The sequence below is a fragment of the Peribacillus simplex genome (assembly GCF_900156045.1).
GTDB classification, from domain to species: domain Bacteria; phylum Bacillota; class Bacilli; order Bacillales; family DSM-1321; genus Peribacillus; species Peribacillus simplex_D.
In genome coordinates, this window is the sequence record NZ_FTMX01000005.1 from 115,344 (window position 1) to 173,014 (window position 57,671).

A 57,671-nucleotide genomic window follows, 5' to 3' on the forward strand; every position below is an offset into this window, starting at 1 on the left:
GATCAAGTATCGCTCCAGTTCGGACTTGAGCATGAAGAAAGGACTTTATTATGAAGAAGGTTAGAATTGGTTCAGGTGCGGGATACGCGGGAGATCGCATTGAGCCAGCAATGGAATTGATTCAAAAAGGAGATTTGGATTATATCATTTTTGAATGCTTAGCCGAAAGAACAATTGCCCTTGCACAGCAGGCGAAAATGAAAAATCCAGATGAGGGGTACAACCATTTATTGAAGTATCGTATGGAAAAGGTCTTATTACTATGTGTCGAGAATAATGTCACATTAATCACCAATATTGGAGCAGCAAACCCTCTCGCAGCCGCTAAGGTTGTTAAGAATATAGCAGAGGAAAAAGGCATCAGTAATTTAAAAATAGCAGCTGTAAGTGGAGATGATGTATATCCGAACATTGGAAAGTACATGGATTGCACAATAATAGAAACCGGAGTTCCATTGAAAGAGTTGAAGTCTTCCATAATTTCTGCAAATGCCTATATCGGAATTTCTGGAATTGTTACCGCTTTGCAGGAAGGGGCAGATATTGTAATTACGGGCCGGGTATCAGATCCTTCATTAGTAGTTGCACCACTTAAGCATGAATTTGGTTGGGAAGATACAGATTATGAGCTTCTTGGTAAGGGGACAGCCGCTGGTCATTTACTCGAGTGTGCAGCCCAAGTGACCGGTGGTTATTTCGCAGATCCAGGGGATAAGGATGTTCCTGACTTATGGAATGTAGGTTTTCCGATCGCCGAAGTACAGGAAAATGGAGACTTTTTATTAAGCAAGCTTGAGGATTCGGGAGGCATGGTTACGACTGCTACCGTAAAGGAACAGATTGTATATGAAATTCACGACCCAACCCGATATCTTACTCCCGATGTTATCGCTGATTTTTCTGAAATAGAAGTGATAGAAAAAGAAACAAACCAAGTGCAAATTAAGGGAGTGTCTGGAAAAGAGAAGAGCGGTTACTATAAAACGAGCATCGGCTATTTGGACGGATATATAGTTGAAGCAGAAATTAGTTACGGAGGTTCAGGTTGTTTAGGAAGGTCAAGACTGGCGGAAGAAGTAGTGAGACACCGGTTGATTCAGGCTAATATTGAGATTCAAGAAATGAGAATTGATCATATTGGTTCTAATTCGCTTTATCGATCTTCTATTTCGGCACCGTTGTATGACAAGGAAAGACTATCGGAGGTACGATTAAGGGTGGCAGCCAGGACTGCTGATAAAGGAGCCGCTAATTTGATCGGCCAAGAGGTGGAAGGTCTATATACTAATGGGCCTGCTGGAGGCGGTGGTGTTCGGGTTAGTGTCCAAGAGGTTGTATCAATTGCCTCAATTCTTATTCCTAGCGATGATATTACAATCGACGTAACGTACGAGGAGGTCGACAAGAATGAAACTCAAGCAAGTCACTCACTCTAGGTCAGGGGATAAAGGAAATATTTCAAATGTTTCCGTCATTGTCTATCATATGGAAGATTTTGAAAAAGTAAAAAAACAGGTAACAGCAGAAAAGGTTAAGGATTTCTTTCACGAAATAGTGAAGGGTGATGTGGTTAGGTATGAACTGCCGAAAATTGGCGAATTGAATTTTGTTATGCAAAACGCATTAGGTGGAGGAGTCACAAAATCACTTTCTTTGGATAGACATGGAAAAAGCTTGAGCTCTGCTCTCATGGATATGGAAATCGATATGGAAGCTGATGTAAATGACTCAAATCATTAATTTTCTTACGAAGGCGAGCCAATTATTCAGGGGCTCGTTTTTTGTATTCCGAAATTTTTGGGACGATATAAGTCAATATAAAAGTTCTAGGAGATATTCTTTTGAAATCCGACCTAATATATAAGCTGTAATAAACTTTGATATACATCCAGGGTGCAGGTTACCTTTCTCTTTTCGCTTAAGAATGATAATCATTTAATATAAATTTGCTGACTTTTTTTATTTTTTGTTCATATGTATATCCTTAAAGGAATAAAAAATCATGAATGCAATCGCTACTTTTAATTATGGGGGAGAGCGAATGAACGAGTTTTTGGAGAAAACAGCAAGATACGAGCATCGGTTTTGGCTGCAAATCTTAGGAGACCATGGCAGGTTCATCCATGAGTCTTTAGCTCCGGTTGAAGTGGAAAATATTGAAATTGCCTCAGAATTCATTCAAATTTTTGATACTCTCCTTGGTAAAGCCAATTCGGAAGAGATTTCGCAACTTACTGCCATGGCAGAAAAAGAGGCATTAAGATTTCGTGAGTTTAAGCTAAGCCTACTTAAAGAACATCTGGTGGGTAAAATAAAAATACATCTTTCACCTTCATTCATTAATCATATGGTGAACGAATTAGAAGAATATTTAAGATTATTGAAATACTTCAATTCAAATCAAATGCCGCCTGTTTTTCATGAGCTTCATCATCATTTGCTTTGGCTTTTAGATGCAGCTGGGCATGCAAGTGCAATATCATCCAATATGGATGAAGTTGAAAAAAGATTAAAGGAGAAAAGTGACCATTATAAAAAACATTTTAATGATTTTTATTTAAAAGCTGTTGAAATGGCTGGATATTTACGAACCAATCTGTCAACATTCCCAGCATTGGAAAAAATGAATCAGGACGTTACATTGGAAATTAAATTCTTTCAGCACTTTCTGCTTGAATTGGAGGAGCTTGACCTTAGTGCGCAGGCTCTTGGAACATTTTCACCATTAATGGCCGATCATATGTGGCGTGAAGAATGTTATTATTTAACGAAACTCGCTGAATCGACAGACACGGAAAAGCCAAACTGCGATCCAGCGAAACCTAGGCTAGTGGAATAAAAAAGTGGACCATAGAGCCCTTTCTATAAAAGGGGCTCAAATCTGTTGAATATAACTTCAAACTCAGTAGGATATTTAACTCTTCGAAGAAGCGTTCAGTCATCTTGTCTTTCTGAGCTTCGCCTGGTTTAATACGTTTTTCTTGGTTGGTTAACATTACGGGGTGTAATTTTTAAGGAAGTTAATTCCTATCCTTATGTTATACTAAAAGAACTAAAAATCAATTATAGAAGTATAGGAGTGCTGAAAGATGTTTGGAAATCCTTCCAATTTGACAGATGGCATTTATTTTGGAGAATCGTTACCACAACAAATCGCTAAACACATTTTAAAAAAAATCATTGAAGGGGAAATAGAAGCTGGAGAGAAAATCGTCGAAGAAGACATTTCCAAGGAATTGAATACGAGCCGTGCACCAGTACGCGAAGCCCTTTATCTATTGCAGGTTGACGGTATTGTTGAGAGGATGCCGAGGCGGGGAACAATCGTCAAGCCATTTTCACAAAAGGAAATCATTGAATATAATGATGTTACGATCGGGCTGATCCAGATGGGCATTGAATTTTCCCAAGGAAGGTGGCACGAAGAGAATAAGCAATCTTTACGAAAGCATTTGGAAAGTGCAACGGATGAGTGTGTGAAAAGTAATGTAATCGAGTATCAAAAAAAAGCTGAACAGATATTTCGATATATTTTTTCAATCGCTAATAACAAAGCATTATCAAGATTTTTTGAGGAAGCCAGTCATATCCTCATGGTTTTTGCCCAAAGTCAATGGAATACAGAAACGATGGAAAATTTCCATTTCAGATTAAAAATGTCTATTGAGGCTATTATCGAAGACGATTTCGTTAAGGCAAAAAATGAAATTCATGAAGCTCTGAATCGTGGAGTGATGTAGAGTCTTTGACTCTAAAACCAAATTGTCGACAATCGACAAAAATAGTGTTATGATGTAATCGTATTCAAACAAGAAATATCATCACCAAGATCAAAGGGAGAAAGGGAGAATATTATGCAAGCATTTGATTTTACAGAAAAAGTAGCAATTGTTACCGGCGGCGGCGGGGGTATCGGCCGGGCAGCTTCTATTACACTTTCAGATAATGGAGCCAAAGTGGTTGTTGTAGACCTTTCTGAAGAGGCTGGCATGTTAACGGTAAATGAAATCAAAGGAAAAGGCGGCGAAGCAAAGTTCGTTAAAGCCGATGTTACAAATGAAGACGATATAAAAAATTATGTTCAAAAAACGATAGATTCTTATGGAAAAATCGATATTTTCCTGAATAATGCAGGGTGGGAAGGCAAAATCATGCCTCTTGTCGATTATCCTACTGAAGTTTTCGATCAATTAATGTCAATAAATGTACGCGGCGTTTTCTTGGGTTTGAAACATGTATTGCCCTATATGATTGAACAAAAAAGCGGGGCGGTCGTAAATACAGCATCTGGAGCCGGTTTACTCGCAACGCCAAACATGGTGGCATATGGTGCAAGTAAACATGCGGTTCTTGGAATGACGAAAACTGCAGGTGTCGAAGTTGCTCCCCATGGTGTACGGGTGAATGCCGTCTGCCCAGGTGTCGTCAACACGGCTATGATGCGGTCGATTGAAAGCGGATTTGGTCAAGGTGATTCCGCGGCAGCTGAAACGGCTAGAAAACAATTGGAAGCAACAACTCCGGATGGTCGGTATGCTGAGCCTCAGGAAATTGCAAATCTAATGATGTACTTAGTATCAGATCTTTCCAGCCACATAACAGGTCAAGAACTTGTAATCGACGGCGGGGCCATTTTAATCTGATAAGCAATAAACTTTATTATAGGGGGACGAATATATGAGTTTAAAAGGAAAAGTCATAGTAATTACAGGAGCAGCCAGCGGAATTGGAAAGGAAACGGCATTTAAATTAGCTGAACAGGGAGCTATTGTCGTAGCGGCTGATTACAATGATGTTGCTGCTAAAGAAACGGCTGAAGCCATTCAACAAAAGGGAGGCACGGCTTCTTTTGTGAAAGTGGATGTAGCTAAAGCGGAAGAAGTGGAAGCGATGGTAGAAGCTGCAGTTGCCAATCATGGCACCATCGACGGCATTTTCAACAACGCTGGAATTGGACTAGTAAAACCATTTTTAGAGATGGATCCAGAGTCTTACCACAGAGTCGTTGATGTTGACCAACACGGCGTTTATTATGGCATGTATTATGCGGCAAGGAAGATGGTGGAGCTTGGGGTAACAGGCGCAACGATCGTCAATACAGCCTCAATATATGGGACGATGGTTTCTATCGGCAGCTTTAATTACCATGCTGCAAAAGCTGCAGTCATTGCCATGACTAAATCTGGAGCAATTGAACTTGCGCAATTTGGGATTCGTGTTGTCGGTGTTGCACCAGGTTTTATCGAAACGCCGATCATTGGTGATGATCAAGAGTTCCTGGACAGTTTGGCACAACTTCATATGAGGAAAAAATTGATTCAGCCAGAAAAAGTTGCTGAAGTTGTAACGTTCTTGTTCTCCGAAAAAGCGGATGCCATTAATGGACAAGTCATTCCTGTTGATGATGGATTCTTAAGCTTTAAGGGGTAATCATTATTATCAAATAGATTTTCCAGATAACTTAAAAAGGGAGTTTTGACATATGAACAAACGATTCGATGGCAAAGTAGTAATCATTACAGGTGCAGGATCAGGGTTAGGACAAGCAGCCGCATTGGAAATGGCTAAAGAAGGAGCTAAACTTTCATTAGTTGATTTAAACGATGCATCTTTGGAAGCAACAAAAAAATTAATCTTTGAAATTGCACCAAATTCAGACGTGCTTCTGGTCACTGCAGATGTATCGGATGAAGAAGCAGTAAAGAACTATGTGGACCAAACAGTCAGCAAATATGGAAGAGTCGATGGTTTTTATAATAATGCGGGTATCGAAGGTAAACAGGCACCTACAGCTGAATATGATAGCAACGTTTTCAACAAAGTAACGGACATCAATATTAATGGTGTATTTTATGGTATGAAATACATCCTGCCAATCATGAAAGAACAAGGATCAGGGGCAGTGGTGAACGTTGCTTCTGTAGGCGGAATTCGTGCGGTACTTAACCAAGCTGCGTACGTTGCAAGTAAACATGCTGTAGCAGGATTAACAAAAACAGCTGCCATAGAATATGGTCAATACGGAATCAGCATAAATGCCATTGCACCAGGAGTAATCTTAACAGCGATGGTAGAAGGTTCATTCAGGCAAATAGGCGGGGAGAATTGGGAAGAAGCAATGGCGGATTTCGTCAGTGTGAATCCTAAAAAACGCTTTGGTAAACCTGAAGAAGTCGGCCGTTTAGTCGCTTTCTTATTATCAGGGGAATCAGAGTTCATCAACGGGGTAGTCATTCCGATTGATGGCGGACAATCTTCACAATACTAATTGAACAAAGGGAGTGGCAGCATTTGGTCACTCCCTTTTAATGGTATCCTTTATAGTTAATGACCAATGTAAAAATCCGTTTATAGCCTAAATGCGAACCTTTAGAATAGATTAAAGAAGCTCAAAATAGATGAACTCATTAAAAAAACGCCATACAAGGCGCTTAACAAAATTTCAAGAAATCAATCGTCATTTTTCTTTATCATGAAGCTTATCTTCATATTCAGTTTCCAACATACCATACAGACCATTCATTTCTTGTTCATCAGGATCTGCCCCAAACTCATTTCTATTTTTTATCTTTTTATCATCAAGAATTTCTTCTTTATCATTTTTCCTATCCATACATATCACCTCCACACAATAGGGTGTCTCATTATCTGAAAAAACATACGCTGAGTGACCAGGTCTTTTTAAGTTTTCTTGCGTTTATGTTAAGAGTTAAAGATAAAATACTAATTCAATGCTAGTAATCTCATTTTCAAGAACATTTAATTGGTATTCTAAATAGTTATTACTCTTACTATTTGTTAAGATATAAATATATAACTTAGAGATAACGGAGAGAGATTGTGAAGAAGAAACGTAAGAAATCAAAGAATGTTTTTGTCATTTTTATCCTCATCTTTGCATTTTTGCTAATAAAAGAGATCATGCGAACCCCCAATTACGAAAATGTTTCCACATCAGTAAATACGCTTGATTCTTTTGCGAACGTGAAAAAGTATAGTTCACTTCTCAGGGACGAGTTGGCTAAATACGGTCTTGAGGAGCATACTTCGACATTGATTGCTTTGATGCAGCAGGAAAGCCGAGGACGGGGAGGTGACCCAATGCAGGCATCTGAGTCAGCGGGTCTTGATCCAAATTCGATCACAGATCCAACGGAAAGCATTAAGTATGGAGTGAAACACTTTAAGAGAATCAATGAATATGGCAATGAAAAGGACGTGGATTTTGCCACGATCATCCAAGCATATAACATGGGAATTGGTTATATTGATTTCGTTGCGAATAAAGGTGGCAAGCATACTGAGGAGCTTGCGAAGAAGTTTTCCATGCTTCAGGTCGAAAAAAACCCTTCCCTTTATGATTGCGGCGGAGACAAAGAAAATTTTCGATACCCATATTGCTACGGTGATTACTCATACAGTGCGAAGGTATCTAAGAACATTGAGGAGCTTGCCGACAGTATATCGGCTCAAGCTGATGGTGAGTGAGGGAGAACAAAAAGCCTACTGAATGAAGTAGGCTTTTTGCTCATTGTAAAGGTTTCAATGTTGTGGAGTTAAAAGAATCAAAACCAATGTCATTTGTTGTTCAACCATGGAAGGATGTCTTTATGTTTATAGAGTTTCTCGGATTCTGAAATGGTTTGTGATAGAAGAATATCAATGGAATCAAGTATAGAGTTTAGGGCTAGTTTAACAGAACCACTCTCATATTGCTCTAATGGCACAGGTAACTCTTCCTCGTCTAAAATAAAATGTTCCCCATCCGGAAGCACCAAGATATCAATGATTAAATCCTCAAAGGATACCAACTTATCCTCCATATATGTATTCCTTACAATATTAAAATAGGATCCTAAATAATGCCCTTCGTTATCTCTCCAGATGTATAAATTATAAGGACGGTCTTTCCAATAATGAGCAATCGTATAACTGCCTATAGGAATGGTTAGTTTTATAGGACCCGCTTTCATCGTGAACGAATCCATGATTTCATGAAAAAGCACGACATGTTGATATTGTGCTTTTAACAGCAAACAGCTATGTTCCACAACTAAGGAGTCATAGCGGATTTTTCTTTCTATTATTTCATCTCCACGCTGAAGTTCTGGTGTAAATTTATTGTCCATCGTTTCTATATCTCCCTTAAAAACTATCTAGATCATTCATTTCATTATACTTAATAAGGTTTTTCTTTTCTAAAAAGGAGATCGCCAGGAAAGTGAGGAGTAACAACTTTTAGGAAATTCCAATATCAAAATTTAATTTAAACACCTGCAGTACCGAGAAACTAGGCTTTATTTACTTCAAAACGTATACTTGTGGAATAAACACAACATACAGGATAGTTGTTTCATGGAACCTATCCTATATACGCCTGCTTTAAAGTTTTTATGTCAATTTTCTTCATTTGGAGCAACGCTTTCATAACTCTTTCTGATTTTTCAGGATTGGAGTCGTTCACCATCTCGGTTAGTTCCGCAGGAACAATTTGCCATGAAACGCCAAATCGATCTTTCAGCCAACCACACACTTGCGCTTTTTCGTCTCCGCCTTCGGAAAGTTTTTCCCAATAAAAATCCACATCTTCTTGATCCTCGCAATTGATGATAAATGATATGGCCTCTGTGAATTTGAATTGAGGACCGCCATTCAATGCTACGAATGCTTGTCCTTCCAATTCAAATTCCACTGTCATCACTGATCCCTCTGGCTTCCCGTGGATTTGATTTCCTTCATTTCCATAACGAGTGATTCTACCAATTTTAGAATTTTCGAAGATGGAAGTGTAGAACATTGCCGCCTCTTCAGCTTGAGTATCAAACCACAAGTTGGTAGTGATTTTTTGAATTTTGTTTTTCAAATTTTTTTCTCCTTTCATGTTTAGCGGTGGGGTATTAGGGAGCCGGGAATTTATTCGATAAGATTAAATATCTTGAAGGTACCCTATTACTATACACCATTTATTAGGGACCAAGAAAATGATGTAAGGGTTAGGGTGAAGTTATAAACCGTTCTGAGAATTCAAGTTTTACTAGTCAATCATTTAACGAATAACTTTCCTTATGCTAGTTACATTATCTTTGTTCCTGGTGAAGGAAAAACAAAAAAGGATATAGAAACTTTTCACCAGTGAAAAGACCTATATCCAATTTGAAGAATAATCAATAAAGGGTCATGTTCATTTTTCAGCTCTCGAAGTTAAATTGCCATTTGATTCCGAATTTATCGGTTAACTGACCGTAAATTTTACTCCAGAATGTTTCTTGGAGCTCAAGACCAACCGTGCCGCCCACACTTAGTTTGTTAAAAATCGATTTAATTTCATCCACGTCATTACCGACATATGCCAGGCTGATATTATTGCCTTCAACAAAGGGCATACCAGGAAAAGTATCGGAAAACATGACATTGCTTCCATTAATATTCAGCCTTGTATGCATGACTAAATCTTTCGCTTCTTCTGGAAGGGGAAATTCCGGATTAGCAGGTGTTTCCCCGAAGGTCATGATATTTGGTTGTTCGGTTCCAAAAACCTCTGCGTAGAACTCTACTGCTTCTCGACAATTCCCATTGAAATTAAGATATGCATCAATTGACATTTAGCTCACTCCATTTTTTTTGTTTTTTATTCGTTGCTACAAGCATTATGACATCATGTTTCATTATTACCTGACGAAAAACTCCGGTGGTTCAATTCCGAGTGTTCTAAGATAGATATAGCCTTGTCCCCTATGATGGATCTCATTTTCCAAGGCGTATTGAAGCCTATCAAAGTGGCTTTGTGCGGGACCGAAAAAGGGATCCTTTTCTACAACTGCGAGCGTTTCCTCGGTCATTTCCTCCCACAGTTTCCTAGTATCATCCCTTACTGCTTCGCATGTTGAAACTAGTTCCTCTTTGGTGGTAATTCCAGCAAACGAATCTGGATACTCCCAAACACTAAGTGCGATGCCACGCATATATCCAGTTTCAATGTTCATGATTTCTTTAACCATCTCTGCGAAAGGGCGAAGCTTCCCGGCCGGGCTATAGTGAAATAATTCCTCTTCAGGAAAGGCTTCAACCACCCGCATCGTTAATCTCCTGTTGCCTTCCAATATATTTAACAAACCCTCTTTCGATAGAACCACCATTTCACTCTCCTTTGAGAAATACTCTGTATAGAAGTTCTGGGGAAAATCGAAAAGTCCTGCAACTCCTGCAAATTTCTGAATGTAAAGTTTGTACAGCTTTTTTTACTACTGGGGGCAGCTTCCTAAAAGTATCATTTTCCTTATACACTTTATGAAATGAATAGGAGCATTAAAACAGAGACGTTTTTTTACTTTTAGAGATATAAAGTTATAGTAGCGTTAACTGTGGTAGCGTAATATCTGGAAGGGAATTCTCATTTGGTAAATATTGATTAAATCTTTTATTTATTATACGATTCAATTAGTTATATATTTCCAACCAACAATATGCTTATACGTAATGGATATCATTCATAACGGAGTCACTAGAAAGGGAGAGAAGCAAATGATTAACAAAATCGGTCAAATCATGTTATATGTAAATAACCAAGACGAGTCATTGAAATTTTGGACGGAAAAATTCGGTTTTAGTGTAATTTCTGAAGAAGATAATGGCCAAGGGCTAAGATGGATTGAAATAGCCCCAACTAAGGAAGCACAAACGAGTATCATCCTGCATAATAAGGAATTCATTGCTAAAATGCAGCCGGAATTAAATCTTAATACACCTTCGTTAATGTTTTACTCGGATAATCTTGATGAATTATATAAAGATTTTTCGGAGAAGAATATCAAAGTTGGGGAACTTGTGAAAATGCCATCTGGAAGAGTCTTCAATTTTGCTGATAATGAAGATAATTACTTTGCGGTCATGGAAAAGAAGTAAATCATTTCCTAAAGATAAAAGAACATCAAAAAGACTAGAAAAACTATTTTTTAGTCTTTTTGATGTTTTTTGATACTACTATTTAGTCTGCAGCAGGCCTTGGCCCAGCAGGAACTCCAGAGTTCTCAACCGTCTTGATCGGCCGAACGGTTATGTCTCCATTCACGTAAATTTGACAAGATAGACGCAAATGATCTTCCATTCCTTTTTCCTCAAAGACCTTTTTTTCTTTATGTGTGACCTCCAAAAAATCACCTGCCAATATTTCCACTCTGCAAGTTGTACATTTAGCCTTCCCGCCGCAGCGGTGAAGAATATTAATACCGTTATCCTCCAATGCTAATACTAGCTTTTTTCCATTTTCCACTTCAAACGTTCCTTGGTCAAATACTGTTACGTTAGGCATCAAATACCACCTCTTATTTTAAGATATCTTTCAATAGGTCATTAACATATCTATTCTTTTACCTTGTCCATATGACATAAAAAAATGTGAAGTCATTACTGATTGATAGTCAAGATGAATAATTAATTACCTTGAAGACAAACTTTAAGTACATTCATAATTATAAATTTAACAAGGCATAAATAGAGCTAGGTAAAATAAGAATGGTCTTTTAGAGGCCAATTAAGATTTATTGAAAAAGAGAGTGAAATAATAAAAAGGGAGGTGCATGCCTGTGACTAATGGCAATTGTGATTTTTCACCAATGAAACAAATGTTAAAAGAGGAAATTCGCCAAGTAATATCGGCATTACAGGATAACTTAGAAGCAATGGGTAATGAAAATTATTGTCTCCTTGGAAATTTCGAGAAAATAAAGGATAAATTTGTATACATCGATATGAAAGCAGCAACCTTTTATTTGAACTGTTATTTGTCACCGTTTACGGACAAATATCCCGAATTATCAATTTGCGTACAAAATTTGTCGAACTTGAGACATGGCGGGTTGATTGTGATTCAACGGGGAGATCCTCTTGATTCTTTGATCCAACCAGGTATTTCAATAGGAGCGGAGTTAACCCATTCTTTATTGGAATCAATTTTTTTCCCTGGAAATCCACTACATGATGGTGCTGTATTGGTTAGTCAAAATCAAATTGTTTCTGCAGCAAATGTCCTTCCGCTTTCCGAAAGATCAACAGGGGGAAAAAAACTTGGAACACGCCATCGCTCTGCTTTAGGTTTATCTGAACGAAGTGACGCACTAGTATTGGTCGTATCAGAGGAAACAGGAAGAGTTTCATTTGCGTTTAATGGGAATCTGTACCCAATTAATGCTCAAGGGCCTATATAGAATTTTTAAGATCATTAAGTCCCATGGTGATGATAATGTTCTAGGTAATTCACACCTGGAATATTCAATTGTGTAAAAAACGGAAACGTTGGCTTCGATTTTTAACACTTTTGTAATTCAAAAGCTTATTTTTCTCCGAATTACAGGTACAGAAAAGGTCATGAATTATTTAACCCGGTGATTTTTACCGGGTTTTTGGTTGCTTTTTATATAAAAAAAGGCATATGATAATTAAGGAGTCTCAATCAGAAAAGTTATAAAACGAAAGAGGATTTTAAATGATAACCATTAAAAGTGAACGAGAAATAAATTTGATGCATGAAGCGGGCAAACTTCTTGCTGCGACGCATAGAGAAATCGCCAAAATGGTAAAACCGGGCATCACGACTTGGGAAATCGAAGAGTTTGTCGATAAGTACTTGGCAGAGCATGGTGCTACACCTGAACAAAAGGGCTATAACGGCTACAAATATGCAACGTGTGCATCAGTAAATGATGTAATCTGCCACGGCTTTCCCCAAAAGAAAGCCTTAAAAGAGGGTGACATCGTTACGATTGATATGGTGGTGAACCTTAACGGAGGTTTGGCGGATTCAGCTTGGACATATGCAGTCGGTGAAGTTTCCGATGAAGCTCAGCGTTTAATGGATGTAACAAAGAATGCTTTATATAGAGGCATCGAAGTTGCACGGGCAGGAAATCGTCTTGGGGACATCGGGCATGCAATCCAGTCATATGCAGAAGGTGAGAAGTTTTCTGTTGTCCGCGATTTTACAGGACACGGAATCGGTAAAACCATGCACGAGGACCCAACCGTCCTACATTATGGTAAGCCAGGTAAAGGTGCCCGTCTAAAAGAAGGTATGGTCATCACGATCGAGCCAATGTTGAATGCGGGAACATGGCACATGAAAATGGACCAAGACGGCTGGACGGCGAGAACGGCAGATGGAAAACTTTCCGCCCAATATGAACATACCCTCGTCATTACAAAAGAAGATCCGATTATTTTAACGGAACAGTAAACAAAAAGAAGAAACGGCCTTATCATGGGCCGTTTCTTCTTTTTGTTATATTAAAATATTTCACAATAAACCTCGACAGAATATTCTGAATTCCCTCATCCCACAACAGATCGAATTCGAAAAATTAGTACTAGGCAGTTAGGCATTAAAAACTTTACTATTATGTGGGAGCACAGGATAATAAGGGGAAGGAAGAAATAATTAATAATATGTTATATAAACACTATATAAAGGGGGTTTTGACAGTGAAGAAAGGGGAGAAACTGTCTGCAACGGTTGAAACGGTTGGGTTGAGCCAGCGGGAATTTTTAACGATTTTTTTACTACACTCTTTGAGAATAAAAGCGAATTATCCAAGGGCGATTCATCAGGACCTAAAAAATACGTTCACTGGAAAAGTGCATAGCTATGACTATCTATGTAAAATATCCAATACGCTAGTCGAATCCAACCATTTATCATTATATACGAATAAGGGAAGAAATTATTATCAAATTACTGAAAAAGGCAAAGAGCTTTACATATGGTACCAAGAAAATTTCCTGGAACGGTTTTCCGAAGTGAAAAAGGTCATTGATCGCTTCATGTTCGATTTAAGGGGTTCTGGTGAAAACCCACCGGTTCTTAATGAGCTTCCTGAAGAATACAGGTCGTATTTCTCGAAAATAATATCGGTGAAAGACCTTGTCCGTTATGTAACTTTAAAAGCCGCTTTCACTAAAAAGCCCATTTACATGGGGGAAATTGGAGATCTGCTTAAAAATCAGTTCGGTTGGATCGCTTCAAACGGCTATTTATACGATTTATCTCATGAAATGGAAGAGAACGGCCTTCTTGTCGGCAGGTGGGAAAGTGAAAAACGAACTAAACGATATTTACGAATCACCGATGAAGGACAGCATCATTACAAACAGATTGCGGATTCTGCCGCCTTTCAAGTCCAGGAAATCCAAAAATACATGGCCAGTGTCGTTATGTTCTTAAAAGAAAAGAGCTAAATGAAAATAAGAAATGGGCCCCTTAAGAATGAAGTTACATGCTTAAATTGAATCGTTCAAGGGTAAATGTTACTTAAAACACTTCTTAACAAGGGGGAATGACTGATGGTGGAAAAACACGATGAAATGGGAAGCATATTCAGTTTCATTAAAGGCCAGGTAGATAAGCTGCCCATTTCACAATCGAAAAAGAACAAAATGCTGGACCAGCTCTTAAAGCTTAAAACGATGACAGTTGATGCAAGGGAACCGAGAATTGCTCTTGTCGGAAGGCGAGGGTCCGGAAAATCATCACTGATCAATGCGATGTTTGGTCAGGAACGGCAATATGTCAGTTCCGTTAAATCTGGAACGGGTAAGGGAAAATGGCTTTGGTACCCGAGTGATGCCGAGCCCAAAATCCGTTTACTGGACTCCCGGGGGCTGGGAGAGAGCGAAGCTCCCACGGAAGAGTTCGAAGAAGAAACACCAATGGATGAATTGATAAAAGCAGTGACCGAGGAACAGCCTGATGTGTTTCTTTTCTTGATTAAAGCAAAAGAAACGGATTCACGGATTGAAGAAGATTTAAAAGAATTGAATAAGCTGCGCAAAATCGTTAAAGAGAATCACCATTATGATGTACCCGTCATCTGTGTGGTCACACAAGTGGATGAATTGGATCCCCCACATTATAAACAAGCACCTTTTGATGCCAATCCTAAGAAAAAACAAAATATTGATGAAGCCATCGCTTTGATGTCAAAACGATTTAAAGAGAATGATATACCACTATTGAACATCATTCCTACTTGTTCGTATATTGATTTTGATGAAAGCGGAAATATTGAATACGATATGCGCTGGAACATAGATTTGCTTTCTGATTACTTGATTGAGGCCTTACCCAGTGAAGCGAAGTTGAAGACCGCCAAAGCGATGCAGAGCCAATTCGTTAAGAAGAAATTCGCGCGGACGATAGTTGGAACGTTTACAGCAATAGCCGGTTTAATAGGGGCAGAGCCAATACCTTTTGCCGATTTTCCCATTTTGACTGGCATTCAAGGTTTGATGATTGTGGTGATTGGTTTTATCGCGGATAAAGAAATCAATACAAAAACGGCAAGTGAATTCATTGCTGCATTAGGGATCAATGTTGGAATCGGTCTCCTTGTCAGGGAAGGTGTCAGGGCTGCAGTCCGTTTCATCCCAGGAGCCGGTCTAGCCGTTTCCGGTGCGGTAGCTGGCGCGGTCACATATGGAATCGGGCAAGCGGCGATAGCTTACTTTCTCGAAAACAAAGATATTGATCAGGCGAAGGAAGCTTACAAGAACGCGAACAAAGAATATAAAAATGAAGACATTGACTCTTAATGCGCAGATTCAAACCATAAACTACACTAAGGTGATATGATAAAGTGGAGTTCGCAGTTCTGTTTCTGCTGCTGGATGGTTCAGGATTTTGTTTACTACAGGAGGGATGATCTTCATGTCGTTTTTTCAATCACAGAAGCAAAAAGAATATATTCAAAAATTAGAGGAAGCGATTCAGTCCTTTACCGGCCGATCTGAAGCGCTTGATGATTCAAAGGGATTTCCTTTTGAAAACATTCAGGAATTAAAGGAATTCGGATACCCCCAATTAACTTTAGCAAAAGAGGATGGAGGATATGGCGGTTCCTTATATGATTTTCTCCTATGCCAAGAAAAAATAGCTCAATATTGCGGCCCAACAGCCTTAGGAATAGGCTGGCATGTCGGAACGGTCCTATCCTTAACGGAGAAGAGACCATGGGAAAAAGGAGTCATGAATGAATTGTTCGATGAAGTGTCGAAAGGCGCTCTCATCAACACGGCAGCATCTGAGGCTGGCACAGGAAGCCCGACGCGCGGAGGCCGACCGGAAACGATCGCTATCAAAAAAGGTCAACAATGGAATTTGAATGGCAGAAAGACCTTCACTACACTATCTCCCGTCCTTGATATTTTTCTAGTAACGGCATGGGTTCCCGAGGATGAGCGGCTAGGCACATTTTTAATTCACCGTGATGTAATGGGGGTAAGTATAGAAGAAACTTGGGATATGATTTCCATGCAGGGGACAGGAAGTCATGATCTGGTGTTAAATGACGTCAGCCTGCCTGAAAAGTATTATGTCATGAAAAGCAATCCTGGAGAAAAAAGAAAACCTGAAGCGTGGCTATTACATATACCTGCTTGCTACTTGGGAATCGCAGTGGCTGCCAGAAATTACGCAGTCGAATTTGCGAAAACCTATTCTCCCAATAGCTTACCAGGACCAATCAGGGACCTTCCGAATGTTCAACGGACAATTGGGGAGATGGAACTGGAATTGGGCGAAGCACACCATTTCCTCTACTCTGTCGCAGAAAAATGGGTCCGGCACCCTGAAAATCATGATGAATTATCGAAGCAATTGGGTGCTGTTAAGTTATCGGTCGTCAACAAATCGATTTCCATCGTCGATAAAGCGATGAGGGTCGTCGGAGCCAAAAGCTTACAACGAAATAATCCCCTGCAACGTTACTATAGGGATGTACGCGCAGGGCTTCATAATCCTCCGATGGATGATGCGACAATCACCATGCTCGCAAAGTCAGCTCTTTATTAAATTCGTACTCGGATATTTTTGATGGCACTGGAATGACTTCGTCGTTTCAGTGTTTTTTCTATCCTTGAATCATCCCGCTTTCTTCTATGTTCCAATAGCTGCATCTTTTTTTAGTCCAGCATCGAAATTTCACTAGCTTATCATTCTCTATCTTGTTATTATTGAAATACCTGTCTAAATCTTCGAAAAATATCGAAAGTTCGGTGTAAAAATGAATCTTATGACAAAAGATTTACTGATTAACTTTTTAATAATCCTTTTTCCAATCTTTTTATTGCAAATGAGCTATCTAGTGAAGTACGTATACCGTTTAGATGCATTAAAAGGATCCTTCCTATCGATTTTCCCTATTCTTTCACTTGTTCTATGCATGTTATTTCCCGTTGTTATAGAAGAGGATTTTGTTTGGGACCTTAGATGGATCCCTTTTCTTTTAGGCGGTTTATATGGAGGCTATCGGTTAGGAATCATATTGATAGTCATCACTCTTCTTATTCGCTATTTATCAGGTGGGGAAAATGGATTTTATATCTCATGCATCACTTTTCCACTCATTGGTGTTTCCGTGTTTTTTATATCTAAATACTATCTAAAAATGTCTGTCAGTAAAAAAATCTGCATGGGTATATCATTAATATTCATTGTCCATATTCTCACACAGTTTATTTCAACAGTAGTATTTGAACTTCCTATCGGTATAAGTCTATGGAAACAATACTTCTCGATCCATGTCATAGGAATCATTGTTGTAATTTTATTATGGGAAGTCATCCTCACTAATTTTCAGGTTCTCGAAAAATTAGTGAAAGCGGAAAAATTGCAGGTCGTCAGTCATCTGGCTGCAAGCATATCTCATGAAGTCAGAAATCCCCTTACAGTTACCAGGGGATATATTCAAATGTTAAGTGAAGATGTGTCTTCCCATACAAAGGTCAAATATGCAAATATTGCACTGAATGAATTAGATCGGGCCACGGATGTCATTAATGATTATTTGACGTTTGCTGCCATAAGCCCTGAAAACACAGAGCGATTAAGGGTATCCGAGGAAATTCAGCATGTCGTGGACAGCATAAAACCCTTTGCTAATAACAATGGAATAAAATTGAAGTTTTCCCTACTCGAAGATAGGGCTTATTATGTCATGGGTGAAAGGAAGAAATTCCAGCAATGCTTATTCAATATCATAAAGAATGGAATAGAATCGATGGACCATGATGGCGAAATATACATTCATTTATTTCATGCAGCCTCCACCATCCAAATTAAGATACAAGATCAGGGAATTGGAATGACACAGGAACAAATATACCGTTTAGGTGAGCCTTACTTCACGACAAAAAATAAAGGGACGGGATTAGGCATGATGGTTTCATATAGCGTTATCAAAAGCATGGAGGGAACGGTACATGTAACAAGTGTACAAGGGAAAGGGACATGTTTCTCTATTAACCTGCCCATACATAGAAACGAGCTTATTTAAGTTTAGTGTAAATTGACGGTTTTAAACTCATAGATTACAATTTAAGTAAACTACCAATATTATGAAATGATTCAATAACGCATTTGATACCTAAGGGAGATGAAGAAATGAAATCGCTTACAGATGGGCAAATCATTTGGGAACCGACAAAGGAACAAATCGAGCAAACGGTATTGACTCAATATGTGAAATGGTTAAAAGAAAAGAAAGGTTTAACATTTCATGATTATCATGAATTATGGAAATGGTCGGTAGATGAACAGGAGGAATTTTGGGCTTCAATTTGGGATTATTGTGAAGTAAAAGCAGCCAGGAAATATGACAGGGTTTTAGCGGAGCAATCAATGCCTGGTGCGAAATGGTTCGAGGGGGCAAGGCTTAATTATGCTGAAAATGCATTATTGAATGATCAAGAAGGGAAAACGGCGATTTTTTTTCGCTCCGAACTTATCAGACAGCAAGAGGTCAGCTGGAAAGAGCTGAAAGAAAAGGTAGCTTCTGTCGCCCATTCATTAAGGAAACTTGGTGTGAAATCCGGTGACCGTGTTGTTGCCTATATGCCGAATATTCCTGAAGCGGTCATAGCTTTCTTGGCAACAGCAAGCATAGGTGCCATCTGGTCCAGTTGCTCACCTGACTTTGGGGCAAGAAGCGTCATAGATCGGTTCAAACAGATTGAACCGGTTGTATTACTGGCAGTTGATGGGTATCAGTACAACGGAAATGTATATGATAAAACATCAGTCGTCTCTCAGCTTAAACAGGAATTGGCTACCGTCAAGCATACCGTGTTGGTTCCTTACATAGAAAAAAAGAATTTGGAAGTGAATCTCTCAGATATGATTGCTTGGGATGATCTTTTAAAAGAAAAGGCAGAATTATCTTTTGAAAGTGTTCCGTTCGATCATCCGCTGTGGATCCTTTATTCATCAGGTACAACCGGGATGCCAAAACCAATTGTACAAGGGCATGGCGGCATATTATTGGAGCATTTTAAATCAACAAGAATCCATCAGGGCATGACTTCCGAGGATACTATATTCTGGTTTACGACGACAGGGTGGATGATGTGGAACCTCCTTATGGGCGGTTTGCTTAACGAAGGGACCATCGTCCTTTATGACGGCAGTCCTTCTTTTCCGAATATGGATGCCCTTTGGGAATTGGCGGAAGATACAGGCATGACTTTCTTTGGAACAAGTGCACCTTTCCTTACTAATTCCATGAAGTTAGGTAACAAGCCCATGGAAAAATATGATTTATCCAAATTGAAAGCTCTTTTTTCCACTGGAGCTCCATTGTCTGGCGACGGTTATAAATGGGTGTATGAGAATGTCAAGAAGGATATCTGGCTCAGTTCATCCAGTGGCGGAACCGATGTTTGTGCCGGATTTGTTGGTGGTGTTCCCACATTACCCGTGAGAATCGGAGAGATACAAGGAAGGGCATTAGGTGTTTGTGCGGAAGCCTTTGATGAGCATGGTCAAACATTGATAAATGAAGTCGGTGAACTTGTCATTACCAAACCGATGCCGTCCATGCCGTTATACTTCTGGAATGATCAAGACGGTTCACGATACTACGAGAGTTATTTCGATACATATCCTGGCATATGGAAACATGGTGATTGGATAAAAATCGACGACAAAGGCAGCTGTATCATTTATGGACGTTCCGACTCGACCATAAACCGTTCTGGTGTACGGATGGGAACTAGCGATATCTACCGGGTCGTCGAAGCGATCGACGAGGTGATGGAAAGCCTTGTCATAGATAGGGAAGTGCTTGGCCGCGGATCATCACTGCTGCTGTTCGTTGTTCTTAAGCCCGGTAAAAGCCTGGATACAGCATTGACGGCAAAAATCAAGGAACAAATCAGAGGGCATGTGTCCCCTCGCTTTATACCTGACCAAATCCATGTCGTTGAACAAATTCCCAAAACGTTGAACGGAAAGAAAATGGAAGTCCCGATACGTAAAGTGTTATTAGGTTTCGAGTTTGATAAAGTAGTCAATGCAGACTCCATGGGAAATCCAGAATCGCTGCAGTTCTTTAAAGAATTAGCTCTCGAGTTGAAGGAGAAAAAAATATTCTAGCAATCAGACGGAGCAATAAGCTCCGTCTATTTTTATAATGCTTTAGAACGATCTTGGTGATAAACGCGGGACTTTCTAAGGAATACGCAAATGAACCCCCGTTATAATTGGCCATCTATGACACGAAAGGCAATATGTTTGTGTAGATAACTCGTATAATGCACCTTTTCCCGATCAATCATTTGGACTTTCCTCCATCTGAATAGAATGTGTACTGCTGGAAATTTTCTTGACAATTTTAAAACAGATGAATAGAATAAAATCAATAGTCAGTAAGTACTGACAGTCTGATTAGAGGGAGTGAGAGCATGAGTAGCAGTAATAAGCTAAGTACTGTTAAAGGCAATCAATCTATTAACAGAGAAAAGGTACAACGGTGTCTCCACTCAGGTAATTGGGCTTGGGTGAAAAAAGCACTGTTCCGTCGCTTTGGAAGCAAGAAAAACCTTCTAGAACCGGCATTTGACCGATATCACTATGCCAAAGAGATGACAAAATTTTTTAATGAAGAGCAAATCGTGTGGAATTTACATTCAGACTTACAACTGATCAGTCGAACATATCATGAAATCATGAATCGTAACCCGAAAATGATTATGATAAGTATCAAGGAGGAAGGCAATTTACCTAGGCTTCGAGAAAGAACACATAAGCACTCTCGACAGTTACTGGAAATCTCGACCAAATATTTTAACGCGATGCATGAAGGAGGAAAGCTTATTCACACAGATCCAGAGCTGCAGGCGTTTTCATTCATGAAGACGAATTTCGGAGCCTTTATGAACAACCTGGATGACGATGAGAACTAACCAACCGTGTCCCTGGAGGCATTTATAGTGGAGAGTGTGTGCAAACATTTACTAGGGCATTTTTTCATGATTGATAATGACAGTTAGTACAGACACCCCTGAAATTCCGAATTTAATGATTTGAGAAAAAATAATATAAATGACAGGAGATTATGAATATGGAATCAAGTAATACAATAGTATGGATAAATGTATTTACAGCTAAACCAGGCAAACTAGATGAATTGGTTGCTATCCAAGCTGAAGAACTACACAATTTTAAGAAGGGATCTCAAGGTGTTCCTGGTTGGATTAGTAGCCGTTGGCATCGTTCTGTTGATAAAAATAAAGCAATTATGGTAACTACCTTTGAGAGTATTGATCATCATAAAAATTGGTTAGAAAAAAGTGAATTTAGAGAACACCTTAACAAAATAAATCATCTTATTGAAGATACAGAAGGTGGATACTACACCTTAGTGGAAGACATCGGAAATTTGTAAATCCATAAAATTATAAATCTATTTAGTTTAATCAAATTAGTTGCCGGTCATTAACGAGGAGGAGAAATCATTGGAAAAATTAAATATCGGAATTATCTTAGGAAGCACACGTAAAGGACGCGTTAGTCCACAAGTAGGAAATTGGGTAAAAGAAATAGCTGATAAACGAGTAGATGCAAATTATGAAATCGTCGATGTCGCAGATTTTAAATTGCCATTTTTCGGAGAAGGTACTGGTAAAGAACCAGGATTATTAGCTTGGTCAGAAAAACTTTCTAGCTTAGATGGATTTGTGTTTATCGTACAAGAATACAATCACAGTATTACAGGGGCATTAAAAAACGCACTTGATTCCGCACGTGATGAATGGAACAACAAAGCTGCGGGTATCGTGAGCTATGGTTCAACTGGCGGAGCTCGTGCAGCCGAACATTTGCGTGGCATCTTAGGGGAATTACTAGTTGCGGACGTTCGGGTAAATCCAACATTATCACTATTTACAGACTTTGAAAACTTTAAGACATTTAAACCAGCTGATTTGCACCTTGGTAATATCCATGCAATGTTAGATCAAACGATTGCATGGAGCGGTGCATTAAAAAAATTACGATAGGTTGGAGAGATTACTACCTATCATTCCCCCCTAATTAGTTAACAAAATTCATGTTAGTAATACTGACACTAAATAAATGGTGCATAAAGTGCTTTTCCTTAAACAGGCTGCCTCCACATTCAATCCAGCTTTTCTCTTTGAATTGGGATAGTATATCTAAAAAAACGAGACAAAACGAGACAACAATCTCATTTTGTCTCGTTTTGTTTCGACTAAAAATAGATAAAATCCTAATTTTACCGACCTCCCAACTTGGCACGGCATTTGCAATATCAATATAAAGATTGACTCATTATTAATGATTGGGGGCTAAAAAATGGAAACGGTTCAATCGAATGAAATCAAGTTATCACAGGACAGGGCTTATTGGATGTACAAAAAAATGCTGGAGATCAGGAAATTCGAAGACCAAGTTCATGAATCTTTTGCAAAAGGGATTTTACCAGGTTTTGTCCATTTATATGCTGGGGAAGAAGCGGTAGCTGTTGGAGTATGTGCCCACCTTTCCGAAAAGGACAGCATTACAAGCACTCACAGGGGGCATGGCCACTGTATCGCAAAAGAATGTGACCTTAATGGGATGATGGCTGAAATCTATGGGAAAGTGACAGGGCTTTGCAAGGGAAAAGGCGGTTCCATGCATATTGCCGATTTGGATAAGGGGATGTTAGGTGCAAACGGGATAGTTGGTGGAGGCTTTCCGCTCGCATGCGGTGCAGCATTAACTGCGAAATATAAGAAGACCGATCATGTTAGTGTTTGTTTTTTTGGTGATGGTGCCAATAATCATGGGACATTCCATGAAGGTATAAATCTGGCGGCAATTTGGAAGCTACCCGTAATATTCATCGCAGAAAATAATGGGTATGGGGAGGCAACGCCATTCAATTATGCTTCTAGCTGTAAAACGATAGCCGATCGGGCGATTAGCTACAATATCCCGGGCGTCCGAGTGGATGGGAAAGATGTTTTGGCTGTGTATAAGGCTGCCGAAGAAGCGGTTCAGAGGGCTCGCAGGGGAGACGGTCCATCATTGATCGAATGCGTTACTTATCGTAATTATGGACACTTCGAGGGAGATGCACAGAAATATAAAAAAGAACAAGATAAAAAGGAGCATATACAAGAGAAAGATGCGATTGCCCTGTTTAGGAATTACTTACTCAAACAGAATCTACTGGCTGAAAAAGAGCTGATTTCTCTTGAGATTGCCGTTGAGGAATCTATCAAACAAGCAGTCAAGTTCAGTGAAGATAGCCCATATCCAGAGGCTTCCGATTTATTAAAAGATGTTTATGTATCCTATTAAATTATAAAAGGAGGAATTGAGATGAGTAGAAAAATCAGTATGTCACAGGCAATAAATGAAGCAATGGCCATGGCAATGAGAAAAGATGAAAATGTCATCCTTATGGGAGAAGATGTAGCCGGAGGCGCAGAGGTTGATCATTTGCAGGATGACGAAGCATGGGGTGGTGTTTTAGGTGTCACAAAAGGATTGGTTCAAGAGTTTGGCCGCGATAGAATCCTTGATACGCCCATTGCGGAAGCCGGTTATATGGGGGCGGCCATGGCAGCCGCTTCGACAGGCTTACGACCGATTGCCGAGCTAATGTTCAATGATTTCATTGGCAGCTGTTTGGATGAAGTATTGAATCAAGGTGCCAAGTTCCGCTATATGTTTGGAGGAAAAGCACAGGTTCCGGTGACAATCCGTACGATGCATGGTGCAGGGTTCAGAGCTGCGGCACAGCATTCCCAAAGCCTTTATGCCTTGTTCACTAGCATTCCTGGATTGAAGGTCGTTGTTCCCTCATCCCCCTATGACGCAAAAGGGCTCTTACTTTCAGCCATAGAAGATAATGATCCCGTCATCTTTTTTGAAGATAAAACCCTTTACAACATGGTTGGGGAGGTTCCGGAAGGCTACTATACAATCCCAATCGGCAAAGCTGAAATTAAAAGGAAAGGCTCGGATTTGACGGTCGTTGCCATCGGTAAACAAGTTCACACCGCGATGGAGGCTGCTGAAAAACTTACTGCAAAAGGCATTGAAGTCGAGATTGTCGACCCGCGGAGCTTGTCACCACTGGATGAAGAATCGATTCTCAACTCTGTGGCAAAAACAAATCGTTTGATCGTGATCGATGAAGCGAACCCAAGATGCAGCGTCGCAACGGATATTGCCGCACTGGTGGCGGATAAGGGATTTGACACGCTCGATGCGCCAATCAAGAGGATTACGGCACCACATACACCTGTACCTTTTTCTCCACCGCTAGAAGATATCTACCTTCCAACATCAGAAAAAGTGATACAAGTCGTTTCAGAATTATTGGGGGAGCCTTCCATTCTTGGGGTGTAATTAAATCAAGATGATGCATGCTCCAGCTTTTTCGCATAGATCAGCAAAAGTTGGAGCAACAAAACCAATGATGGACACAGAAACCAATCTGAAGGGAGAAAAAAGATATGGCGGTCGAGGTAGTAATGCCGAAATTGGGTATGGCAATGAAAGAAGGCACTGTTTCGTTGTGGAGCAAGGCTGTTGGGGATCCAGTCGAAAAAGGTGAAGCAATAGCCAGCATCAATTCAGAGAAAATAGAAATGGATATTGAATCTCCAGCGGAAGGTACGATTCTGAATATAGCTGTTCAAGAAGGACAAGGAGTACCTCCAGGAACCGTTATCTGTCATATCGGAAATCCGAATGAAAAAATAATGATTGATGATCAAGTTGCTGAACAAACTCAGTCGAAAATTACTGAACAAGAAAAGCCGAAAACAAAAGAGTCTTCCATTTTGCCAAAGGGAGATCGCTTGATGATCACCCCGGTTGCACGAAAAATGGCACAGGCAGCAAATCTTGACATTGAGAGGATTCATGGCACCGGGCCAGGAGGAAGAATCACTAAAGAAGATATACAGAAAGTAATTGAAAAAAGGGATTCCATGTCGGTAAATACTGAAGAAAGAATTGTTCCCCTCCAACCTACTTTAGAGAGTCCGCAGCATATTCCTGTTACCGGAATGAGGAACATCATTGCAAAACGTATGAAAGAGAGCTTGCAAACCAGTGCCCAATTAACTCTAACGATGAAAGTTGATGTCACTGATTTAGTCATTTTGCAAAAACAGGCTACTGAAACGCTACAAAAACAGGAATCAACTAAATTGACTATAACGGACTTTGTAGCCAAGGCTGTCGTGCTTTCACTTAAAGAGCATCCTAAAATGAATAGTGCTTATATTGAAGATAACATCATTTTGTATGAGCAAATCCATCTTGGATTAGCGGTGGCCTTGGAAAAGGGGCTCGTTGTTCCCGTTATAAGAAATGCCGAAAATTGTACCCTAAGACAGTTATCGAAAAAGGGTAAGGAATTGGCCCGATGTGCACGTGACGGTCAATTGCCCATTGAAGACATGCAAGGGTCCACTTTCACAATCAGTAACCTTGGAGCATATGGCGTTGAGCATTTTACACCGATCCTCAATACACCGGAAACGGGGATACTTGGAATTGGCTCTGCTTACGATATCCCGCGTTATATTGGCGAAGAATTGGAGAAGAGAACGATCTTGCCACTCAGTTTAACGTTTGATCACCGTGTACTTGACGGGGCACCTGCTGCTGCCTTTTTACAAACACTAAAACGGTATTTAGAAGAGCCGATCACCGTGATTTTATAGAAAAGGAGGGAAAGCTCTTGAATCGTATAGCTATTATAGGCGGCGGTCCTGCAGGGTATGTAGCGGCAATCACTGCTGCCCAGCAGGATAAGGAAGTCATATTGGTAGTCGATGGGCCATTGGGGGGCACCTGTTTAAACGAAGGCTGCATGCCAACGAAGTCCTTATTGAAAAGTGCAGATACGTATGACTTGGTGAAAAATGCCGGGCACATGGGAATTCGCCTGCCATCCACTTCGATTGAAGTCGATTGGGATACCGTACAGGAACGAAAGAAAGAAGTCATATCCAAACTAGTGAACGGCATTCGATATTTAATGAATAAGAATAAAATAAAAGTCATTCAGGGAAGAGCGTCTATCCTGTCGGGCCATCGACTGCGGATTGAGAACGGAAATAAAAAAGAAGAGATTGAAGCTAGTAAGATCATCATTTCAACTGGGTCCGAACCGATTCCTTTACCTTTTGCCCCTTTTGATGGTGAATGGATCATCCACAGTGGCCATGCCATGTCACTTCCTGCCATTCCTGATTCGCTGCTCATTGTCGGAGGCGGCGTCATCGGATGTGAATTTGCCAGTATTTATAGCAGGATGAGCACCAAGGTTACCGTTATCGAAATGGGGTCAAAGCTGCTTCCGGGGGAAGACGATGATATTACGAGCATCCTGCATGGAGAATTGAAAAACCAAGGCGTAACGGTCCATACCTCCACATCTGTCAAAAACATCAATGCAACCAGCAAGACGGTATTTTTGGAGAAAAGCAATGGAGAACTGGAAGAACTTCATGCAGATTACGTACTCGTATCAATAGGGAGAAAACCAAGAGTGAACGAAATGGGCTTAGAGGGAAATGATATTGATTTTTCCCGACTTGGCATCTCAGTGGATGATCGAATGCAAACAAGCAATCCATCGATTTATGCCTGTGGAGATGTGATAGGGGGCATACAACTTGCCCATGTTGCTTTTCATGAAGGGCGAGTTGCGGCTTTGAATGCCTGTGGTCAATTTGCACAAGTGAATTACCGGGCAATCCCTCGCTGCATTTATACCTCCCCGGAGATTGCCAGTGTAGGCTTGACTGAAAAAGAAGCGCGTGAAAAATATGGGGAAATTAAAGTTGGTGAATTCGCTTTTTCGGCAAATGGGAAAGCTATCCTTTCCAATGAACCGGTAGGAAAAGTCAAAGTCCTAGTGAACCCACTATATAATGAAATTCTAGGTATTACCATTGTTGGTCAACATGCGACAGAATTGATTGGTCAAGGTACGGTCATGCTGCATGCAGAAATAACGGCAGATATGATGGGAGATTTTGTAGCGGCACATCCAACCTTGTCGGAATCCATACATGAAGCTTTTTTGAACGTTGTAGGTCAAGCTGTGCATTCATAAAAAACTGAAGGGGGATATTTGTATGGCTAGCGGTCAACGGACGGCGGTAGTCACTGGTGCAGGACGTGGTATCGGACGTGCCATTGCATTAAGATTAGCTCAAGATGGATTGAATGTAGTCATTAATGACATCAATCTGGATACGGCTGAATCGGTCGTGAATGAGATCAGGGAAATTGGGCGTGAAAGCTTTGCCGTTAAAGCGGATGTAAGCAATAGACGGGAAGTATTCGATATGGTGAATCAAGTGGTAGAACGTTTTGGACAACTGGACGTTATGGTTTCAAATGCAGGAATTGCTCAGATAAAGCCTCTATTGGAGGTAACTCAAGAAGATCTGGAACAGATTTTCAATATAAATGTAAATGGTGTCCTCTTTTGCCTGCAAGCCGCTGCTGAACAAATGAAAAAACAGGAAGGCGGGAAAATTATTAGTGCTGCCAGCATCGCCAGTTACAAAGGCTTTAGTTTACTAGGTACATACTCGGCCACAAAATTTGCCGTAAGAGGCATTACACAAGCGGCAGCACAGGAATTGGCCCAGTTTGGCATTACGGTGAATGCATATTGTCCAGGAATTGTCGGGACGCAAATGTGGGATTTGATTGATGAAAAAATGGGTCAATATATGAATCTTGCTAAAGGTGAAACATTTAAAAAGTTTACCGATTCCATAACCTTAGGACGCCCCGAAACGCCAGAAGATGTTGCGAAATTCGTATCTTACCTTGCTTCAACGGATTCGGATTATATGACAGGGCAATCCATCATGATTGATGGCGGGGTTATATTTTCATAAAACGAACGCATTATATTGTTAGATGGAGAAGCATCGTGTGAATGATCACATGATGCTTTTTGTGTAAACTAAATCTATATATTGTAAGCGAATACATAATCTACTATAATTAAATGGACCTCGATTAATATCCTATTTTATACTCCCTGGTATTTTTCCTCTAGATTGGCCCTGGTCAAATGAAGGTTTAAACCAAATGATTAGAGGAGGATTTTATGCTATCCACTAGTTGTTATCTACGCACATGGGAACGCTTTGTCAGTGAAGGGGTTCTCGACTCAAATCGTCTGAACAAGCGAATAATGGAATCCTGGCATCGCTGCAAAAAAGAACAAGTCAACCCATACCTTAATAAAGGCAAACACATTTTGACGAATGAATTATTGAACATTCAAAGAGAAAAAAACTCCTTCCTATTAGAAGTGGCATCACCCCAATTAACTAGGATGAATCAATCGATAAAAGAATCTGGAATGATGGCTTTATTGGTCGATCCGGATGGATATGTCCTGTCACTTTCCGGAAGCGAGAAAATCCTCGAGGAGGCAGGCAAAATAAATTTTGTTGAGGGCGTATGCTGGACGGAGGGTGAGGTCGGAACGAACGCAATAGGAACAGCCTTGAAAACGGGTGAAGCCGTAATGATCCAAGGTACCGAGCACTATTCAATTGCCTCACATAAATGGAGTTGCTCTGCCATGCCCATTTTAAATGAAGACGGTAAGATAATGGGAGTTTTGGATATATCATGTCCCGTAGATTATTTCCATCCTTCCATGCTGGGTATGGTAGCCAATTTGGCGTATACGATCGAACAGGAAATGGGAGTGCGTTCCTATAAAAAGGAGCTGGCACTGACCCAGCACTCGATAGAACTTGCAGAGACCTATCCAGATTTGCCTTTTATCGTCTGTAATCATAAAGAAATGATAATCTCCGCCAGTAAACAGATTCGCAAAAAAATTCCTCAATCCATTGGTATGGCATTGGCCGATCTATTAAATCATGGATATCGAATCGTAAAGGAAAATCCGCTTCTATCCAAAGAGGATAATAGGATTTCAGGGAAGTGTTTATTCTTATCAGAGAATCATGGTCATGAAGCCAATCGGCTTTTCCCTGCTTCAATGCCAGCAGAAAGGTTTGACTTCAAAGGGGAAAGCGGGATTAGCGAAGCCTTTCATACCACATTACACAAAGTGAAGCTTGTTGCACCGACAGAAGCCAATGTGTATATATCTGGTGAAACCGGGGTCGGGAAAGAGCTTATTGCCATGGCCATTCATGAAAATGGCTTCCGTAAAAAAGGACCGTTCGTCACGATAAATTGCGGGGCCATACCTAAAGATTTAATGGAGAGTGAATTATTCGGGTATGTTGATGGTGCTTTTACAGGGGCTAAACGGCAAGGGCACAAAGGGAAGTTCGAACAGGCAAATGGAGGGACCATTTTTCTCGATGAAATCGGTGAAATCCCTTCAGCGATGCAAGTGGCCTTACTGCGTGTAATCCAGGAAAGAAAAATCGTTCCAATCGGTGGCACAAAAAGCACTTCATTGGATATTCGCATTATCACTGCAACACACCGTAATCTTGAAGAGCTTGTCAATGAAGGGTCCTTTCGGAAGGATTTATACTATCGGTTGAACGTTTACCCCATTCACGTACCGCCCTTGAGGGAAAGGATTGAAGACATTCCTTATCTAGTCAACTACTTATGTTCACGGAATAATTGGAATATTCCATTAACGGAAGAATTATTGAATCGTTTAAAGGATTACAATTGGCCTGGCAATATTAGAGAACTGCAGAATGTACTTCAACGATTGACCATCTTACTTGCCGAAGGACCTATGGATTATGTTGAAGTGTTGAATTCCATGCATTCACAGCCCGTTACCCGGCATGATGATTTCCCTTCACGGGAGGAACCAAGTAAAAAAGACCTCAACGGAAATGTACTGACGATCCGTGAAAAAATTCAACGGGATTTAATGATTGAGGCATTACAAAAATCAAGAGGGAACGTAACGGCTGCAGCAAAGTTGATGGATATACCAAGAAGTACATTTTACAAGCGGCTCCATAAGTATGGTATATAGACATGGTGTGTGAACATTATGTAAGAAGAGTAGATTGATAGAGATCCATGGAAAATGAAAGGGGTATGGCAAATGAAAACAAGAATTACTGAATTATTGGGAATTGAATATCCGATTATTTGCGGCGGGATGTTTCAAGTTGGCCGGGCCCCGCTCGCAGCCGCCGTTTCAGAAGCGGGGGGACTAGGTATCATAACTTCGAAAACACAGGTGACACCAGAAGGTCTCCGTGATGAAATACGCAAAGTGAAAACTTTGACCAAGAAGCCCTTTGCTGTCAACCTGAACCTGTTTCCAAGTCAAACTACAACCCCGAATGAAGAGTTCATCGAAGTTTTAATTGATGAAGATGTAAAAATTGTTGAAACGAGTGGCCGAAGCCCAGAAAGTTTAATGCCCAAACTTAAAGAGCACGGCTTTACCGTGATACATAAGGTAGCGAACGTCAAAAACGCAATATCGGCAGAGAAATTAGGAGTCGATGCCATTATCATTGTAGGGAATGAAACAGGCGGACATCCAGGCATGGGGGATGTAGGAACGCTTGTCATGCTCCCTAGAGCCGTTGACTCCGTTACTATACCAGTAATAGCAGGCGGAGGATTTTCGGATGGCAGAGGCCTGATTAGCGCCTTGTCACTCGGTGCTGAAGGGATCGTCATGGGGACTCGCTTTATGGCAACGCAAGAAGCACCGATCCATGATAACGTGAAGCAATGGATGGTATCTGCCAATGAAATGGATACGGTTGTCATCCAACGGAATATAGGCAGCCCGTCACGTGTAGCATTAAATGCTGTCAGTAAAGAAGTGGACAAACTTGAAAATGAAGGTGCCACCATAGAGGAATTGATTCCACTTATTACGGGACAACGAAGCAAGAAAGTATACTTTGAAGGAAATTTAGACGGAGGAATCTGGTCATGCGGTCAATCCGTAGGACTGATAAAAGAAATATTGACCGTTAATGAACTAATAACACAAATCGTCCAAGAAGCAAAAACCTCGTTCGAATTCATCCAAAGCCGTATCGAATCCATTCGAACATAAATAATGTATCAGGAACATGAGATCAAGTGCTCGTGTTCCTTTTTTGTCTATTAGACATAAGGTTGAAGGGAAAATAGGGTTCAATCGAAACTCTAACGCGAAAAGCCAATTCACGAAAGAAAAAAAGATACATAACTCATCAGTTACTCTTGATAAGACTTTTGTAAAAGAAACAAGGAAATAGGTAATCAACATTTCGTGATTAGAGTTTACATAACATTATCTATTTGAGGGTTTACCTTATAACCCTTGGCAGCTTCCTATTGATTCACTGCATGGCTGTTGCAATTATGAAAGCTGTTCCTTAAAATCCACAACCTTTACTTAAAAATAAGTTTAAACAGAGCGGATTGATCACCATTTAGGTGCTATAAGAGAGATTATGTTGCTAAATAGAGGAACCTATTATCACTTTCAGGAAGAAAAAGCGGAAATTTTACGTTAAAAAACCTTGGAGTTGTTATCAGTAAAAATATATCAATATAATTTTTTAGAAGTGTTAACCCGTGATTTTTCTCATATCGCCATATATTTTATATATCAGAATAACAAAAATGATAAATCAGGTCAGTTAAGCATAATGTATTGATAACTATAGAAATTTAAATGAGCAACATGAATAATGAAATGGGTCTCAGCAGAGCGGCGCTTTTAGATTGAAGGGGGGGATCGTTTATTTACTTCATGTCTATATCTACATACACAACAACAGAAGATTTATCCGAATTCTTTGTATCGAGAAATGCTGAATTGGTTCAGATAGGAGTAGTTATGAAGTCAATGACTCCAGATGACAACGGCGTGCCAAAATGAACATTTAGTTAGTAGTAAAATAATAAGTGACCTAAAATGATTAAGTGATTAATCGTTAGCTAATAATAACGAAAAATATTAGCAATTAAATTAACAGATAATTTACGATTTAGAATAAAAATGAGAAATTTAAATGACCTTTGAGAATTAAATATTATGGAACTTAACTCATTGTAAAATTAGCTTCAATCCAAGCAAAATTTACTGGCAATCCAAATAAAATTGAAAACCAATCATTTTTTTTCAAATAAAGGCGTAATTAGATAAAACGATAATAATAAATAAATGTAGCGGATAAATTTAAAAATTCGCATTTCGTCTCACTAAGTTAAGTATTCTTAAGATATGAGATAAAATTAACAATAAAAATCTAACTTCCTATAATATATATTATGTTAACTAGATAAAAAAATATTAGAATTCAGTGGTCTTATCTCCAAGTTCCCATATGATTCATGATTGTCCCTTAACTTGGCTCAAGTTGACTATAATATTCAACGCTGCTTCCTATAACCTTTCTGGTTTTCTTCCTCTAAGTCAGCTGGTTTCCATTAATGGTTTTAAACATAATTCCTTTGGGTTTGATTGAATAATTCCCAGTAGGTCTGATAATTATGAATTACCTTCAAGCTTCGGATGATTAACTCATGTGCGATTATGCATTCGATTTTAAGCACTACGGTGAGTTTTTAACTGCTAATAACCGATCATTAGAATTAGTATGAACTCACGTCGTACCAGTGTGAAGTCAGTTTGTGCAAGATTAAGAACGCTTCAACGACGCATTTGGTGCTTAAAATCATTTGGTGAATATTGTCTAAAAGAAAATTCCATGAAGTCTGACTTCACAGCAGGTATTCACGCACCTAAAGTGATAAGAATTTACCTAAATGAATAAATGTATAAACTACTTGCTAAAACAGGAATGAGCCGTCAAGAATTAGTTGATTTAATATGGGTACAAGTTAATTTAGAATATCAAACGATTTTACGAGGAAAGGGAAAAAAGAACGCCTCCCCCCTTCATCCCATTGTCTTACCGATATTTCAAGACTATAAAGAAACTCTTTTTGAGCAGCAAAGTCATTATAGTGAACCGAACTTTTATAATCAAAAATTAAGCTTTTAATTCTCGTGGATTGCATAAAATATTTAAAGAGATTATAGAACGAGCTGGTTTACTCGCTCACTGATTTTCTTTGCATCATTTGAGGCATTCATTTGCTACCTTACTATTACAAGAAAACAAAGATTAAGTGGATTTAAGAATGGTACAGAAATATTAGGTCATGAAAGTCTTGGTACTGCTAGGCCAGTAGGTATACCCATATCGATTTTGAACAAATGAAAAAAAGGATAAATAGTTTCCTAATTGGTTAATGCTTAAAATTTTTGTGATTTATACTAATAAAAACGGCAGAGTTAATCTGCCGTTTTCAAGTTTATTAATTATTTTTCTATATATTTTTTTCTGCGTTTTAAGTTTTTATAATAAATAAACCTTTTGCATTCCTCAACGTTGGTTTTTAAAAACCTTCATATTTAGGCTGATATTTTAAATGTAAAATACCTCCATGAAATTTAGTGCAAATATTCCTAAGATGCATCAATAATAAAATCAATCCTTCTAATTTTCTCCTTAATCGAATCACCTATTATTCCTCATTTGAATTATGATTTATTAAAAATGGATCGTTTAAATTCTGTTATAAATACATCGGTGTACTATAGTTGATACATTCTAACATCAAAAACCGGTCTTATACTTTTATTAACATTTGAAAATAAAGCCTGATTTAAAAAACAAACTTAAAAATCCAAACCATTTTTTTATATCGGCATATATAGGTGTAGAAAGGAGTGATTTACATGTCCGATCACTATAAAAAGTATTATCAGAAAAAGTATCGGCATTATAAAAAGAAGTACAAGTATTGCGAATAATGCAAAGAATCACATTGCGGAAAACAGCGTCTGGGAATTTTGTCATATAGATTTTGATTTCCTGGAATTTAGTTTAAATATCCTCTGCTAAAGAGGATATTTAAACTATTAAAGCAGAAAGAGAAGCGGAAAAAACAGAAAAAAAAGCTTCATTGCTCGACTGGAAAGTGAACAATGAGGAGAAAGGGTGAGTAAAATAGAAAAGCCAATTCAAGGTCGTAGATTTGTTGACACGACCTATAAGCGTAAAAACGATGATATCCTTAATAAAAACGATGATATCCATAATAAAAAGGATGATTCCCTTAATAAAAATGAGCATTGCCTTAATAAAAACGAGCATAAAAAATGTAAGGAGTGTGAACAAGGTCCTCGAGGACCTCAAGGACCTCAAGGATTTCAAGGACTTCCAGGACCTCCAGGACCTCAGGGAGAAACTGGACCTCCAGGACCAGGGGGTGCTTTGGCTTATGGATCATTGTACGATCCGTCTGGAAATTTTGTCACAGTAGCTGCGGTAACTCCCCCTACTCTGGGGCAGAAGGTTGTTTTCACAAATCCTGGTCCGTTATTAGGAACAACTCCTTTTCCTCCTGGTACTGGTCCTTTTACTGATATTCAGGTTCTGACTGCTGGGGTATATGAGATAAGCATGGATTTAACAGCTAGACTAATTAATGCTTCTAACTTGGCGTTTAATACCGAAGTACAGTTCAGGTTATTCATCAATGACACAACCCCAGTTCTTGAAAGTACTTTTGAATCTTTTAATCGAATTACAGGCGGGCCAGGAGGGCAACCATCGACAGTTGAAACTAGAAACACGATAGGAAGAACAATCCAACTTCGATTAGCCGCAAACGATAGGCTAAGTATTAGGGTAATAACTGCATCTCTCAATGTAATGTATAGGTATCCTTCAATAGTGGTTACAAAAATCGCCAACTAGCTGCCAAAGTCAGTAAATAGGAGCAAGAAGAGCCCCAACCTAAATGTTGTGGGCTTTTTCCGTTTTATAATTTTTAGATGCTTAATGACCATGGTGGTGTTGGTTACACAGGTAAATTAAGCGAAGTCTCATTCCTTCTTCAACTAAAATGCTCCGTTTGTTCAATAAGCAACTTCTTCATATGATGTATAAATATTGCCTTGAACTGTTACCTCTGCGATCTATGAAAGTAAATAATATCGTCTCATGTTTCTTCCGGTAACACTCGTAGTCATTGTCCCCTATCCTCTACTCATTTAATTTGTAAACTACAAGACAACGGTGTTGTGTCAAAAAATTAAAAAGACATAAATCTGCTGTCTTCGGACGAAAATTGTATATTTGATAAGCGAATGAAAGAATCTCCAACAGATTGCTGGAGATTCTTAGATTATTTTTAAAACTTATCCGGAAACTGCTTTATAACTGCCGCAGAGATAGTATCTGCCATTAGGATTATATGTGAGACGCCTTCGTCGATTGAAACGATTCTTTCGTTCCAATTTTTTGCTAAGCTTGCAGATACATCATTTGTCACTAATTTCAGATGCATATACAGCAAGTTTTTTAGATCTTCATTTTTCAAATAAGGGTTGGCACCGCTAAGGAAGGCTGCTATATCATCAGCATTTCTATACCATTCTTTGTTTAGCTGATTCACCAAGACTTCATTTCCGCTTTTAGCCGCATCTACAATCTTACCCGCAATAACAATATGTTCCTTAAGTAAATCCGTAAGTTTGTTCCCAGCTTTCTCCCCGTATACTGGCATTATTGCATTACCAATATCCTCCTGATTTTTCAAAAGCCTAGCCAGTACCTGTTTTTGATCCTCCGCTCCAGCTGTTGTTGCACTTGTAATATAATTACTTGTCCACAAAACATGATCAATCCAAAGTCTCCTGAATTCATTTGCGAACTTTACCTCTGATTGGCTAATATTCTGTACCTGCGGTTTAGCGTATGCACTGTTTGTTCCAGCCACCAAGTTTAGAGGAAATAAAAAAATAAATCCCATCAATAATAATTTTTTCATGAAACCATCTCCTTCCAAAGATTATAAACACCTTTTTATTATTGATATATGGGATTTTAATATTCATAATAATGGTTCTACTTACCCTGTTGAACTGTAAATTGGACTTAGATGAACTCATATCGTCCAATGCAAGTTGTTTTGTATCAGGTTAGATCGTCTATCATAGTAATAATACACGGACACTACAATTTCCCGATTTGTGGTTAAAATATGATGAATTAATGTTTAAATTACATGTAACTTCAAGAATGGGATGCCAAGAAATAGTGGATTTAATATGGAAGCAAGCAATATAGAAATCAAACGATTTTTAGTTAGAGGAAAAGGAAATTAGACCCTCTTCCCCCTTCATCTCAATACCTTAATGTCTTTTTGAATGATTCTGTCACTTGGAACCTCCTATAAAAAGATCGCTAAGTATATCAATTAATTCATGATTATGTTCTAGGACTTCATCAATTTTTTCTTTTTTGATATTTGTATTCTGCCTGTTAAATCTATTGCTACTACATGCTTGCTGTAGGAGTGCATTAACAGAATGACTCTCTTTTTCCTAGATGAATTCTAGAATTCAAGCAGCATGGTTATTTGCCCCTTCACTTCCCTTCCTGGAAAATATTGCAGCATCAAAAAAATCCCAGCTGTGAGCATAGGATCTTTTTTCATTTCAATATTATTTAAAGCTTGTTCTCTACCGGATGGACTGTCCCTTCCTCTATACTGTCGCCAGCATGTTTTTTTGACCAGTAAGTCGCAAGAATTGGTCCTGATATGTTGTGCCATGCAGCAGCCAGGACACTTGGAAGTGCTGCCAGAGGACCGAAATGTGCAGTAGCAAGCGCAACGCCTAACCCGGAGTTCTGCATGCCCACTTCAATTGAAATCGCTCTTCTATTCACTTCATCAAGTCCAAGCACTTTTGCTACCAAGTAACCAAACAGCAGTCCAAATCCGTTGTGAAGCATCACGGCAGTAAAAATAAGGAACCCGGATGTAGCGATGCTAGCTGCATTGCCTGAAACTACTGCGCTTACAATCGTAATAATGGCTGCTACCGAAATAAGTGGTAAAACGGTTAAGCTTTTTTCAACTATTACCGGGAAAAACCGCTTAATGGCCAAACCTAAAACAATCGGAAGAAGGATGACTTGTATAATGGACTTAAACATATCAAAAAAATCGACCGGCATCCATTGTCCTGCCAGCAAAAGCAGAAGCAGCGGAGTCATGATTGGAGCCAGTAAAGTTGATACCGAGGTCATAGCTATCGACAAGGGTACATTACCTTTTGCAAGATATACCATAACGTTAGAGGCTGTTCCGCCTGGTACACAGCCGAGCAAAACCAGACCTGCCGCTAATTCGGCTGGCAAATTCATAAGTTTCGCAATAAGGAATGCCACAGATGGCATGATGATAAACTGGGCGCAAACCCCAATTATCACGGGCAGTGGTTTAGTGATGACGATTTTAAAATCAACTGCCTTCAAAGTAAGCCCCATCCCAAACATGACAACCCCGAGCAATATCGTAATATAGCCTCCCAATCCCAAAAATGGCTCTGGAAAAATAAAGGCAATGACGGAAATTAAGATAACCCAAACAGCAAAATATTTTCCAGCTAATGCACTGAACGATTCTAATACCTTCATTTCATCACACTCTTTCTTGCATAAATATTTTACTTGGATTTAATAGATTATCTGGATCAAGGGCTACTTTGATTTTTTCCATCACAAACAGTGAGTTCCCATGTTCTTTTTTTTGATATTTTTGTTTACCGACCCCAACTCCGTGCTCCCCAGTGCATGTTCCCTTCCGCTCAAGGGCATACAGGACAATTTGTTCATTTAGCTGTTCTGCTCTTTTAATCTCTTCTAGGTTTTTGTTATCAATCATTAAGAGTACGTGATAGTTTCCGTCGCCTACATGGCCGACTATCCCACCGGTAAGGCCCAGTAAATCAACAGCCTCCCTTGCATGGTGAATTGCACCAGACAACTCTGAAATCGGAAGGCAGACATCAGTCACCATCAGTTTTTTTCCAGGATAACCATGAATATAAGCATAAGCAAGATTATGGCGAGCTTCCCATAGACGGTTCCTGGCAGCATTATCTGCCTCAAATTCAATATCTAGACAATGATGTTCTGCTACTATTTCTTTAGTGAACTCTACATCTTGCTTCAACCCTGCTTCATTACCATGAAACTCCAAAAATAGTGTAGGCGCTTCATTATAGCTTGTATCACTATAAAGGTTAACCTGCTTCATTGATGGTTCATCGACAAGTTCCACCCTTGCAATTGGAACACCTGACTGCAAAATGGATACAACAGCTTCTACCGCATGGTTCAATGCTGGAAATGAAGCTCTTGCCGCCATAACGTGCTCAGGAATTCCGTAAACTCTCAATGTCAATTCCGTAAAGCAGCCAAGGGTTCCTTCAGAACCAACAAAAATACCGTTTAGATGGTAACCTGATGACGATTTAGCTGCCAAATTGCCAGTATGTATAATCGAACCATCTGCAAGAACCACTTCAAGATCACGGACTTGGTCACGCATCACACCATATTTAACGGATGTCGTTCCACTGGCATTTGTTGCCGCCATTCCGCCCAGAGTAGCATCAGCCCCAGGATCCACGGAAAAAAACAAACCATATTTTTTCAATTCTTTGTTTAGTTGCGAACGCGTTACGCCAGGCTGAACCTTTACGAGAAAATCGTTTTCACGCACTTCAAGGATTTTATTCATTAGTGAAAAGTCAATGGTTATGCCATGATTGTACGGTATGACATGCCCCTCGAGGCTTGATCCCAACCCAAATGGAACCATCGGAATTTTGTACATATTGGCCAATTTCACAACATCACTGACTTGCTGTGTGGTTTCCGGAAATACAACAATATCGGGAAGGCTTACAGCATGATATGATTCATCTCTACCGTGCAATTCTCTTACTGTCTGGTTAACTGTTACTTGACTTTCCGAAAGAACTTCCATTAAAGCGTTGATCAAATTTACACTAACCGCTTCCATACAATTCTCCTTCTTTCTGCTATAACATCCGTTTTTGTCTTATCAAAAGCTTTGGTCGCACCTATACCCAGATTAATTTTCTGCTTCAAAACTTCAACTGTTGAACTGATCCCCCTCCCTAAAAATATAAAATGATATCGCTTCCATTAATAAATAATTTGACCTAGACCAATTTTGATCATTTTTACCAATTGGTCTAACCAATTTTCATTATACTAATTTTTTTGACTTTTTCAACAATTAAACATATATTACTTTTCTCCATAAATAAATGGTTATTTTAACAGTGTTTATAGTTGGTTTTCCTACCTTCTAATAAAAAATGAATCACCTTAAATTGCCAAATTAACGGATTTGACTAAAATTAAGTAATAATATATTTTTATAAATTGGTCTAACCAATATATAGGTCTGAAATTATCCTCTTGCTTCATTAATGAATGCTTGTTAAGATGATTCCACTAATAGTCGTACCAACTTGTTGTTATTGAAGGATGTGAAGGAAGTAATGGATTCTATACCAGTTAAATCCCCAAAAGTGTACGAAATCATCTTCAATCAAATTAAGGAATCTTTTATTAGCGGTGAATTGAAACCTGGAGATAAATTACCCCCTGAACGGGAGTTGTCCAATCGTTTTAAAGTGAGTCGAACATCAATCAGAGAAGCCCTTCGTGTATTGGAGATTAACGGAGTCATTGAGGTCAGACCAGGTGACGGGACATTTATCAGACAATCTAATGTTAAGTTACTGATCGAACAGCTATCCAACTCAATCATCAAAGCTAAGGACAACATGGTTTATGAAATGCTTGAAGTCCGTCGAGTAATTGAAACCGAGTGTGCTTTTCTTGCTGCACAGAGAGCAAACTCTCTAGATTTACAAAATATTCTTAATGCTTTAGAAGAAATGGCACGTTCGGAACATGATGAAGAATTAGGCTTGCGAGCAGATTTGATGTTTCACTATAGTGTCGCACAATCCACAAATAATTCCATATTTGCCGGATTGGTCCATACCCTTAGTGATCAAATGAAAGATACTATTCGTGCCACTAGACGGCATCGTTTCGCAAAACCCGGTCACTTTCAAGAAACGCTTCAAGAACACAAAGAAATCTACTATTCTATCGCATTAAAGGAAGCGGATAAAGCCAAGCAACTGATGGACGCCCATATCATCCGCATTAGAGAACAGATGGCCACAGCTACACTTGAAAGCATTGGAGATGATGCCAAAATCGTTGCTTATCAAAATGAAAAAGACAATCATCGTAATGCTGAAAGTGATAAATAAGTTCCGCTTGCTATATAATTAACGGAACATGGAGGTATATCTCTAATTAATTTTTTATCGGAGACCAATTAAATTTGACATAAAAAAGCGCCTTTCTCAGAGGGCGCTAAGTTGGTTATTTATAGTTTAATAATTGATTCCCTTTATATATAAAACAGTAAATATTGGTTTACCCTTTTGATATAGTGCAGGAATCAACGTTACATTCTTTTAGAACATTATCAATCAATGAAAGCTGATCATTAATCATTGATAAGTAGAAAATATGATAGTCATTTATTTGTTCCTTTAACTCCAACAGCAGCGTTTTGTCCCTTTGTACAAGGAACATCTCTTCTGGATGTAACATATCACTTCTCCTTTTAGTTAAGATATTACCTTTTACCCTAATTATTACAATTATTAACTTTTAAGCGGAAGTTTTGTACCATATTTCACAAGGGATATTTAGAGGGAGTTACTAAACTGTCCGAAGACAATACGCTAGTAAAAAAACCATGCAACATAGTTTTATAAGGGGGTGGCTCAGTAACAGTTCCTCCTTTTAGTAAAGACCCGTTATTTGAAGAAACACAATGATAAGTATAAAGAATATTAGTATAAAAAAAGGCTGTCGTATATTAGCCTTTAACGTCGAATATGTCCCCTTCTTACATTGTTGTGTTAGACTTAATATATAAAACCATATTTTCTTGGGTTTTTTTTACTTTTATTAATCACACTTGTATAAGGGAAGGAGTATAAGAAGTGGAGAAAATCAGCGTTTTTCTGGATGACTATCGGAAAGCTCCCGATGGCTATGTGTTAGTCGAGACTATTGACGAATGTATTGAGCTATTGCGAAACTTTGATATTGAACACCTCTCTTTGGATCATGATTTATTAAATAAAACTAGGAATGGTTTTATGCTTGTTCAAAAGATGGTCAAAGAAAAACTTTTTGCTAATCGCATCACAATTCACTCTGCCAATTCAGTTGGCGGTAAAGCAATGTATGACTGTTTAAAGCAAGCACAACGGAATTTAACAATGCCCCCTGCCATTATTGTTTCCTTACGCCCCCTGCCCCTCAAATTCTTCCCGTCAAAGGTTCTGCAACATTATATGGATATAAGATAAACTCTTCTCAATTACATTTCATAGAAGAATTATACGATGCTTTTGTGATTGTATCGCGGAAACGATTCTTTTTGCTTTAAATCCCTGAAGATGTTGATCAGGTTTGAAGGATTAAACGCATGTGTAATACTCCAATATACAAAAAAAGCAATTCACATATAGTGTGTGATTGCTTTTTTAAAATTTGTTCGAGCTTCATGGTAGTTTATAATCTACAAGATAGATTCCATTATTTTGCCCGCTTAACAACTGACATTACTTGTTTTTTACGATTGATAAAATCGTAATGGTGCTTATAATGCAGAGTGTACCGAGCCACTCGGCAAAACCGAATGTTACATTCAGCCAGAAAACGGATATTAAGGTTGCAGATAATGGCTCAACAGAAGCTAATAAACTTACCTCTGAAGCCGAAATGAATTTTGTACTTTCCAAATAAAAATAAAAAGCAATGATCGTACCGAAAATGATGATGAATAAAACCGCTGAAAATGATGGGAACGTCCAATTACCTTCAAATGCCCATGGAGGATGAATCATGCTAAAGCATATTCCCCCAATCAACATGCCCCATCCCACTACAATCATTGAACCCCATCTTGAAAGGAGTTCATACGGCTGCAATGTATAGAATGCCAATGCAAAGGCTGATGTTACTCCCCAAAATACTGCCCACCCGGAAATGGAAAGCGAATGTATGCTTCCTCCTGTCACAAGCAAAAAAGTGCCTAAAATCGCTATGATCACAGCTACACTCACAGTAATGCTTGGAAAACGTCTGGAATGAATGGCTAAATAACAAGTGATCAGGGCCGGTGCCAGGTATTGAAGCACTGTAGCAGTGGCTGCGTTGCCATGTTCAATTGCTGCAAAATATGTGTATTGAACAGCGAGCATACCCAAAATTGCAAAAAGGATAATTTGAAGCGCATCTTTTTTAGTTTTCCAAATCTCAAAAACTTTCATTCTTTCGTTCTTATATGCGACCCCCAATAAGATGATTCCAGAAAGCAACAAGCGTACAACAGTGAGCCACTCAGGACTGAAACCTTGATGCTGAAATAGATATTGAGCTGCCGTTCCTGATACTCCCCATAACGCAGCGCCAGTCAGTACAAGTGCAATCCCTTTATTTCTTGAAGGTGATATGGCAACTATAGTATCATTACTCATTTTTTTCTTCCCCACTTTTTACACGTTCCGTATGGGCTTGAATTCTATAGTAACTTTCTTTCCAATTCTTTTCTATCACCTTAAGCACCATAGGGAGATTTCCATTCCTTAAAGCCTGTATGATTCTATCATGCTCATCAACGGAAAGAAGAACATCACTTACCTGATTGAAATAAAACAGTTCCATTCTTATAAGTTTTTGTTTGAGTCCTGATAGAATCCGCTTCAATTCATCATTTGTAGAAAGATTGATGTAAATGGAGTGAAAGTCATCATCTTTCTGAACGGCCACTATTTGATTTCCCTCGTCTATTGCTTTTTTCACTTCATGATTGATGGCTTCCATCTCAATTAAGTGTTTTTCTTCAATGAAGTCAAAAGCCTGTTCCATAGCCAACTTTTCCAGTGTCCAAACAATTGAATATATGTTTAATACCCCTTCGAATTGAATGGGGGAAACAATAGTTGAACAACTTGGCTTAGTCTCTACAAATCCCTCATCCTCAAGCCTTAAAAGTGCTTCCCTAATGGGGGTTCTGCTTACTCCCAATTGATCGGCCAATTCTTTGTCCCGTAATTGTTGGCCGGGCGTTAGGGTTCCCTGTACAATCCAATCCCGCAAAATCATGTATGCTTCTTCACGTACAGAAGTACGTTTAATTTTTTGTGATGAATTTGAATGCAGCAAAGGCTATACCTCCTTGAAATGCAAATATATAATATGCAATATATCACATAATGCATGCCGTTAAAATAGAAATAAGAAAATTTCACCGCTGTATTTTTTTATTTGATTTCATAATTGCTCCACCACATGGCATTAGTCTCTTGGTCTCGTCAAGGGAGAAAGTAAAAGCCAAGAATAAAAGAATTCAAATATTTACATAATTAGAAAGAATGATTTCTAACGAAAGAACGAACTTTTCTTTTCAAACTAAAAAGACAACACTCCCAACCAGAGTGCTGTCTTTTTAGTTGAGATTATCCCATCTTTAATAAGTTATTCTTTTGCCCTTGGTAAGCGGAAAACTTCTAACCTTTATTTATTTTCTAGAGTAAGAACAGTATAAGAAACTTAACTCATTTAACTCATTCTTTACACAATAATATGTTAAATAAAACTTAAATCTTTCCCTCCATTGTCCAAAACGATTCCTTTTGCAATCTTCAAGACCCCTTCGGCATCATTGAGATTGACTAATTCAACTGGGGAGTGCGAATATCTGCGCGGCGTTGAAAGAACTCCTACTGGTATTCCTTTATTCGCAGAAGTCAAACTGGCTGCATCAGTTGTATAGGAATCCCCTACTAACGTTATCGTCTGTAATGGTACATTTGCTTTAGCTGCCTGTTCTTCGATGATTTCCCTCACTTTAGGGTGGATGTGGTTGAAAACCATTGTACCTCTAACCCCATCCGCAATAGGACAAGCTGGTCCTTTTCCTAGGTAGACGGGAAGTGATATTTCTGTATCGATATCAGGTGTATCGCCAGCTGGGATTGTATCTAGTACGATTGCATAATCAGGCTCAATTGAATTTCCTACCATAATGGCTCCAAGCAGTCCCACCTCTTCTTGAACAGTTACAACACCATATAATGTTCCCGCAAATTCAACGCCTTGTAATTCTTTAAATAACTCTATTAATATTGCACAATGAATTCGATTATCAACGGATTTTGTACATACAAGATCTTTATTTACCATTTCCATAAAATCACTTTGGAATACAATGGGATCTCCCACTTTAATTCCCATGTTTTCAACCTCTATTCTCGAGGAAGCCCCTACATCTATGTAACATTCACGTGTTGTTTTAACGCGTTTACTTTCTTCGGGAGTTTGCATGTGTCCAGCTTTTATCCCGATTATTCCAGGTAATTTTTTTATTGTAACCCAGACTTTTCTCCCTAACAATAATTGATCGGAAACCCCTCCCACCTTATCAAACATGATAAAACCATTGGGTAAAATATTTTTCACACAAAATCCAACCTCATCAGAATGGCTCGATATCATCAGTTTAGGCCCGGGGATATTTCCTTTTTTTATCGCAATCACATTGCCATTGCGATCTACATCCACCTCGTCAGCATATGGTAACAATTTGTCCCTCATATATTTTACAACTTCTTGTTCTGATCCAGAAACTCCTATCAAGCCAGTTAATTCTCTTAATGACTTTTTTATACTTTCTTTCACTTTTTCATCTCTGAGTGAATGTCCAACCTTTTGGTCTATCATATTGGTAGTTTTCATTTGAACTCCTCCTTTTGGTTTTCCCTTGATAACTTAATTTATATTAGTAGTTTTCGCTAAAAAAATTGAAAGAAACATTTTTCCAATGATTAACATGGACTGTTCATCTACATCAAATCTTGGATGATGATGAGGATAGATAGCATCTTTTTCCGGATTCTTACCTCCAACCCAGAAAAAAGTTCCTGGTACTTTTTGCAAATAATATGCGAAATCCTCCATGCCCATATGGGGTTTCATCTTTTTTACATGTTCATCCCCGATAAGCAACTTAGCTTGTTCTTCCACTTTTCTTGTTTCATTCGGATGGTTCCAAACCGCAGGATAGCCTCTATCATAACTATACCTCACTGCAGCTCCAGCGCCTTCACAGGTGGATTTTGCTATTTGCCCAATAGACACTTCAATCAAATCACGGACATCTTCGTCGAAAGTTCGTACCGTCCCTTTAATTTTTGCGGTGTTTGGAATTATATTATAAGCATCACCACTGTTAAATGAACCGACTGTAACAACAGCAGGCTTGAGCGGATCGACACGTCTGCTTACAATTTGTTGAAGATTCATGACAAGTTGACTACCGACCAAAAGTGGGTCTACAGTTAATTCTGGTGTAGCCCCATGACCTCCAACACCTAAGATGTCGATTTCGAACCGGTCTCCCGAAGCCATTAAGTATCCTTCATTAACTCCTATTGTTCCAAACGGAAGATGGGAAGCAACATGTGCTCCATAAATGGAATCCACTCCGTTGAGACAGCCATCCTCGATCATAGGCTTGGCTCCTCCTGGAATTACTTCTTCGGCAAATTGATGAATAAACACAACATCTCCTTCAAGCTCATCTTTCACTTCAGACAACACTTTTGCCACTCCAAGTAAAGCTGCCGTATGAATATCATGCCCACAAGCATGCATGACTCCTGGAACTCTTGACTTATAAGCTACTTCTTTTTCATCTTGTATGGGCAAAGCATCAAAATCGGCACGGAAAGCGACTGTCTTCCCAGGTTTCCCTCCTTTCAACTTTCCCAGAACCCCTCTGCCTCCAACGCCAGTTTTCACTTCCAATCCCAGGTTAGTTAAAAAATCGGCAATTTTCTTAGGTGTATCCTCCTCTTGAAAAGATAGTTCTGGGTACATATGAAGATCTCTGCGGAATTCTACTAGTTCAGGGTATAAATCTTGGAATCTATTAAGTAGGTTTTCTATCATAAGTAAAGTCCTTCCCAGATAATATTTTTTTGCAATGGGCATTAAATCAAGTGAGAATTTTTCGCTTCTGAAGATACTGGAAGTTGTTTAGTGAAAGCACTTACAATAAGCATGATGATTACGTTTACGGCTAAAGCGATAATACCAGCATTCAAATCCTTCAATACTTGTGGTAACCCAGGCAGCAAAGTGCCAATGGTGGCATTCGTGATCGTCATATATGCCACAGTGATGACTCCAGCTATCATTCCAGCTGCAGCACCTTGTTTCGTTACTACATTATTTTTCGCCAAGCTAAACAGTATTGCTGGAAACAATTGCGTTATAAAGGTATATGCCATTAGGAGAAGGGTTACGATGGAATTGCCACCGTTAAATGTAAAGTAGACGCAAATTAGTGAAATAACAGGGACTAACATTTTAGAAAGCATTGAAATTTGTTTTTCAGAAGCTGATGGGATAATGACTTTATATACGTTCTTGGATAATGTTACGGATGCTGTCATTAAAAGCATTGAGCCTGGAACTAAAGCAGTCAATAAGCCGGCTGCACCAATCACCCCAACAAACCAAGGATCAAAAGTTTGTATGGAAATACGCAGTAATGCGAGGTCAGTATCCGCACCCTGTAAACCAGGAACTTGCTTAATCGCTGCAAACCCGACAAAAAAGATAAACAATAACATAAGTGTATATAGCGGAGTTATTACGGCATTTTTTCGAATGGTTTTTGGTCCAGTTGCCGAATACGTTGCAACAAATAAGTGGGGCCACATTAATCCGCCAATGCTCGTCATCACCACGGTGGAAATAAACCATGAAATTCCGAGGCCAGAATCAGGCAGCTTGAGAAAGTCTGGATTGGTCGCTTGAATCTCTCTGAACATGGGCTCTATCCCGCCATAATAATGAGAGGGAATATATATTCCGATAAAAACGACGACCCCAAATATTAAAATATCTTTAATAATAGCCGTCTTTGCCGATCCATGTATACCAGAAATCATCACGTAAACCGTAACGGAAACTACACCGATCCAAGTCGCGACAGTAGGGGATATGAAACCATAAGACGCTTCAGAAACAATGATGCCCAGACCTTTTAGTTGAAGTACAATGTAAGGAATCATCGAAATGACACCAATAAGGGCAGTGATAACTCCTAAAAAAGGACTTTTATACTTACTAGCAAAGAAATCAGATTGAGATACCAGCCTATGAGCTTTTGCATATTTCCAAACAGTTGGATACAGCCAATAAAAAATACAATAGATGAGACTAAGATATGCGATTATATAAAAGGCCGGTCCACCCTTTCCGTAAGCCCAGGAGCTTGCACCAAGAAATGTAAATGTTGTATACGATTCTCCCGCCATTAAAAGGAAAACAAGAATCGTTCCAAACCCTCTTCCACCAACAGCCCATTCCTCAAGGTTCATATCTTTCCCTTTTCTAGCATTGATGCCGATATAAATAATGAACAGCAGAAAACCGAAAAGCACAAAGAGTGATGCATTCATTCTGTATCACCACCTTCTTGGTTGGCGGGGTCAATTTTAAAAACGATGCCCATAATTAATGTCGTTAAAACGACCCATAAAACGATCCAAAACATGAAAAACGGCAATCCGAGTACAAACGGTTCTACACGATTAACTAATGGAAGAGAAAAAAGCATCCCGAGAAAAGGAATCATACTTAAAAAATGGCCCAACTTCATTGTGCAACACTCCTTCAAATTTAATCGTTTTCAATGAACAACCATATTACATTGTTCAAATTGCGTACTCTCCGTCATGTTATAAACTAGTAAAACGAAAAAAACTATTCCTGTTTTAATCAAAAACAAATCGATCGGTTTAACTGTGTCTTTCCATTCTTAGCTTCAAAATGACATTCAATTACGTAACAACTTACACATCCTGCAAATAACTCATTTGCTGCTTTCTGAATCACCTCCTCTCCTACCTGTTTAATCCAATAAAAACTGAACGGGCAAAATAAAATTCTAATGTATCATGAAATTTCTTAAGACATTTTTTATATGCCCTCCTTTAATAAATTTTTTATTTTGAAAATTGCAGTGTGACTTTTTTTAAAAAGGGACCATCCACTGTCCGGAATAATACGGCCTTTCCTTTAGAATTTGCATATTCACTTAATGAAAAAGCACCTACTTTCGTTTCCAGTTGGACATCAATCCGAAATGGATTTTTCTTCAGTCCATTTTCAATTTTCTGAGCGAAATTAATGGTGAATTCTTCTGAAATTCGAATGACAATATCAATATCACTTTTCTCTGTGACTACTTCTTGTCCAGTGGCGAGTTCGAATCCAACACTTCCGGTTGGCCCCCAAGTTAGCGAAGCTTGATCCAAAAATTCACTGACTCGATCTAAACACTGAAAAATCTTTTTTGAATGATTCTGCCAACCTTTATCCTGTACCAGCCGTTCGGGAGTAATTCTGCTTAGAATCGAATCAATTGGTAAAAAGGCAGCGAATCTTTTATTTCTTTCAGGCCCTCGAACACCTACCGCCACCTGTCCTTTTGCTGCACGGGAACGGCGGATTACCACAAATGGGGAAAATGCTAGTGATTCTGCTACCCAATTCGGAATAGGGGTATGGCTGATCAATTCATCCGCTCCTTTAATCCTCAACAAGTCATGTGGGTTTAGTTCCATTGTTCATTCAGTTTCTCCCTCACTAAAATGGATGCCGCACGTCCCCCTGATACAGCAAAAGGAGATGTTAATCGAACTTTTAAATCCACTGAACCAGCCATTTTAATGTCGGAAATCGCTTCCTTTATTTCTTTATGGATAATATTGCGGTCCTTTTGTCCCGGCATGTCCGCTTTCACTCCATCTACCAACGAATGCAAAGCTCCAAGCCGTTCGAATGATCCGATATCGTACGCCATCGCTGGCACTTTTTTCGCCGCGATTTCTAATTCTTCTATGCTTCTCTGTGTAATGCGTGCTGCAGATTGTTTTGACATAACATGTACATTCACACCCGGATCACGAAGTGCAATTAACCGGTTGGCTTGCATGCCATGTGATAAAAAGGCACCTGAAATGGCATTCCCCGGTATGAACGATATAACGGGATGCCCTTCCAAACGTGCGGTGACATATGCATCGACGGCAGCTGCACATGCCTGATGAACGCCTAGCAGTTCTTCGTGATAACCATAGGCCTGACTAGGAACATCGACGATGGCCACGATTGCTCGTTTTTCCCCATTTCGATCTTCTTCAATTGCTTCCCTAACATGCTTTGCAATTGACCATCCCTCCTGTAAACCTACTTCCCCATATCTTGCCCTTGGAAAGCGACTCTTTGCATCCGTTACTACAGCAATATAACGTACCTTCGTATTGCCTATGTAAGCATCTGCAACTCGAACAGAGGGGACATCGCCTATTTCAGGAAATCCATTACTCAATAAATCAAACCAGGTCTGTCCCCGTCCATTAGATTTTTCGCCCTTTGAAACAGCTTGAATTTCCCTAACATCATCAGATCGAAACTGATTCCACAGCTCCCGTACATCTTCTGGCGATATCCGCTGTGACGGCTCCACTGCATTTATAAACGCCCCATACCTCTTAATCTGTCCTGATCTTGGTTCAAAGGAAACCTGACCGTTTATTATTGAAAAGGCGGCTGCTTTTACAGCCTCCGAATCATCTTCAATTAATATATCCGCAAAACCGGCCGACCTCCGCTGTTCTCCGCCAATTGTACCCCAAATCAGAGGGCGGTCTTTTGAGTCGAACTCGCGAATACCGGCTTCCTGCTCAATCACTTCAGGCCCGTTTAATCCCAGCCGGCCTTCTCTCGTCATAATGATGGCACTGCAAAGACCTGCTGTAATCGACATACCGCCAAATGCACCGATTTTCCCTGGGATAATAGCAATGACAGGAACATGGAAGCGAAGCGCCACAATGGCTGAGCCAATTTCGGCAATGGACAGTAAACCATAATTGGCTTCCTGCAGCCTCACTCCCCCGGAATCAAACAGTATGATCGGAATCGTCTTTATTCCGGCTTCACAATCCTTTAAGGCCATTTCGAGTGAACCGGCGATTTTTGCACCAGATACTTCGCCGATACCTCCGCCTTGAAAATTCCCCTCTATGGATATCACGACTGCCCGTTCCCCATTAATCGTACCCTTAGCCACAATAACCCCATCATCACTTTGCGGAACGATTCCTTGAGGCTCCAAGTGAGGCGATTCCAGCCCATCAAATGGACCGAGAAGCTCTTTATATGTTCCGTTATCCAGTAGTTTCATCGCTCTTTCCCGTCCACTGCATTCTACAAAACTACTTTTTGTTAGAATCAAGCAAACTCACCTCCAGCGCTTGTGCGAGTCGGATCGTCACAACACCAGGTGTTGCGCCAAAATCATTAATTTTAACTTTTGCAGCGACATCATGTTGTGTGAAAAATCGTTGAATTATCGATTTCCATGTATCTTTAAAACCGGTGATTCCCGTCCGAATGGTAACCTCAGTCCGTAATTCTTCACACGGCTCTATCAACACTTCCAAATCACCCGATCCAACAACGCCAACATGTGCACGATTGACAATTTTTCTTGTAGCAGGAAATGTGTATTTGAAACTTTCCAAATGAAGGCCCCCTTAATGTATAGACTCAACTTCTTTTTGAACTTCATCACCGGTTATATGTCCTTGGATTTTATCTAAAAAAAGCGTAGCGGCGAGCATGTCCGCACTGCCTCCTGGAGATATATTAAGTCTCGTAAACTCATCATTAAGAATTTTTAACTTTTCTAGACTTCCACTTGATAACACCGAGGCTGCTTGCTTTTTAGCAAATATAAGTGCTTCAGGACCCCCTCGATGTAAAATGCATGTATCATCCAAAGAAGCAATTAAGGCTAACAGTGAATTTAGTTGAGCCTCATTTTCCGCCAATCCGTACGCCCTTGATCGTTTAAGCATTGGCATGGAAACCTGCACAATATGAGGAAAACCTTGCTCTGCCTCTGCTCTTGCTCCATTTACACCGTATTTTGCAGAAACAAGCATGCCATTTGTAGCGATATTAGGACAATGTCGATCTGGATAACGGGCCGTTTCACCAGCCAGTGAAACAATTTCTTTTATTGCATAACAGCCTTTTCCCATCGCTGCACCTGAAACGAGCAGACCAATCGCCCAAATGGCGCCTTTATGCGTGTTCACGCCACCGGTAGTTTCGAACATTCTATTTTCTCCATTACGGCCGATCGCCGCAATTTCTTCTCTTAAAGAAAGTGAGGGACTGTTGCCGTAGCTAATAAATGCGATTTGTTCAAATGTTTCCTTTAATGATAGTGCGGATTTTAGCATGAGTTCGATCGTCAAATCTTGGTGGGCACCGTTATTGACCCGATCGACAAGGCCCGGTTTCGGTGTCAGTTCGACTTCTTCTATTAAAGAGTGAACTGCTGAATCAGCTGCGTAGCGGCTGAATGCCTCTTTTGCATTTCTCATTTTTGCACCTCCCGGTTACCAGCTTATAAACTTTTCCGGCGGTTCGTATAGCCCATCCGACCACTGAACGATTTCCTCTATACTTTTAGCTGCCAGCAAAGACCGTTTTGCATCTGACCGGCGGATGTTCAAATCTTCTGGAAGTGCGATCAAACCTTCACGCCGCAGGCTATCTGTTTTCTTCGGATCATGTGTTAGTCCAACAGGCGTAACCCCTGCAACCGCTGCAATCGCTTCCCTGCGTTTTTCCATGCTGTCCGCTTTGTATAAGTAAGCGATGCCTTCTTCGGTCACGACGTGTGTAACATCATCCCCATAAATCATGACGGGTGCTATAGCTAGGCCTGTATCTTTTTTAACGCTTATAGCATCCAATGATTCTACGAAAATAGGTTTATTTCCAGCTTGGAAGGTCTCTACAACTTGGACAACCAACTTCTTTCCACGAGCTAGCGGATCATCGGCCGTCATCATATTTAACCACGCTGGAGTTGAATGTCGCCGTCCCCCAGGGTCATGGCCCATATTTGGCGCACCGCCGTACCCTGCCAGTCTTCCTCGGGTTACAGTTGAAGAATTTCCATCCTTGTCCATTTGCAGGGTCGACCCGATAAATAAATCGACCGCATATTGCCCTGCCATCTGCGATAATGTTCGGTTCGAACGCAAAGTGCCATCTCGTCCGGTAAAAAAAACATCACGGCGTGACGCGACATACTTTTCCATTCCGACTTCCCCGCCAAAACAATGAACGCTGTCAATCCATCCACTTTCAATCGCAGGAATGAGTGTCGGGTGCGGATTCAATGCCCAGTGTTTGCATATCTTCCCTCTTAATCCAAGTGATTCTCCATAAGTGGGAAGCAGTAGTTCAATCGCTGCCGTGTTATACCCAATACCATGATTCAACGATATGACTTCGTGTTTTTCATAAATACCACGGATCACCATCATCGCCTGTAAAATCTGTATATCGGTAATATGCCGGGGATCACGTGTAAATAAAGGTTCAAGCTCATATGGTTCATCCGCCACAACGATATAATCGACCCAAGAAGCGGGAATATCGACACGTGGCAGTTCATCAATCAGTTCATTTACCTGAACGATGACAATCCCATCGCGAAATGCAGCTGCTTCAATAATCGTTGGTGTCTCTTCTGTATTGGGACCTGTGTAAAGATTCCCATGTCGGTCTGCCTTATCCGCAGCAACAAGTGCAATCGAAGGAATCAGGTCTATGAAAAGACGTCCATAAAGTTCGATATATGTGTGTATTTCTCCCATGGTTAGTTTGCCATCTTCCAGCATTTGAGCCATACGAAGACTTTGCGGACCAGCATATGCAAAATCTATTTTCTTTGCAATGCCGCATTCAAATAGATCCAAGTGCTCCGGTCTTGAAATACTGGACATTATCATGTGCAAATCAAACAATTTTTTGGGATTCGTCTGTGCGAGCGCTTTTGAAAGAAAGGATGCCTGCTTTTGATTATTTCCTTCAAGTACTACACGATCATAAGGCCTAATAACCTTTTCCATCACGTCCACGATTCGATCTGTAGGGATTATCATTCCGTTTACGAGACCCTTCACACTGTCCATGCGCTTTATCTTTTCTTCAAGGCGTTTCGTCCATGTTCGCTTTTGATTTACTACCTGTCCCGTTAATTCCATCATGGCAGTCCTCCTTTATTTTTTTGATTTTTCTCTCTTTGCTATAAACAGGCAATCATCATAGCCATTTTCTGATATTGACAAGGCCCTGGCTTCCGGAAATCCTTTTGCTGCTAAACGCGACAATACATTTCCCGGCGGCATTTCAATGAATAATCTCGTTCCGTTTTCGTATAAAACGGTAGAAGCATCATGCCACTGGACAGGGGATGAGATACTTTCAGCTAAATCCAGCCGGATATCATCCTGTTTAAACAGGAGCCGTCCCCCACGATTGCTTACATATGGAATCAAAGGACGATGAAATGGAATATCGTCAAGCGCTTCACCTAGCTCTTGTGAAACAGATGAGAGAAGCGGACAGTGGGAGGGCGTGCTGACACTCAGCAAGGAAGCGCTGCGAGCCCCGTTAACCTTGGCTTCATTTAATATTATTTTTATACCGGACAAAGCTCCTGAAAGCGTTATTTGATCTGGAGCATTTTTGTTCGACACAAACACTGGAAATTTTTCATCAAAATATTGGCTTACAAGTGAATGGAGTGTATCTGCTGCCATACCTATAACAACCCCCATGCCATATCCTCGAGGATATGCCCATTCCATGAGCTCGGCCCGAAGCCTAACGATTTTTAAAGCATCTTTAAATTCAATGACGCCGGCAGCAACTGCAGCACTAAATCCGCCTACTGAATGTCCGGCTACAAAATCCGGCATGATTCCCTCTGCTTCAAGTACTTTAAATCCTGCGATACCAGCAGTCAAAAGGGAAATCTGGACTGACTTGGTCGAGCAAAGTGCTTCTTTTGAGTGATGGTTATATACGTTTTCATTCAGTGTTTCACTTACTGCTTTCAGGACTTCTTTGACTGCGTTGCAGTCCGGCAATTCATTTAAAAGGCCTGGCTTTTGGCAACCTTGTCCGGGAAACAAAAAAGCAACCTTCAACACTGTTCACCTCCGTTCATAGCATGAACGCTAATTAAGCATTTTTTGAATGCTGGAGATTACATCAAGATTATGCTTTTGCAAGACTTCAGTTAATTCATTCATGTTTTGGTCTACTAACAACTGGAGGATGATTTCATGCTCAGAAATGGATTTTTCAATGTTGTTCCCGTTTGAAAAAGAGAGGCTTTGAATTCTCAACAAAGGCCAGCCTAGTTGGGAGTACATGTTTTTGATGGTTTCACTTTTGCTCATCTTAATAAGACATGTATGAAAAGAATGATTCAATTGGGTATAGGTATGAATATTTTCTATTTCCTTCATTTCTTTAAGTTGCTGTTTCATTTCTCTAAGAAGTATTTGGTCTATTCCATGCTTTTTAATTCGTTCCATGGCCATATTCTCCAACATATTCCGAATCTCAAGCAAATCGTATATTTCATTTTCCGTATATTCTTTTACAATGGCGCCCTTACGTGGAATTCTTTCTACTAGTCCTTCTTTAGCAAGCAAATAAATTGCCTCGCGGACGGGAGCTCTGCTCGTTCCGTATTCTTCTGCATAGATAAGTTCCACCAATTTTTCTCCTGGCTTAAGTACACCAGTTATGATTTGTTCTGTGATATGTTCCGCTATTGATTTAGATAATGCGTTATCCATGAAATTAAGTGATCCCATGAAGCTCCCTCACTTTCAGAATACTGTCGACTGTCGGCTTAATTATACAAACAAATTAAAGATAATTCAATATTTTCTGAAAATTTAAAATGAGGTTTACGCTTTTTTATATGCTAGGATAATATTTCCTGAAATACAGTCGACTGTATTTTTGTAATCGTTTGATTATCTATTGGATGGGTGAAATTATGAAGTCTTTGTTGCAGCGTTAACAATCTTATGGTTGGCTGTCGACTTTATGGTTTAAGAAGGTGAATGTCGATGAAGGGGCTTTTTTAAAACGTAGCTAATTTTTAAACATGGGTGTTTTTTGTATTTCACTCTTGTTAATGAATGGCGGCAAGCGGAAAGACCCTAATGCACTAGGTGGAGGTCCGCTTGTTTTGGCAGGTGTCTTCATTATTTTGCTGTATTTTCGTTCCGCTCTATGTAAGGTGAAAAGCATAAAATATCGGAGAATTCGAGGGGAGTCTTTTCATTAGGGTAGATATGTCGAAATAGTTTAGTAAAACTTCTTCCCTTGCAGTATAAATTTTCGATTGCGAATGTTTTTTAAAAAAATGTCTTGAAAATATCTTGGTGCTGACCGCATTCATTACAGGAATATTCTATTTCTAATGCATCTTCAGTTACTGTATGTACGGTCTCTTTTTTACAAGTTTCACAAAATCTCTTTTCGGATATTTCTTTCATGTATCATTCACACTCCGTTTTCCTATCATTGTTTTGTATCCTTGTTAATATTATTTTGCGAATATCCTTCAGAAAAAATACCTTTTTCCTGAAGGACCTTTAAAAGAAGATAATGAATTCTGAGAAAATGGTACTTGAATGTTTGATTTTACCTCGGATTCCAATACATCAAAGCTGCATGAAACGGATATTCGTATTCGAAAACTCCTTCTTTTTCCACCACATATTTATTAAGGATCGTTTTTACTTCATCATAGGAAAAATGTTCATCGAGAATTTTTGTTGTATTATCGCGCATCATTTCTTCATGGGTGGAATAGATTTTTTTACTTTTCAATTTAACAATCTTACAGTCCGCCAGTATTCCAAGTTGATACAAAACATTCAAGATGTGTATGTAATCCCGCTTTCTTAAATTGATTGTATATCCTCGTTGCTTCAATTCCATATAATGAGGTTTTTCTGGTCCGGTTGTCATACCTACTATCACTAACCGGGCTGCAGACTCATTCATTTTTAATAAAGTTTGACCGATTTCTGTCATACGGTAATAACAATTAAACCCAAATACTACATCATATCTGTCTCTTTTGGTATCACTTTCCCACTTATCATGAATCAATTCCATGTTTTTGAAACCTTTTTCATTCGCCTGGGATTCCAAAAAACTGATAATGCTTTTGGAACTATCTATACAAGTTAACTTCCTGACTTCTTTTGCAATATCGAATGTATAATTGCCCCATCCAGGGCCGATTTCCAATACATGATCATCCCGTTTTAATAATGCCATTAACTCCTGCTGCACAGGTTTTGCATAAGGATCCGCTTTATGTTGTTTTTTCCCTGCCACCTTGGATGCCCAAAAAGCTTCTTCTGCTGCATCATCTTTTAGCCTGTTAGGTATCTTCCCTGTATGATCTTCCATTGCCTGTTTCCAAAGTTCAATATAATCAGTCATCTTTTCTCCCCTGAATTCGTATGTATTTATCGGTTTTCCACCGTAGTTTGGTGTGGCTTATTATCGTTTGATTCCAAATTGAATATGTAGCCAATCAGCCGCCAGCTAGAGCTATTGTTTTACACATAAGAATAAGGAGCAATAACTTTGCTCCTTAAATAGTGGATGAACTTTTATCTTTTCGGTAAAGCAGACCATGTTTTTTCTAGCCACTTATCAAAGTCTGCTCCTTTTTCACCCTCATAGGTATCATATATATCCATTCTCATTTTCTGGAGTTTCTCTTTGAATTCAGTATATGTGTGATTTTCTGGTAAACTCTTCTTGATCCTGACTAAGATTTTGGTCAATCCTTTAACCAATTCGCCCTTTTTCCTTGCTGGCAATTGGACATCTTCGCCTAATCTTTTCAATTGACGGTAGGCGGCCTCTTGAACTTTATATACAGAATCACTATTCATGATATGTGTGAGAATGTCGATCACTTGTTTATTTTTTGACTGCCCTAATTCTTCGATCGCATCTAAACGTTCTCTCCAATTAGATTTTCGATTGGCAGATTTTTTTAATTCCTCATAGTTGGCAGGTAACTCAATACCTTTTGTTTCTTTGTTATTCAAATGAATCATTTCTCCTTCTGTCTTTATGTAATCCGGATATCAAGATGTTAATCCGATACTACAATAATCCCTTTACCAAGAATGGTTTATTCCATTCTTTATTATACCTGTTTCCATATTTCAATATAGTTATATTTCTTAATCATCTACTTTATTTTCAATCAGTCGGTTGCCGGGGGCAAGGCTTTGCTTCTACAAACTTACCTCGACTTATGCTCTTTAAAAGGCATAAATCCTGCCTGGATTCATGCCCCTATTGTTGACTATGAAGTAAGTTTTCTTATTATGTTGTTAAAAACAGACCATAATGGCACA

Annotated in this window: 54 protein-coding genes; 29 read left to right on the top strand and 25 right to left on the bottom strand. The window is 39.4% G+C overall.

Annotated elements, in window-relative coordinates; genetic code table 11:
* The first annotated feature begins 50 nt into the window (after window positions 1–50).
* From BW986_RS17585 to BW986_RS17615, 7 genes are all read left to right on the top strand, one after another.
* Window positions 51–1,436 carry an acyclic terpene utilization AtuA family protein gene (locus BW986_RS17585; protein WP_076369179.1) on the top strand — a complete coding sequence of 462 codons (1,386 nt, stop codon included), beginning with the start codon at window positions 51–53 and terminating at the stop codon, window positions 1,434–1,436.
* Complete coding sequence (locus BW986_RS17590; RefSeq protein WP_076369181.1) at window positions 1,408–1,740, top strand: AtuA-related protein; 333 nt, start codon at window positions 1,408–1,410, stop codon at window positions 1,738–1,740. The genes BW986_RS17585 and BW986_RS17590 overlap by 29 nt, the downstream gene beginning before the upstream one ends.
* Window positions 1,741–2,041: 301 nt before the next feature.
* Window positions 2,042–2,839: a DUF2935 domain-containing protein gene (locus BW986_RS17595; protein ID WP_076369183.1), complete on the top strand. Its 798-nt coding sequence runs from the start codon at window positions 2,042–2,044 to the stop codon at window positions 2,837–2,839.
* Window positions 2,840–3,089: 250 nt separating this feature from the next.
* Window positions 3,090–3,740: a GntR family transcriptional regulator gene (locus tag BW986_RS17600; RefSeq protein ID WP_076369185.1), complete on the top strand. Its 651-nt coding sequence runs from the start codon at window positions 3,090–3,092 to the stop codon at window positions 3,738–3,740.
* A gap of 114 nt (window positions 3,741–3,854) precedes the next feature.
* Window positions 3,855–4,643: an SDR family NAD(P)-dependent oxidoreductase gene (locus tag BW986_RS17605; protein WP_076369187.1), complete on the top strand. Its 789-nt coding sequence runs from the start codon at window positions 3,855–3,857 to the stop codon at window positions 4,641–4,643.
* A gap of 34 nt (window positions 4,644–4,677) precedes the next feature.
* Complete coding sequence (locus BW986_RS17610; RefSeq protein ID WP_076369189.1) at window positions 4,678–5,430, top strand: SDR family NAD(P)-dependent oxidoreductase; 753 nt, start codon at window positions 4,678–4,680, stop codon at window positions 5,428–5,430.
* A gap of 52 nt (window positions 5,431–5,482) precedes the next feature.
* A complete protein-coding gene (locus BW986_RS17615; protein WP_076369191.1) occupies window positions 5,483–6,268 on the top strand; it encodes a glucose 1-dehydrogenase in 786 nt (261 codons plus the stop codon).
* Between the two features lie 189 nt (window positions 6,269–6,457).
* On the opposite strand, the gene BW986_RS17620 is transcribed toward BW986_RS17615, so the two are convergent.
* A complete protein-coding gene (locus BW986_RS17620) occupies window positions 6,458–6,613 on the bottom strand; it encodes a DUF4021 domain-containing protein (protein WP_081395680.1) in 156 nt (51 codons plus the stop codon).
* A 227-nt stretch (window positions 6,614–6,840) separates the two neighbouring features.
* On the opposite strand from BW986_RS17620, the gene BW986_RS17625 reads away from it, so the two are divergent.
* A complete protein-coding gene (locus tag BW986_RS17625) occupies window positions 6,841–7,488 on the top strand; it encodes a lysozyme family protein (RefSeq protein ID WP_076369193.1) in 648 nt (215 codons plus the stop codon).
* A gap of 89 nt (window positions 7,489–7,577) precedes the next feature.
* On the opposite strand, the gene BW986_RS17630 is transcribed toward BW986_RS17625, so the two are convergent.
* The 4 genes from BW986_RS17630 to BW986_RS17645 all read right to left on the bottom strand — a co-directional run bounded on the left by BW986_RS17630 (window position 7,578) and on the right by BW986_RS17645 (window position 10,136).
* The gene (locus tag BW986_RS17630) at window positions 7,578–8,129 is read right to left on the bottom strand and encodes a ribonuclease FAU-1 family protein (protein ID WP_076369195.1); all 552 of its coding nucleotides are present in this window, start codon (window positions 8,127–8,129) and stop codon (window positions 7,578–7,580) included.
* Window positions 8,130–8,362: 233 nt separating this feature from the next.
* Window positions 8,363–8,863 carry a VOC family protein gene (locus tag BW986_RS17635; protein ID WP_142244675.1) on the bottom strand — a complete coding sequence of 167 codons (501 nt, stop codon included), beginning with the start codon at window positions 8,861–8,863 and terminating at the stop codon, window positions 8,363–8,365.
* Between the two features lie 325 nt (window positions 8,864–9,188).
* Window positions 9,189–9,602 carry a VOC family protein gene (locus BW986_RS17640; RefSeq protein WP_076369199.1) on the bottom strand — a complete coding sequence of 138 codons (414 nt, stop codon included), beginning with the start codon at window positions 9,600–9,602 and terminating at the stop codon, window positions 9,189–9,191.
* A gap of 66 nt (window positions 9,603–9,668) precedes the next feature.
* Window positions 9,669–10,136, bottom strand: coding sequence for a DinB family protein (locus tag BW986_RS17645; protein WP_076369201.1), 468 nt, complete (start codon window positions 10,134–10,136; stop codon window positions 9,669–9,671).
* A gap of 385 nt (window positions 10,137–10,521) precedes the next feature.
* Here BW986_RS17645 and BW986_RS17650 point away from each other — a divergent pair, with 385 nt between their 5' ends.
* Entirely contained in the window at window positions 10,522–10,902 is a 381-nt protein-coding gene (locus BW986_RS17650) for a VOC family protein (protein ID WP_076369203.1), read from the top strand.
* 82 nt (window positions 10,903–10,984) lie between these two features.
* Here BW986_RS17650 and BW986_RS17655 read toward each other — a convergent pair whose 3' ends face one another.
* On the bottom strand, window positions 10,985–11,308 hold the full coding sequence (locus BW986_RS17655) for a 2Fe-2S iron-sulfur cluster-binding protein (protein ID WP_076369205.1): 324 nt from the start codon (window positions 11,306–11,308) through the stop codon (window positions 10,985–10,987).
* A 268-nt stretch (window positions 11,309–11,576) separates the two neighbouring features.
* On the opposite strand from BW986_RS17655, the gene cdaS reads away from it, so the two are divergent.
* The 18 genes from cdaS (at window position 11,577) to BW986_RS30535 (ending at window position 35,070) form a co-directional block, all read left to right on the top strand.
* Window positions 11,577–12,203 carry a sporulation-specific diadenylate cyclase CdaS gene (cdaS, locus tag BW986_RS17660; RefSeq protein ID WP_076369207.1) on the top strand — a complete coding sequence of 209 codons (627 nt, stop codon included), beginning with the start codon at window positions 11,577–11,579 and terminating at the stop codon, window positions 12,201–12,203.
* Window positions 12,204–12,481: 278 nt separating this feature from the next.
* A complete protein-coding gene (gene map, locus BW986_RS17665) occupies window positions 12,482–13,228 on the top strand; it encodes a type I methionyl aminopeptidase (RefSeq protein ID WP_076369209.1) in 747 nt (248 codons plus the stop codon).
* A gap of 245 nt (window positions 13,229–13,473) precedes the next feature.
* Window positions 13,474–14,226, top strand: a complete 753-nt coding sequence (locus BW986_RS17670) for a PadR family transcriptional regulator (RefSeq protein WP_076369211.1) — start codon at window positions 13,474–13,476, stop codon at window positions 14,224–14,226.
* Window positions 14,227–14,331: 105 nt separating this feature from the next.
* Window positions 14,332–15,579 carry a GTPase family protein gene (locus BW986_RS17675; RefSeq protein ID WP_076369213.1) on the top strand — a complete coding sequence of 416 codons (1,248 nt, stop codon included), beginning with the start codon at window positions 14,332–14,334 and terminating at the stop codon, window positions 15,577–15,579.
* A 115-nt stretch (window positions 15,580–15,694) separates the two neighbouring features.
* The gene (locus BW986_RS17680; RefSeq protein ID WP_076369215.1) at window positions 15,695–16,837 is read left to right on the top strand and encodes an acyl-CoA dehydrogenase family protein; all 1,143 of its coding nucleotides are present in this window, start codon (window positions 15,695–15,697) and stop codon (window positions 16,835–16,837) included.
* A 211-nt stretch (window positions 16,838–17,048) separates the two neighbouring features.
* Window positions 17,049–18,320: a sensor histidine kinase gene (locus tag BW986_RS17685; RefSeq protein WP_076369217.1), complete on the top strand. Its 1,272-nt coding sequence runs from the start codon at window positions 17,049–17,051 to the stop codon at window positions 18,318–18,320.
* Window positions 18,321–18,427: 107 nt separating this feature from the next.
* On the top strand, window positions 18,428–20,416 hold the full coding sequence (locus BW986_RS17690) for an acetoacetate--CoA ligase (protein ID WP_076369219.1): 1,989 nt from the start codon (window positions 18,428–18,430) through the stop codon (window positions 20,414–20,416).
* A gap of 308 nt (window positions 20,417–20,724) precedes the next feature.
* Window positions 20,725–21,225 carry a TetR/AcrR family transcriptional regulator gene (locus BW986_RS17695; protein WP_076369221.1) on the top strand — a complete coding sequence of 167 codons (501 nt, stop codon included), beginning with the start codon at window positions 20,725–20,727 and terminating at the stop codon, window positions 21,223–21,225.
* 158 nt (window positions 21,226–21,383) lie between these two features.
* Window positions 21,384–21,707 (top strand): putative quinol monooxygenase, encoded by a 324-nt coding sequence (locus tag BW986_RS29325; RefSeq protein WP_081395683.1) that lies wholly within the window; start codon window positions 21,384–21,386, stop codon window positions 21,705–21,707.
* Window positions 21,708–21,777: 70 nt separating this feature from the next.
* Window positions 21,778–22,320, top strand: a complete 543-nt coding sequence (locus BW986_RS17705) for an NADPH-dependent FMN reductase (protein WP_076369223.1) — start codon at window positions 21,778–21,780, stop codon at window positions 22,318–22,320.
* A gap of 316 nt (window positions 22,321–22,636) precedes the next feature.
* Complete coding sequence (locus tag BW986_RS17710; protein WP_076369225.1) at window positions 22,637–23,629, top strand: thiamine pyrophosphate-dependent dehydrogenase E1 component subunit alpha; 993 nt, start codon at window positions 22,637–22,639, stop codon at window positions 23,627–23,629.
* A gap of 21 nt (window positions 23,630–23,650) precedes the next feature.
* A complete protein-coding gene (locus tag BW986_RS17715; protein ID WP_076369227.1) occupies window positions 23,651–24,685 on the top strand; it encodes an alpha-ketoacid dehydrogenase subunit beta in 1,035 nt (344 codons plus the stop codon).
* 107 nt (window positions 24,686–24,792) lie between these two features.
* The gene (locus BW986_RS17720) at window positions 24,793–26,013 is read left to right on the top strand and encodes a dihydrolipoamide acetyltransferase family protein (RefSeq protein WP_076369229.1); all 1,221 of its coding nucleotides are present in this window, start codon (window positions 24,793–24,795) and stop codon (window positions 26,011–26,013) included.
* Window positions 26,014–26,030: 17 nt separating this feature from the next.
* A complete protein-coding gene (lpdA, locus tag BW986_RS17725) occupies window positions 26,031–27,413 on the top strand; it encodes a dihydrolipoyl dehydrogenase (protein ID WP_076369231.1) in 1,383 nt (460 codons plus the stop codon).
* Window positions 27,414–27,435: 22 nt separating this feature from the next.
* Complete coding sequence (locus BW986_RS17730) at window positions 27,436–28,212, top strand: acetoin reductase (protein ID WP_076369233.1); 777 nt, start codon at window positions 27,436–27,438, stop codon at window positions 28,210–28,212.
* A gap of 215 nt (window positions 28,213–28,427) precedes the next feature.
* Window positions 28,428–30,314, top strand: coding sequence for a sigma-54-dependent Fis family transcriptional regulator (locus BW986_RS17735; RefSeq protein WP_076369235.1), 1,887 nt, complete (start codon window positions 28,428–28,430; stop codon window positions 30,312–30,314).
* Between the two features lie 72 nt (window positions 30,315–30,386).
* Window positions 30,387–31,364 carry an NAD(P)H-dependent flavin oxidoreductase gene (locus BW986_RS17740; protein ID WP_076369237.1) on the top strand — a complete coding sequence of 326 codons (978 nt, stop codon included), beginning with the start codon at window positions 30,387–30,389 and terminating at the stop codon, window positions 31,362–31,364.
* 2,944 nt (window positions 31,365–34,308) lie between these two features.
* A complete protein-coding gene (locus BW986_RS30535; RefSeq protein WP_076369241.1) occupies window positions 34,309–35,070 on the top strand; it encodes a hypothetical protein in 762 nt (253 codons plus the stop codon).
* A gap of 436 nt (window positions 35,071–35,506) precedes the next feature.
* On the opposite strand, the gene BW986_RS17755 is transcribed toward BW986_RS30535, so the two are convergent.
* The 3 genes from BW986_RS17755 to BW986_RS17765 form a co-directional block, all read right to left on the bottom strand.
* Window positions 35,507–36,145: a glycosyltransferase gene (locus BW986_RS17755; RefSeq protein ID WP_076369243.1), complete on the bottom strand. Its 639-nt coding sequence runs from the start codon at window positions 36,143–36,145 to the stop codon at window positions 35,507–35,509.
* A gap of 680 nt (window positions 36,146–36,825) precedes the next feature.
* A complete protein-coding gene (locus tag BW986_RS17760; protein ID WP_076369245.1) occupies window positions 36,826–37,800 on the bottom strand; it encodes a bile acid:sodium symporter family protein in 975 nt (324 codons plus the stop codon).
* Between the two features lie 4 nt (window positions 37,801–37,804).
* A complete protein-coding gene (locus tag BW986_RS17765) occupies window positions 37,805–39,193 on the bottom strand; it encodes an FAD-binding oxidoreductase (RefSeq protein WP_076369247.1) in 1,389 nt (462 codons plus the stop codon).
* A 508-nt stretch (window positions 39,194–39,701) separates the two neighbouring features.
* Between BW986_RS17765 and BW986_RS17770 the strand changes: the two genes are divergently transcribed.
* Window positions 39,702–40,490: a FadR/GntR family transcriptional regulator gene (locus tag BW986_RS17770; RefSeq protein WP_076369249.1), complete on the top strand. Its 789-nt coding sequence runs from the start codon at window positions 39,702–39,704 to the stop codon at window positions 40,488–40,490.
* 169 nt (window positions 40,491–40,659) lie between these two features.
* Here BW986_RS17770 and BW986_RS17775 read toward each other — a convergent pair whose 3' ends face one another.
* Entirely contained in the window at window positions 40,660–40,839 is a 180-nt protein-coding gene (locus BW986_RS17775; RefSeq protein ID WP_076369251.1) for a hypothetical protein, read from the bottom strand.
* Between the two features lie 398 nt (window positions 40,840–41,237).
* Here BW986_RS17775 and BW986_RS17780 point away from each other — a divergent pair, with 398 nt between their 5' ends.
* Window positions 41,238–41,609 (top strand): cyclic-phosphate processing receiver domain-containing protein, encoded by a 372-nt coding sequence (locus BW986_RS17780; protein ID WP_076369253.1) that lies wholly within the window; start codon window positions 41,238–41,240, stop codon window positions 41,607–41,609.
* Between the two features lie 255 nt (window positions 41,610–41,864).
* On the opposite strand, the gene BW986_RS17785 is transcribed toward BW986_RS17780, so the two are convergent.
* The 15 genes from BW986_RS17785 to BW986_RS17855 form a co-directional block, all read right to left on the bottom strand.
* On the bottom strand, window positions 41,865–42,782 hold the full coding sequence (locus tag BW986_RS17785) for a DMT family transporter (RefSeq protein WP_076369255.1): 918 nt from the start codon (window positions 42,780–42,782) through the stop codon (window positions 41,865–41,867).
* Window positions 42,775–43,470: a GntR family transcriptional regulator gene (locus BW986_RS17790; RefSeq protein ID WP_081395684.1), complete on the bottom strand. Its 696-nt coding sequence runs from the start codon at window positions 43,468–43,470 to the stop codon at window positions 42,775–42,777. Before BW986_RS17790 ends, BW986_RS17785 begins: the two co-directional genes overlap by 8 nt.
* A gap of 423 nt (window positions 43,471–43,893) precedes the next feature.
* Window positions 43,894–45,042, bottom strand: a complete 1,149-nt coding sequence (locus BW986_RS17795) for a M42 family metallopeptidase (protein ID WP_260320890.1) — start codon at window positions 45,040–45,042, stop codon at window positions 43,894–43,896.
* Between the two features lie 33 nt (window positions 45,043–45,075).
* The gene (locus BW986_RS17800; RefSeq protein ID WP_076369257.1) at window positions 45,076–46,257 is read right to left on the bottom strand and encodes an amidohydrolase; all 1,182 of its coding nucleotides are present in this window, start codon (window positions 46,255–46,257) and stop codon (window positions 45,076–45,078) included.
* A 41-nt stretch (window positions 46,258–46,298) separates the two neighbouring features.
* Window positions 46,299–47,777: a sodium:solute symporter family protein gene (locus BW986_RS17805; RefSeq protein WP_076369259.1), complete on the bottom strand. Its 1,479-nt coding sequence runs from the start codon at window positions 47,775–47,777 to the stop codon at window positions 46,299–46,301.
* On the bottom strand, window positions 47,774–47,977 hold the full coding sequence (locus tag BW986_RS17810; protein WP_076369261.1) for a DUF3311 domain-containing protein: 204 nt from the start codon (window positions 47,975–47,977) through the stop codon (window positions 47,774–47,776). Before BW986_RS17810 ends, BW986_RS17805 begins: the two co-directional genes overlap by 4 nt.
* A 346-nt stretch (window positions 47,978–48,323) precedes the next feature.
* The gene (locus BW986_RS17815; RefSeq protein WP_076369263.1) at window positions 48,324–48,944 is read right to left on the bottom strand and encodes a malonate decarboxylase holo-ACP synthase; all 621 of its coding nucleotides are present in this window, start codon (window positions 48,942–48,944) and stop codon (window positions 48,324–48,326) included.
* On the bottom strand, window positions 48,935–50,620 hold the full coding sequence (locus BW986_RS17820; RefSeq protein WP_076369265.1) for a biotin-independent malonate decarboxylase subunit beta: 1,686 nt from the start codon (window positions 50,618–50,620) through the stop codon (window positions 48,935–48,937). The genes BW986_RS17815 and BW986_RS17820 overlap by 10 nt, the downstream gene beginning before the upstream one ends.
* Window positions 50,601–50,909: a malonate decarboxylase subunit delta gene (locus tag BW986_RS17825; RefSeq protein ID WP_076369267.1), complete on the bottom strand. Its 309-nt coding sequence runs from the start codon at window positions 50,907–50,909 to the stop codon at window positions 50,601–50,603. The genes BW986_RS17820 and BW986_RS17825 overlap by 20 nt, the downstream gene beginning before the upstream one ends.
* 12 nt (window positions 50,910–50,921) lie before the next feature.
* Window positions 50,922–51,779 carry a triphosphoribosyl-dephospho-CoA synthase gene (locus tag BW986_RS17830; protein ID WP_076369269.1) on the bottom strand — a complete coding sequence of 286 codons (858 nt, stop codon included), beginning with the start codon at window positions 51,777–51,779 and terminating at the stop codon, window positions 50,922–50,924.
* Window positions 51,780–51,794: 15 nt separating this feature from the next.
* The gene (gene mdcA, locus BW986_RS17835) at window positions 51,795–53,456 is read right to left on the bottom strand and encodes a malonate decarboxylase subunit alpha (RefSeq protein ID WP_076369896.1); all 1,662 of its coding nucleotides are present in this window, start codon (window positions 53,454–53,456) and stop codon (window positions 51,795–51,797) included.
* Between the two features lie 15 nt (window positions 53,457–53,471).
* Window positions 53,472–54,404 carry an ACP S-malonyltransferase gene (locus tag BW986_RS17840; protein WP_076369898.1) on the bottom strand — a complete coding sequence of 311 codons (933 nt, stop codon included), beginning with the start codon at window positions 54,402–54,404 and terminating at the stop codon, window positions 53,472–53,474.
* A 30-nt stretch (window positions 54,405–54,434) separates the two neighbouring features.
* A complete protein-coding gene (locus BW986_RS17845; RefSeq protein WP_076369271.1) occupies window positions 54,435–55,082 on the bottom strand; it encodes a GntR family transcriptional regulator in 648 nt (215 codons plus the stop codon).
* A gap of 841 nt (window positions 55,083–55,923) precedes the next feature.
* Complete coding sequence (locus tag BW986_RS17850) at window positions 55,924–56,736, bottom strand: class I SAM-dependent methyltransferase (protein WP_076369273.1); 813 nt, start codon at window positions 56,734–56,736, stop codon at window positions 55,924–55,926.
* A gap of 173 nt (window positions 56,737–56,909) precedes the next feature.
* Entirely contained in the window at window positions 56,910–57,356 is a 447-nt protein-coding gene (locus BW986_RS17855; RefSeq protein WP_397222550.1) for a HEAT repeat domain-containing protein, read from the bottom strand.
* Between the last annotated feature and the right edge of the window lie 315 nt (window positions 57,357–57,671).

Excerpts from the sequence above, each read along its gene's own strand:
- BW986_RS17585 (WP_076369179.1), top strand. The coding sequence starts at position 51 with ATGAAGAAGGTTAGAATTGGTTCAGGTGCGGGATACGCGGGAGATCGC.
- BW986_RS17590 (WP_076369181.1), top strand. The coding sequence starts at position 1,408 with ATGAAACTCAAGCAAGTCACTCACTCTAGGTCAGGGGATAAAGGAAAT.
- BW986_RS17595 (WP_076369183.1), top strand. The coding sequence starts at position 2,042 with ATGAACGAGTTTTTGGAGAAAACAGCAAGATACGAGCATCGGTTTTGG.
- BW986_RS17600 (WP_076369185.1), top strand. The coding sequence starts at position 3,090 with ATGTTTGGAAATCCTTCCAATTTGACAGATGGCATTTATTTTGGAGAA.
- BW986_RS17605 (WP_076369187.1), top strand. The coding sequence starts at position 3,855 with ATGCAAGCATTTGATTTTACAGAAAAAGTAGCAATTGTTACCGGCGGC.
- BW986_RS17610 (WP_076369189.1), top strand. The coding sequence starts at position 4,678 with ATGAGTTTAAAAGGAAAAGTCATAGTAATTACAGGAGCAGCCAGCGGA.
- BW986_RS17615 (WP_076369191.1), top strand. The coding sequence starts at position 5,483 with ATGAACAAACGATTCGATGGCAAAGTAGTAATCATTACAGGTGCAGGA.
- BW986_RS17620 (WP_081395680.1), bottom strand. The coding sequence starts at position 6,613 with ATGGATAGGAAAAATGATAAAGAAGAAATTCTTGATGATAAAAAGATA.
- BW986_RS17630 (WP_076369195.1), bottom strand. The coding sequence starts at position 8,129 with ATGGACAATAAATTTACACCAGAACTTCAGCGTGGAGATGAAATAATA.
- BW986_RS17640 (WP_076369199.1), bottom strand. The coding sequence starts at position 9,602 with ATGTCAATTGATGCATATCTTAATTTCAATGGGAATTGTCGAGAAGCA.
- BW986_RS17645 (WP_076369201.1), bottom strand. The coding sequence starts at position 10,136 with ATGGTGGTTCTATCGAAAGAGGGTTTGTTAAATATATTGGAAGGCAAC.
- BW986_RS17650 (WP_076369203.1), top strand. The coding sequence starts at position 10,522 with ATGATTAACAAAATCGGTCAAATCATGTTATATGTAAATAACCAAGAC.
- BW986_RS17655 (WP_076369205.1), bottom strand. The coding sequence starts at position 11,308 with ATGCCTAACGTAACAGTATTTGACCAAGGAACGTTTGAAGTGGAAAAT.
- cdaS (WP_076369207.1), top strand. The coding sequence starts at position 11,577 with ATGCCTGTGACTAATGGCAATTGTGATTTTTCACCAATGAAACAAATG.
- map (WP_076369209.1), top strand. The coding sequence starts at position 12,482 with ATGATAACCATTAAAAGTGAACGAGAAATAAATTTGATGCATGAAGCG.
- BW986_RS17675 (WP_076369213.1), top strand. The coding sequence starts at position 14,332 with ATGGTGGAAAAACACGATGAAATGGGAAGCATATTCAGTTTCATTAAA.
- BW986_RS17680 (WP_076369215.1), top strand. The coding sequence starts at position 15,695 with ATGTCGTTTTTTCAATCACAGAAGCAAAAAGAATATATTCAAAAATTA.
- BW986_RS17685 (WP_076369217.1), top strand. The coding sequence starts at position 17,049 with ATGAATCTTATGACAAAAGATTTACTGATTAACTTTTTAATAATCCTT.
- BW986_RS17690 (WP_076369219.1), top strand. The coding sequence starts at position 18,428 with ATGAAATCGCTTACAGATGGGCAAATCATTTGGGAACCGACAAAGGAA.
- BW986_RS17695 (WP_076369221.1), top strand. The coding sequence starts at position 20,725 with ATGAGTAGCAGTAATAAGCTAAGTACTGTTAAAGGCAATCAATCTATT.
- BW986_RS29325 (WP_081395683.1), top strand. The coding sequence starts at position 21,384 with ATGGAATCAAGTAATACAATAGTATGGATAAATGTATTTACAGCTAAA.
- BW986_RS17710 (WP_076369225.1), top strand. The coding sequence starts at position 22,637 with ATGGAAACGGTTCAATCGAATGAAATCAAGTTATCACAGGACAGGGCT.
- BW986_RS17715 (WP_076369227.1), top strand. The coding sequence starts at position 23,651 with ATGAGTAGAAAAATCAGTATGTCACAGGCAATAAATGAAGCAATGGCC.
- BW986_RS17720 (WP_076369229.1), top strand. The coding sequence starts at position 24,793 with ATGGCGGTCGAGGTAGTAATGCCGAAATTGGGTATGGCAATGAAAGAA.
- BW986_RS17730 (WP_076369233.1), top strand. The coding sequence starts at position 27,436 with ATGGCTAGCGGTCAACGGACGGCGGTAGTCACTGGTGCAGGACGTGGT.
- BW986_RS17735 (WP_076369235.1), top strand. The coding sequence starts at position 28,428 with ATGCTATCCACTAGTTGTTATCTACGCACATGGGAACGCTTTGTCAGT.
- BW986_RS17740 (WP_076369237.1), top strand. The coding sequence starts at position 30,387 with ATGAAAACAAGAATTACTGAATTATTGGGAATTGAATATCCGATTATT.
- BW986_RS17755 (WP_076369243.1), bottom strand. The coding sequence starts at position 36,145 with ATGAAAAAATTATTATTGATGGGATTTATTTTTTTATTTCCTCTAAAC.
- BW986_RS17760 (WP_076369245.1), bottom strand. The coding sequence starts at position 37,800 with ATGAAGGTATTAGAATCGTTCAGTGCATTAGCTGGAAAATATTTTGCT.
- BW986_RS17765 (WP_076369247.1), bottom strand. The coding sequence starts at position 39,193 with ATGGAAGCGGTTAGTGTAAATTTGATCAACGCTTTAATGGAAGTTCTT.
- BW986_RS17770 (WP_076369249.1), top strand. The coding sequence starts at position 39,702 with ATGGATTCTATACCAGTTAAATCCCCAAAAGTGTACGAAATCATCTTC.
- BW986_RS17775 (WP_076369251.1), bottom strand. The coding sequence starts at position 40,839 with ATGTTACATCCAGAAGAGATGTTCCTTGTACAAAGGGACAAAACGCTG.
- BW986_RS17785 (WP_076369255.1), bottom strand. The coding sequence starts at position 42,782 with ATGAGTAATGATACTATAGTTGCCATATCACCTTCAAGAAATAAAGGG.
- BW986_RS17795 (WP_260320890.1), bottom strand. The coding sequence starts at position 45,042 with ATGAAAACTACCAATATGATAGACCAAAAGGTTGGACATTCACTCAGA.
- BW986_RS17800 (WP_076369257.1), bottom strand. The coding sequence starts at position 46,257 with ATGATAGAAAACCTACTTAATAGATTCCAAGATTTATACCCTGAACTA.
- BW986_RS17805 (WP_076369259.1), bottom strand. The coding sequence starts at position 47,777 with ATGAATGCATCACTCTTTGTGCTTTTCGGTTTTCTGCTGTTCATTATT.
- BW986_RS17810 (WP_076369261.1), bottom strand. The coding sequence starts at position 47,977 with ATGAAGTTGGGCCATTTTTTAAGTATGATTCCTTTTCTCGGGATGCTT.
- BW986_RS17815 (WP_076369263.1), bottom strand. The coding sequence starts at position 48,944 with ATGGAACTAAACCCACATGACTTGTTGAGGATTAAAGGAGCGGATGAA.
- BW986_RS17830 (WP_076369269.1), bottom strand. The coding sequence starts at position 51,779 with ATGAGAAATGCAAAAGAGGCATTCAGCCGCTACGCAGCTGATTCAGCA.
- mdcA (WP_076369896.1), bottom strand. The coding sequence starts at position 53,456 with ATGGAATTAACGGGACAGGTAGTAAATCAAAAGCGAACATGGACGAAA.
- BW986_RS17845 (WP_076369271.1), bottom strand. The coding sequence starts at position 55,082 with ATGGGATCACTTAATTTCATGGATAACGCATTATCTAAATCAATAGCG.
- BW986_RS17850 (WP_076369273.1), bottom strand. The coding sequence starts at position 56,736 with ATGACTGATTATATTGAACTTTGGAAACAGGCAATGGAAGATCATACA.